The sequence below is a fragment of the Amaricoccus sp. genome, from assembly GCF_047602525.1.
GTDB lineage: Bacteria > Pseudomonadota > Alphaproteobacteria > Rhodobacterales > Rhodobacteraceae > Amaricoccus.
In genome coordinates, this window is the sequence record NZ_JASGHB010000001.1 from 2,883,430 (window position 1) to 2,940,583 (window position 57,154).

A 57,154-nucleotide genomic window follows, 5' to 3' on the forward strand; every position below is an offset into this window, starting at 1 on the left:
AGACTACCCTTACCCTATGACCCGCCTCGACACCGCCCTCACCGCCGCCCGCGCCGCCCTCTCCCCGGAGGCGCAGGACGGCCTCGCCGCCCTGATCGAGACCTACGTCGCCACCCACGCCTCGGACCCGGACTTCACCGACGCCGAGCTCGCCGAGCTGAGGCGCCGCCACGACGAACCGTTCGACCCGGCCCCCGAGGCCGAGGTCCGGGAGTTCTTCGCCCGCCACCGCCGCTGACCGGCATGGCTCGCGTCCGCTTCAGCCGGCGGGCGCTCGCCGACCTCGCAGCCATCCACGAATGGCTGTCCGAGCGCAGCCCCGCAGCAGCCGACCGCGTGGTCAATGCGATCGAAGACAGCGCCGCGCATCTCGCCGACAATCCACTCATGGGCAAACGCGAGGCCCGCGGCCTCGGCCGCTTCCTGATCGTCTCGCGCTATCGCTACGTCCTCTCCTACCGCGTCGAGGGCGACAGAGTGGAAATCGTCTACGTCTTCCACCCGAGCCGGGAGCGGTAGCCCCTCAAATCTCCCGCCCCATCCAGTCCTCGTGCCGCTTGCTCTTGATCGCCCGGCTGACGATGGCGAGCATGTAGGCGCGCAGCACCGCGTTCATCCGCGCCTGGTAGCCCTGGCCCATGCCACGGAAGAAGCGGGCGACGTCCTCGTCGTAGAGCGCGGTGATCCGCACCCGCTTCGGCCGGACCGGCACCGCGTCCTCGATGCCGCCCCACGCCGGCGGCAGGTTGTCGAACTTCAGCCGCTCGAAGGCTGTCGTCATCTCCAGACGGATCGCGTTCAGCTCGCGCAGCCTTTCCTGCAGCTCGGCATACGCGCGCTCCTCGGTCTTCGAGCGTCTACGCTCGGCCATGGCCTCGGGTCCTTCGATGCTGTCTCGGGGGTCGGCAGGGAGCATAGGGGCTCCCGGTTAACCACTGCCGAACGGCGGCAAATCGTATGCATGATCGGTGCATGGTTCGTGCACGGTCGGTGCATGGTCTCGCGGCGGGGTTAACGGCCGGCGCGCCACCCTTGCCACCCGGGCGGGACCCGCGTAAGACCCGGGCCACCTTTTCCCCGGCCGGTGGACTGCGATGCTCGGAAGCTTCCGCAACAACAGGCGCTCGGGCCTTTTCGTCTGGGCGCTGATGGTGGCGATCATGGTCGGCCTCGCCGGCTTCGGCATCGGCGTTTCCGGGCATTTCGGCACCGGCACCGACATCGCCACCGTGGGCGACGAAAAGGTGAGCACCGACGAGTATGTCCGTGCGATGCAGCAGGAACTGCGCGCCCTGCAGCAGCAGGTGGGCCGCTCGCTGCCCATGGCCGAGGCGCGGCAGTACGGCGTCGACGGCATGGTGCTCGGCCGCCTCGTCAACGACGCCGCGCTCGACGGCGAGGCCGCGCGCCTCGGCATCTCCACCGGCGACGACGCCGTCCGGCAGCAGATCCTCGCGACGCCCGCCTTCCGCGGCCCCTCCGGCACCTTCGACAAGGCGACCTACGACGCCGCCCTGCAACGCGCCGGCCTCCGCCCCGACCAGTTCGAGGCCCTCCTCCGCTCCGAAGCCTCCCGCAACCTCCTCGCCGCCGCCATCCCGGCGGCAGCGCAAGTTCCTGACACGGAGGCGAAATCCGTCCTCGCCTTCCTCGGGGAGAAGCGCGGGTTCGACTGGATCCGGCTCGATGCGGCCAAGCTGCCGGCGCCGATCGCGGCACCGACCGACGCGGATCTGGCCGCCTTCCACGACGCCCACGCCGCCGACCGCTACACCCGCCCGGAAACCCGGCAGGTGAGCTACGCCGCCGTCACGCCCGCCGCCCTCGCGGCGACGATCGAGATCCCCGACGCCGACCTCCGCGCCGCCTACGACGCTGAGGGCGCCCGCTTCCAGACACCGGAGCGGCGCGCCCTCGACCGCCTCGCCTTCGGCACGATGGACGAGGCGGCCGCCGCCAGGTCGCGGCTGGACAAGGGAGAAATCGACTTCGACGCCCTCGCCACCGAGCGCGGCCTGAAGCCCGGCGACACCGACCAGGGCACCGTCGCCGCCGCCGACCTGCCCGAGGCTGTCCGGGACGCGGTCTTCGGCGCAGCCGGCCCCGGCATCGTCGGCCCGGTCGACACCCCGCTCGGCCCCTCGCTCTACCGGGTGAACGCCATCCTCGCAGCGAGGACCACCCCGTTCGAGGAGGCGAAGGCCGACCTCACGAAGGACGTCGCCCTCGACCGCGCGAAGAAGCAGATCGCCGACGACGGCCCGCACATCGAGGATCTGGTCGCCGGCGGCGCCACCCTCGAGGAGATCGCCTCCGAGACGGTGATGGAACTCGGCCACGTGAGCCTGAACGCCACCACGAGCGACGCCATCGCGAGCGACCCGGCCTTCCGCGCCGCCGCCGAGAAGGCCGAGGTCGGCGAGGAAACCGATCCGGTCCAGCTCGCCGACGGCGGGATCGCCACGCTCCGCGTCGACTCGATCGACCCGCCCGCGGTGATCCCGCTGGCCGAGATCCGCGATCGCGTCGCCGCCGACTGGACCTCGGACCAGACCGTTGCCGCCCTGCAGACGCTGGCCGACGGCGACGTTGCCGCGCTCAAGGCCGGCACGAGTTTTGCCGACGTGGCGAAGGGGCTCGACCTGCCGATCCAGTCCGCCGGGCCGCTGACCCGCGGCGATACGGTTCCGGGCCTGCCGCCGGAGCTGGTCGCCGACATCTTCGCGGCCGCGCCCGGCGCCGCCGTCACCCGGCGCGATGGCGACAGCGTGGTCCTCGCGGTGCTCACCACCACCACGCCGCTCGACCTCGCCGACCCGGCGAACGCGCCGATCCTCGCCCGGCTGCAGCAGCAGTATGACGATCAGATCCGCGGCGACGTGCTCGCGCTCTACACCGGCGCTCTGCGCGCCGCGGAGGGGGTCACGGTCAACCAGTCGCTCGTCGAGTTCGACCCTCGCCCGGTTCCCCTGAGCCCATGCAACTCTTCCCCACCTTCGACGACTTCGCCACCGCGTTCGACGCCGGCCGGAACCAGGTCGTCTACACCCGCCTCGTCGCCGACCTCGACACGCCCGTCTCGCTGATGCTGAAGCTGACCGAGGCGCGCAAGGACAGCTTCCTGCTCGAGAGCGTCACCGGCGGCGAGGTGCGCGGCCGCTACTCGATCATGGGCATGAAGCCGGATCTCGTGTGGGAATGCCGCGGCGAGCAGGCGCGGGTGAACCGATCTGCCCGCTTCGATCCCGATGGCTGGACCGATGCCGGAAGCGACCCTCTGGCCTCGCTGCGGGCGATCATCGCCGAGAGCGCCATCGAGCTGCCTGCCGACCTGCCGCCGATGGCCGCCGGCCTGTTCGGCTACCTCGGCTACGACATGGTGCGCCTTGTCGAGCACCTGCCGGACGTCAATCCCGATCCGCTCGGCCTGCCGGACGCGATCATGCTGCGGCCGTCGGTCGTGCTGATCGTCGACGGGGTGAAGGGCGAGGTGACGGTGGTCTGTCCCGCCTGGGCCGGTGCCGGCCTCGGCGCCCGCGCCGCCTATGCCCAGGCCGCGGAACGGGTCATGGACGCGGTGCGCGACCTCGACCGCACGCCGGCGCAGATGAGCCGCGACCTCGGTGCCGCGACCCCGGCCGAGCCGGTGTCGAACACCAGCCACGCGCAGTATCTCGCGATCGTCGAAAAGGCCAAGGACTACATCCGCGCCGGCGACATCTTCCAGGTGGTGCCGTCGCAACGCTGGGCGGTGCCGTTCGACCTGCCGCCGTTTGCGCTCTATCGGGCGCTGCGGCGGACGAACCCCAGCCCCTACATGTTCTACTTCAACTTCGGCGGGTTTCAGGTCGTCGGCGCGAGCCCGGAGATCCTCGTGCGCGTCAAGGGCGACACGGTGACGATCCGCCCGATCGCCGGCACCCGCCGCCGCGGGGTCACGGCCGTCGAGGATCTCGCGCTCGAAGCCGAGCTGCTGGCCGATCCGAAGGAGCGGGCGGAGCACCTGATGCTCCTCGACCTCGGCCGCAACGATGTGGGCCGGGTGGCGCGGATCGGCACGATCGACCCGAACGAGCAGTTCATCATCGAACGCTACAGCCACGTGATGCACATCGTCTCGAACGTCGATGGCAAGCTCGCGCCCGAGCACGACGCCCTCTCGGCGCTGCTCGCGGGGCTGCCCGCCGGCACGGTCTCCGGCGCGCCGAAGGTCCGGGCGATGCAGATCATCGACGAGCTCGAGACCGAGAAGCGCGGCGTCTATGGCGGCGGCGTCGGCTACTTCTCGTCCGGCGGCGACATGGACATCTGTATCGCGCTGCGCACGGCGGTCGTGAAGGACGGCACGCTCTATGTCCAGGCCGGCGGCGGCGTCGTCTACGACAGCGACCCGCAGGCGGAGTTCGAGGAGAGCGAGAACAAGGCCCGCGCCCTGCGCCAGGCGGCCCGCGACGCGGGGCTCTTCGCGGGCCTCGGCGGGCGGGGGAATTGAGCGCCGCGCCGCGCGCGGTGATATGACACAGTATTGGTCTCCAAGACATCAGATACTTAACCCTAGATCGCGCGTGACATCCTGATGCCTCAGCCGTCCGACATCGACATCGCCCGCGCCGCCACCCCGCGTCCGATCGCCGAGGTCGCCGCGCGGCTCGGCATCCCGGAGGCGGTGCTGCATCCCTATGGCCGCACCAAGGCCAAGCTCGACCCGGACTTCCTCGCCTCGCTCGCCAGCCGCCCGCAGGGCAGGCTCGTCCTCGTCACCGCGATCAACCCGACGCCGGCGGGCGAAGGCAAGACCACGACGACCGTCGGCCTCGGCGACGCGCTCGCGGCCCTCGGCCACCGGACGGCGATCTGCCTGCGCGAGCCCTCGCTCGGCCCCTGCTTCGGCATGAAGGGCGGGGCGGCCGGCGGCGGCTATGCCCAGGTGATCCCGATGGAGGAGATCAACCTCCACTTCACCGGCGACTTCCACGCCATCACCAGCGCCCACAATCTGCTCGCCGCACTGATCGACAACCACATCCACTGGGGCAACGCCCTCGGCATCGACCCGCGCCGCGTCACCTGGCGCCGGGTGATGGACATGAACGACCGCTCGCTCCGCGACATCGTGACCTCGCTCGGCGGCCCGCAGAACGGCTTCCCGCGGCAGTCCGGCTTCGACATCACCGTCGCCTCGGAGGTGATGGCGATCCTCTGCCTCGCCACCGACCTCGCGGACCTCGAGCGGCGGCTCGGCGCCATCGTGATCGGCCAGACCTTCGACCGCCGCCCGGTCCACGCCCGCGACATCGGCGCCGACGGGGCGATGGCCGTCCTGCTGGCGCAGGCGGTGCAGCCGAACCTCGTCCAGACCCTTGAAGGCACCCCGGCCTTCGTCCACGGCGGTCCGTTCGCCAACATCGCGCACGGCTGCAACTCGGTCATCGCCACCCGCGCCGGCCTCGCGCTGGCCGACATCGTGGTAACGGAAGCGGGCTTCGGCGCCGACCTCGGGGCGGAGAAGTTCCTCGACATCAAATGCCGCGCCGCCGGCCTCAGGCCCGATGCCGCCGTCATCGTCGCCACCATCCGCGCGCTGAAGATGAACGGCGGCGTCCCCCGCGACGCGCTCGGCGCCGAGGACGTCGCCGCCGTCACCCGCGGCTGCGCCAACCTCGGCCGCCATATCGAGAACGTCCGCGGCTACGGCCTGCCCGTCGTCGTCGCCATCAACGCCTTCGACGGCGACACGCCCGCCGAGACCGCCGTGGTCGAGGCGTTCGTCGCCGGCCACGGCACCCGCGCCGTTCTCTGCCGCCACTGGGCCAAGGGCTCGCAGGGCGCGCTCGAGCTTGCCGAGGAGGTCCACCGCCTCGCCACCTCCGGCGCGGCGCAGTTCGACACCCTCTATCCCGACGACCTGCCGCTGCTCTCGAAGATCGAGGCCGTCGCCACCCGCATCTACCGGGCCGACGGCGTGGTGGTCTCCGCGAAGATCCGCGACCAGCTCGCCGCCTGGGAGGCCGAGGGCTACGGCCACCTGCCGGTGTGTATTGCCAAGACCCAGTATTCCTTTTCCACCGACCCCACCCGCCTCGGCGCGCCGACCGGCTTCGAGGTGCCGGTGCGCGAGGTCCGCCTCGCCGCCGGTGCCGGCTTCGTCGTGGCGATCTGCGGCGACATCATGACGATGCCCGGCCTGCCCCGCGTGCCGGCGGCTGCGTCGATTCGCCTCGACGCCGAGGGGCGGATCCAGGGGCTGTTCTGACCCCTCGGGTTGCAGCGGCCGGGCGATGCCGCTAAGGCCAGCGCCATGACGACGCCCCATCCCGCCATGGCGCCCGTGCGCGCCGAGATCGACCGCCTCGACCGCGCGCTGGTGGCGCTCCTGATCGAGCGCGCCGCCTGCATCGACCGCGCGATCGAGGTCAAGGCAGCCGAGGGCCTGCCCCCCCGCATCCCGGCGCGCGTCGACGAGGTGGTGGAAAACGCCTGCGCCGCCGCCGCGGACGGCGGCCTCGACGTCGCTTTCGTTGAAGCCCTGTGGCGCCAGATCGTCGAATGGTCCATCGCCCGCGAGGAACGGGTGCTCGGCTCGGGAGGGGCGGAATGACGGCCGAGATCATCGACGGCAAGGCCTTCGCCGCCAGCGTCCGGGCGCGCGTCGCGGCGCGGGTGGCCGACCTGCCGCGGGACAGCATCGTGCCGGGGCTCGCCGTCATCCTGGTCGGCGACGATCCGGCGAGCCAGGTTTACGTGCGCAACAAGCGCCGCCAGACGATCGAGGCCGGGATGCGCTCGGAGGAGGTCCGCCTCGGCGGCGACACGCCGGAGGCGGAGCTTCTCGCGCACATCGCCCGGCTGAACGCCGATCCGACGATCCACGGCATCCTGGTGCAGCTGCCGCTGCCCGCGCAGATCGACACCCTGCGGGTGCTCGATGCGGTCGACCCCGCCAAGGACGTGGACGGCTTTCACGTCACCAACGTCGGCCGGCTCGCCACCGGGCAGCCGGCGATGGTGCCCTGCACGCCGCTCGGCTGCCTGATGCTGCTGCGCGACCGTCTGGGCAGCCTCGCGGGGCGCGAGGCGGTGGTCGTCGGCCGCTCGAACATCGTCGGCAAGCCGATGGCCCAGCTGCTGCTGCGCGAGAACTGCACCGTCACGGTGGCCCACTCGCGCACCGCCGACCTCGCCGACGTCTGCCGGCGCGCGGAGATCCTCGTGGCCGCGGTCGGGCGGCCGCGGCTGATCCGCGGCGACTGGATTCGACCCGGCGCGACGGTGATGGATGTCGGCATCAACCGCGTGGAAGAAGACGGCGCCGCCCGGCTGGTGGGCGACGTGGATTTCGAATCGGCGGTGGAGGTGGCGGGCGCGATCACGCCGGTGCCCGGCGGCGTCGGGCCGATGACCATCGCCTGCCTGCTTGCCAACACGCTGACGGCCTATTGCCGCCTGCACGGCCTGCCGGTGGCCGCGGAGCTGGCCGGCGCCTGACGACAGGTGCCCGCCTGCGGCAGCGCGTCGCAGTCGAAACCACCGCGGCGCGATTACCGGAACCTAACGAAAGCATCTGCAGTTTGGTCGCCATGCTGCAGGAACGCTTCAACAGTCGAACGCGCGCGGAGATCAACGCCGCCCGCATCGAGATTGCCCGAGCCCGGCTGGACCGGGCAGAGCAGATCATGATTCTCCGCCGGTCGGAGTTCGCCACGCTGCCGTGCGATTCACTCGATCGGGAAAACCTGCTTCAGGTCCTGAAGCTGTCCGAGCGGGCGGTGTTCAACCGCCGGCTCGAGCTTGATCTTCTGCTTCGCGCACGGCGAAGACAGGAGTCGGATCAGAAACCGTAGGCCGACTCGCGCGCCACGTCGCGCAGGTTGCTGCGCGTAAGGCCGAGGTCGGCGAGATCGCGGGCGCTGAGCGACTGCAGCTCGGTCAGGGTCTGGCGATAGGTGCGGTACTGCGAGATCACGGTACGGGCACGGTCGATCAGGCCAAGACCGTTGAGAGCGGCGGTGGTGTTGAGAGCATGAGCCATGAGAGCCTCCTTTGGCTGGTGTGCGGGCGGCGATCCGCCTGCTGGCCTCGAGGCCGTCCGTGGCCTCGCTTCATGTCCCCAAGATAGCGGTTTCGCTGCACCGCACAACGAACGATCCGGAAGGGCCGCCATGCGCCCCGTGCAGGCCTTTCAGCGTGCAGGCCTTTCAGCGCCGCGCCAGCCGAAATGCCTCCGCGGCGATCCACCCCGCCGCAAAGGCCACCAGCACCGCGAGAATGCCGTAGGCGAGCGGCTGCTGCTTCGAGAGATTGTAGATCCACCGCTCGATTCCGGTCTTCTCGACGAGGATCGTCGTCTCGGCCGCGCTGAGGATTTTCCCGTCGCGCACGAGAAAGAACTGGGCGGCATAGTCGCCCTCGACGAGGTTGGCCGGCATCTCGATCCGGGTCTGGAACAGCGTATCCTCGGCCAGGATCACCCCATGGTCGAGCTCGGCATAGGTGCCGTTCGCCATGCGCAGGCGGATCACCGCCTCGGTGAACGGGGTGGTGTCCTCGATCGTGTCGCTGCCCGCGACCCGCCGCACCGCCTCGTCCATGCCGATGCCGTAGCGCAGCCGGTCGGTCTCGTCGAGCAGGTCGCCCACGGGACGGGTCGAGGCGATGGCATAGAAGCTCGGCGCCTGCCGCACCTTGAGACTCGCGGTGTTGACCCAGATGCCGAGCACCCGAGACTTGCGCCGCACCGTCACCTGCCGCGGCGGGCCCTTGATGGTGATGATGACATCGAGCGGCCCGGCGTCGGTGGGGATCGGGGCGTCGCGACGGACCGCGCCGAACACGAACAGCTCCGATCCGTCGAAGTTCGCATTCAGCGCGATCTTGTCGGTGGAGACCCCGGTCACGACCGCCTCGCCGGCGAGCGCCGGCAGGGCGAGCCACAGGAGGAGCGCGAGCAGCCGCAGCATCAGGGGCTGGTGATCGAGTAGAGATCGACCGGCGGCAGCACGAGGTCGAGCGCGAGTTTCAGGCAGACCCCGACCACGAGCAGCGCCAGCAGGATGCGCAGCTGCTCCGCCCGCAGCCGCGCGGCCAATGCCACGCCCACCTGCGCACCGATCACGCCGCCGAGCAGCAGGATGACTGCGAGCAGCACGTCGACCGTGCCGCTCTGGGTCGCATGCAGGATGGCGGTGAAGGCGGTGACGAACAGGAACTGAAAGACAGAGGTGCCGACGACGACCTTGGTCGGCATCCCGATCAGGTAGATCATCGCCGGCACCATGATGAAGCCACCGCCCACCCCCATGATCGCCGCGAGGATGCCGACGAGCAGCCCGATGACGAACGGCGGGATGGCGCTCACGTAGAGCTTCGAGGTGTGGAAGCGCATCTTGAGCGGCAGCCCGTGCGCCCAGGTGTGCCGCTTGCGCCGGACGAGCGCGGCGTTCGGATCCTTGGCCCGGCGCAGCGTGCGCACGCTCTCGGCCAGCATCAGCGAGCCGATGGTGCCGAGCATCACCACGTAGAGCAGGCTCACCACCAGCTCGAACTGACCCTTGGAGCGCAGGATCTCGAACGCCCGCACGCCGAGGAACGACCCGATGAGGCCGCCGACCAGCAGGACGCTGCCCATGCGGAAGTCGACGGTCTTGCGCCGCATGTGGGCGAGGAAGGCCGAGAACGACGAGCCGGCGATCTGATTCGCCGCCGAGGCGACCGCAACCGTCGGCGGGATGCCGATGAAGAACAGCAGCGGTGTCAGGATGAAGCCGCCGCCGACGCCGAACAGGCCCGACAGGAGCCCGACCATCGCGCCGATGAGCAGCAGCCCCAGCCCGTTGACCGAGACTTCCGCGATCGGGAGATAGATCTGCATGGATACCGTGGCGCCGGGGCGTGAGCCCACAGCCTAGCGGGTGCACTGCGGCGGGGCCAGCGCGAACCCCGCGGCGCAGCACGGCGAAGGCCGTTTGTGACCGCCGCGGCTCAGGCGAGGCCGCGGAGCCAGCGGCGCAGCAGCCGCTCGAGCTTCGCCGCCCCGAGCGGCGCCATCGCCTTGGTGTGCTCGTGACTGATGACCTCGTCGCTCATGCCGGCCGCCATGTTGGTGATGGTGGAGATCGCGGCGACCCGGAGCCCGAGGAAGCGCGCGAGGATCACCTCGGGCACCGTCGACATGCCGACCGCATCGGCGCCGAGGATGCGGATCGCCCGGATCTCCGCCGGCGTCTCGAAGCTCGGGCCGGAGTACCAGGCGTAGACCCCTTCGGCGAGCGCGACGCCCTCGGCGGCGGCGGCGGCGGCAAGGGCGGCGCGCAGCGCGGGGTCGTAGGCATCGGCCATGTTGACGAAGCGCGCATCGGTCGGCTCGCCGATCAGCGGGTTCAGGCCGGAGAAGTTGATGTGGTCGGCGATGAGCATCAGCTCGCCCGGCGGCACCTCCGGCCGGAACGAGCCGGCGGCGTTGGTCAGGAGCAGCGTCTCCGCTCCGAGCGCCTTCAGCGTCTCGAGCGGCGCCCGCATCACCGTCGGGTCGCCTTTCTCGTAGTAGTGCGCCCGCCCCCCCAGCACCGCGACGCGCACCCCCTCCAGGTCGCCGACCACCAGCCGGGGATTGTGGCCGGAAACGCCCGCGTGCGGGAAGCCCGGCAGGTCGGCGTAGTCGATCGCCACGCCGTCGACCGCATCGGCGAGGTGGCCGAGGCCGGATCCGAGAACGAGGCCGAGACGGACGGGCGCTGCGCCGGCGCGGGCGCGGATGAGATCGAGGGCGGTCACTGGCGTTCCTTGACGTAGGGCCGGCCGCCGGCCTTGGGGGGGATCGCCTTGCCGACGAAGCCCGCGAGGATGACGACCGTGAGGATGTAGGGCAGCGCCTGCATGAACTGCACCGGCACGACGCCGACCCCGGGTATGGTGATCGCCTGATACCGGATGCCGATCGCCTCCAGAAGCCCGAAGAGCAGGCAGGCACCGAGCGCGGGCCATGGCCGCCACTTGGCGAAGATCAGCGCCGCGAGCGCGATGAAGCCCTTGCCCGCCGTCATCTCGCGGTTGAAGCCCGCCGCCATGGCGATGGAGAGGTAGGCGCCGGCGATGCCGCAGAGCACACCCGCGATCATCACCGCCGCATAGCGCAGGCGCACGACCGAGACGCCGGCGGTATCGACCGCGGCGGGGTTCTCGCCCACCGCGCGCAGGCGCAGGCCGAACCGGGTGCGGTAGAGCACCCACCAGGTCAGCGGCACGGCGGCCAGCGCGACGTAGACCAGAATGTTGTGGCCGGAGACGACGTGCTTGTAGAACGGTCCGACGATCGGGATCGGCGCGATCTGGTCGACGAACGGCCAGGTGAGCCCGAGGAAGCGCTGGCTCGCCTGCAGCTGCGGCGTCTGGCCGCCCATGCCGAACCAGTTCTGCCCGATCAGCACGGTGAGGCCGGACGCGAGGAAGTTGATCGCGACGCCGGAGATCAGCTGGTTGCCCTTCAGGGTGATCGAGGCGAGGCCGTGGATCAGCGAGAGCACCAGCGAAGCGCCGATGCCGGCGAGCAGCCCGATCCAGGGCGATCCCGTGACCGCGGCGAAGGCAGCGGCGGCAAAGGCGGCCGCCAGCATCTTGCCCTCGAGGCCGATGTCGAAGATGCCGGCGCGCTCGGAGAACAGGCCGGCGAGGCAGGCGAGCAGCAGCGGCGTCGCGAGGCGCAGGCTGGCGCCGGCAAGCTGCAGGACGGTATCGAGGTCCATCACGCCGCCCTCCGCCGCAGGAACAGCCGCTGCACCGGCACGCGGACGAGGTTCTCGAGCGCGCCGGTGAACAGGATCACGAGCGCCTGGATCACCACGATCATGTCGCGGCTGATCGAGGGCATGTCGAAGGCAAGCTCGGCGCCGCCCTGGTAGAGGATGCCGAAGAGGATCGAGGCGAGCACCACGCCGGCCGGGTGGGACCGGCCCATCAGCGACACCGCGATGCCGACGAAGCCCGCGCCCGCCACGTAGTCGAGCACCAGCCGGTGCTGGAAGCCCATGACGACGTTCAGCCCCATCATGCCCGCCATGGCGCCGGAGAGGAGCATGGCAACGACGGTGATCCTGACCGGGTTGATGCCGGCATAGACCGCCGCGGGCTCGGAGTGGCCGAACGCGCGCATCTCGTAGCCGAGGCGGGTGCGCCAGATCAGCACCCAGGTGAGGACGGCGGCGAGGAGCGCCAGCAGCGCCGAGAGGTTGAGCGGGGTCTTCGAGATCTTCACGCCGAAGGCGGCGAGGATCTCCTGCATGGTCGGCAGGAAGCTGCCCGGCGGAAAGCCGGCGGTTTCCGGCGCCATCGAGCCCGGCACCTTCAGCACGTTGACCAGCAGATAGACGATGAGCGCCGAGGCGATGAAGTTGAACATGATCGTGGTGATGACCACGTGGCTGCCCCGCTTCGCCTGCAGATAGCCCGGGATGAACGCCCAGGCGGCACCGAACAGGCCGGCGCCCAGCATGGCGAACGGCAGCGCGACCCACCACGCCGGCCACGGCACGGCGAGGCAGACGAAGGCGACGCCGAGCCCGCCGAGTTGCGCCTGCCCCTCGGACCCGATGTTGAACAGGCCGGCGTGGTAGGGGATGGCGACCGAGAGGCCGGTGAAGACGAAGGTGGTGGCGTAGAAGAGCGTGTAGCCGATGCCGTAGGACGAACCGAGCGAGCCGACGAGCAGCAGCTTCATCGCCTCGATCGGGTTCTCGCCGATGAAGAGCACGACGAGGCCCGCGACGGAGAAGGCGAGCGCGAGGTTGAGGAGCGGGATGAGCGCGAGATCGACCCAGCGCGGGAGGGCGGGGTTCATGCGGCCTCTCCTTGCTTCCGGGGCCGCGGCAGGCCGCTATAGAGGCCGTCGATGTGCTCGAAGAGGCCGGGCTCGACACTTCGCCACAACGGATCGAGGTGGAATTTCACACCTTCCCGCCTCGCCAGCTTGGCCGCCGGCACAAAGTCGCTGTCGCCTGCGATCAGGACGATGGTTCCGACCTGCCGCTTGAGGGTCAGGGAAGCGATGTCGAGCCCGATCCGCATGTCGACCGCCTTCTGGCGGAACGTCGGGCGAAAATCCTCATCCGACAGGTCAGCAAACTCCCGCCGACCCTTCCGAAGCACGTCGAGAACGGAGGGCTTCAGCTCCCAGAGGCTGGCCGGGTCCCGTCGAACCTCTCCAAACCTGACCGCCATGTTGGCCGTCTTGCGGAGCATGTCGTGCAGGGCGAGCTGGAACCGCGCGACGTCGGACTTCGCGTAGTCGATGCCTTTCTTGCTGACGGGCAGGTGCCCCGTGTCCGTGCAGGGCCGGGCGTCGTAGTAGAACGAACGATAGAGCAGCGAACGCGGGTGCGGCTGTCGCTCGATCTTGTTGATGCGCTCAAGGTGCGACGCGACGAGCCGTTTGATCGACGTGCAGACAGCCGTCGGATCCCGCATGTCGATGGCCGGACGCAGCGTTGGAAGTCGCTTGATGAAATAGCCGCCATCTATGAGGATCGCGACCTGGTTCATGGAACGGCACTGAAACTGAAAGCCCCAAGGGGTCGGCGCGTCTCTGGATACCGAGGAGCCGCGCGTACTGCCGAGGGGCGGATACGGCAAGACATAACGAAATCCGTTGTCGCTTTCAATCCGACCCTCTCAATTCGATGCGATTCGATGCGATTTTCGCATGTTCTCCCGGGTCGATCCCCGCCATCAGAAGCCCCAGCTCGCGTTCGTCGGTCTCGCCCGCCAGCCGCTCGCCAGAGATGCGGCCGTCGAACATCACGATGATCCGGTCGCTCAGCGCCCGGATCTCGTCCAGCTCCACCGACACCAGCAGGATCGCCTTGCCGCGGTCGCGCAACGCGACGATCTGGCGGTGGATGAACTCGATCGCGCCGATATCGACGCCGCGGGTCGGCTGGCCGACCAGGAGCACGTCCGGGTCGCGCTCCATCTCGCGGGCGATGACGATCTTCTGCTGGTTGCCACCGGAGAAGTTCGCGGTCTTGAGATCGCAGGACGGCGGGCGGATGTCGAAGCGTTCGATCGCGGCGCGCGCCTGATCGCGGATCGCCGTGCGGTCGAGGGTCAGTGCCGGCCCGCGAAATTGCGCTTCGCCCTGATAGCCGAGGCAGGAATTCTCCCACTCGGCGAACGGCATGACGAGGCCGCGGCGGCGCCGGTCCTCCGGGATATGGGCGATCCCCGACGCGCGCCGGTCGTCGGCGTTGGTCGAGCGCGACAGGTCGAGCGCCTGCCCGTCCAGCGTCACGGTGCCCGCCGTCGCCGGACGGATGCCGGCCAGCACCTCGAGCAGCTCGGACTGGCCGTTGCCGGCGACACCGGCGACGCCGAGGATCTCGCCGGCGCGCAACTGCAGGCCGATGGAGCGCAGCCGCTCCACCCCCTGCTCGTCCACCAGCCGCAGGCCGGCAACGTCGAGCAGTGTCCGGCCCGGAACCGCCGGCGCCTTCTCGACCCGGAGCAGCACGCGCCGCCCGACCATCAACTCGGCGATCTCGGCCGGCGAGGTCTCGGACGTCGCGAGCGTGCGGACCATCTCGCCGCGCCGCATGACGCTCACCGCGTCGGTGACGGCCATGATCTCGCGCAGCTTGTGGGTGATGAGGATGATGGTCTTCCCCTGTGCCTTCAGGTGCCCGAGGATGCGGAACAGGTGGTCCGCCTCTGCCGGGGTCAGGACGCCGGTCGGCTCGTCGAGGATCAGGATGTCGCACTCTCGATAGAGCGCCTTCAGGATCTCCACGCGCTGCTGCAGGCCGACCGAGAGGTCGCCCACCACCGCGTCGGGATCGACGTCGAGCTCGTATTCCCGCTCCAGCCGCTTCAGCGCGGCCCGCGCCCGGGCGAGCGAGGGGCGGAGCCGCGCCCCGCCTTCGGCCCCGAGCACCACGTTCTCCAGCACGGTGAACGGCTCGACCAGCATGAAATGCTGGTGGACCATGCCGATGCCGGCACGGATCGCCGCGAGGCTGTCGGGGATCGAAGTCGGGCGGCCGTTCACCCGGATCTCGCCGGTGTCGGCCTGATAGAAACCGTAAAGGATCGACATCAGCGTCGACTTGCCGGCGCCGTTCTCGCCGACGATGCCGTGGATCGTGCCGCGGCGGACGGCGAGGTCGATGTCGCGGTTCGCCTGCACCGGGCCGAAGCTCTTGGAAATGCCGAGAAACTCGATCGCGAGCCCGTCGGCATCCGTGGCGCCGGGACCGGCCGGCGCGGTCATCGCCGGGCCGGCCGCGAGGAGGTCAGGAAACCGGGCACTTCCCGTCTGTGCTGAAATCGTGGACCTTGATCTCGCCGGAGATGATCTTCGCCTTGGCCGCCTCGGCCGCCGCCTTCATCTCCGGGGTGATGAGCTTTTCGTTGAACTCGTCGAGCGCGTAGCCGACGCCGTCCTCCTTGAGGCCGAGTACCTGCAGGCCGGGGGTGAACGTCCCCTTCTCCACGTCCATCATCGCGTTGTAGGTGGCGAGGTCGACGCGCTTCAGCATCGAGGTGAGCACGTTGCCCGGGTGCAGGTAGTCCTGATTCGAGTCGACGCCGATCCCGAGCTTGCCGGCGTCGGCCACGGCCTGCAGCACACCGACGCCGGTGCCGCCGGCCGCGTGATAGACGACGTCCGCACCCTGATCCATCTGCGCCTTGGCCAGCTCGCCGCCGCGGACGGGATCGTTCCACGCCGCGCCGGTGGTGCCAGTCATGTTCTGGAACACCTGATCGTCGGGCTTGGTCGCCTTCACCCCCTGCACATAGCCGCAGGCGAACTTCTGGATGAGCGGGATGTCCATGCCGCCGACGAAGCCGACCTTGCCGGTCTTCGACGCCATCGCGGCGAGCAGGCCGACGAGATAGCTGCCCTCGTGCTCGCCGAACTTCACCGAACGCACGTTCGGCTGGTCGACTTCCTCGTCGATGATGACGAAGCTGGTGTCGGGAAACTGCGGCGCGATGGTGTTCATCGCGGTGGCGTAGGAAAAGCCCGTGACGATGATCGGGTTGTAGCCCTTTTCGGCGAAGCGCTGCAGCGCCTGTTCCCGCTGGGCGTCGTTCTGCAGCTCGAATTCCTCGTAGCCGATGCCGGTTTCCTTCTTGAACCGCTCGGCCCCCTCGTAGGACGCCTGATTGAAGGATCGGTCGAACTTGCCGCCCAGATCGTAGATCACTGCCGGATTGGCGTCGGCGGCGTGGGCCACAGCCCCGGCCATGCACGCAAAGGCCGTGGCGGCCAGGGTCTTAGCAAACGTCATGGGGTCATTCCTCCAACAGATGCCGAAGCGGCGCGCCTTGCGCCCGTCCCCTGTCGCGCCGCCCCACGCGCGGCCGGATGACCGAAGGACGCGAGCAGTTAGAGACAAGGGCCGAAGCCCGGTCAAATGAATTCTAGAACTGGAGGGTCCGGCGCAGGACAAGGGCGTCGAGCGGCGGGCCGGAGCGGCGGGTGTAGTAGCGCGGCCGGCGCCCGACCTCGACGAAACCCGCGCGCTGGTAGAGCGCCCGGGCGGCGGTGTTGGGTTCGGCCACCTCGAGCAGCATCTCCTCGGCCCCGGCGGCGGCGGCCCGGCGGCAGAGCTGGTCGAGCAGCCCGGTGGCGAGGCCGCGGCGACGCGACGGAGGCGCGACGGCGAGGGTCAGGAGTTCCACCTCCGGCCCGGCACGCCGCGCGAGGGCGAAGCCGTCCGGCTCTGCGACGAGAAGGACGGCAGGATCAGCGAGCAGGTCGGCAAACTCCGCCGCCGACCACGGCCGGGGCGCCTCGGTGAAGGCGGAGGCGTGCAGCGCCGCCAGCGCCTCAGGCGTCATCGAGCAGGGGCACGGTTTCGGACCACGGCGTCGCGTCGGCGGGGCGCAGGTAGAGCGGGCTCGGCGGCGGCGCCGCGCCGAGGCGTCGCGCGGCGATGCCGGCGACGGTCGCGAGGTCGGCGCGCTCGCCGGTGGCGGGGGTCGCCTCGGCCGGCCCGGCCTCGGGCTCGCCGAGGGGGGCGCCGTCCTGGAAATGCTGGCGCAGGGTGCCGCGCTTGTCGTGGAGGAGGACGGTCAGCGCGCCGGCGTGGCCGTCGGCCAGCGCCTCGAAGACGGTGACGCCGACCGCGGGGATCCCGAGCCCCAGGGCGAGGCCGCGGGCGGCGGCCACGGCGAGGCGCTGGCCGGTGAAGTTGCCGGGGCCGGTGACGACGGCAAGGCCGTCGAGATCGCCCCAGCCGTGGCCGGCCTCGGCCAGCAGCTCCTCGAGGAGCGGGATCAGCCGCTCCGCCTGACCGCGGGCCATCGGCTCGTCACGCTGGACGAGGACGCCGCCGTCCCGAACGAGCGCGGCCGCACAATGCGCGGCCGACGTGTCGAAGGCGAGAACCAGCGGCGCCCCCCCACTACCGGAGGCGTGCTCTGTGAAAGGATCGGGAGTCACGCGCGAGATATCTGCCACCGCCTCGACTGCGGGAGGAGTCACCTACGGCCACTTCCGCCCGCCGGCACGTCGGCCGGCGCGGGTGGCCGTTCCGGTAGTCCGTCAGAGGCCGACCGGCCGGACCTCCATCACCTCGGGGATGTAGTGCCGGAGCAGGTTCTCGATGCCCATCTTCAGCGTCATCGTCGACGACGGGCAGCCGGCGCAGGCGCCCTGCATGTGCAGGTAGACGACGCCGCGGTCGAACCCGTGGAAGGTGATGTCACCGCCATCCTGCGCCACGGCGGGGCGGACGCGGGTGTCGAGCAGCTCCTTGATCTGGCTGACGATCGCCTCGTCCTCGCCGGCAGTGCCGGCCGCGTGCCCGACGGTGCCCGCGTCGCCCTCGATCGCCGGCTGGCCGGACTGGAAGTGCTCCATGATCGCGCCGAGGATGCCCGGCTTGATCGAGGTCCAGTCGTCGGCGTCGGACTTGGTCACGGTCACGAAGTCCGGGCCGAGGAACACGCCGGTGACGCCGCCGGCGCCGAAGATGCGGCGCGCGAGCGGCGACGCCTGGGCGGCGGCATCGCTCGGGAAGTCGGCCGTGCCGGCGGCCAGCACCCGCTGGCCCGGCAGGAACTTCAGGGTCGCCGGATTCGGCGTGGATTCGGTCTGGATGAACATGGCGAGCAGCCTCCGTCGTTGCCTTGGAGATGCGCCTCGCCGATGCCCGAGTCAAGTGATCTGGAATTCTTCTAAGTCGCGCCCGGCGCGGCTCGCGGCGTGTCCCGCTTTGCCGAACCGCTCGACTACTCCGCGCAGGCGGTCTATCTCGCGGCCGGCGAGCGCGGGCGAGGAACGTCAATGGCGAGCAGACTGAGAAGCCGCTCGGCATCCCCCGCACCTGCCTCGCGGGACCGGGCCGAGACCCGCCCGTTCCGGCTCGATAGATCAGGATGGGAGGACTGAGATGTACGCGGACAAGTTTCGCCTCGACGGGCGCGTGGCGGTGGTCACGGGTGGCGGCCGGGGGATCGGCCTCGCCTGCGCCGAGGCGCTGGCCGAGCACGGCGCGATCGTGGTGATTGCCGACATCGACGCCGGCATTGCCGAGAGCGGCAAGGCGGCGCTCGCCGCCAAGGGCCTCAAGGCCGAGGCGCGGCAGGTCGACGTGACCAAGACCGATCAGGTCAACGCGCTGGCCGAGGCGGTGGTGCGCGACCACGGCCGGGTCGACGTGCTGGTGGCGAATGCCGGCATCGGGCGCTCGGGCGTGGCCGCCGAGGACGTGACCGACGAGCATTGGCTCAACGTCAACGACGTGAACTACAACGGCGTCTTCTGGTGCAACCGGGCGTTTGCCCGGCACATGCTGCAGGCGGGGCGCGGGGCGATCGTCAACATCGGCTCGATGTCGGGCCTCATCTCGAACCGGCCGCAGAAGCAGACGTACTACAATGCGTCGAAGGCCGCGGTGCATCACCTGACCTCGTCACTCGCCGCCGAATGGGCCGACCGCGGCGTGCGCGTGAACGCGGTCGCGCCGACCTACATCGAGACCGAGATGACGATGTACAGCAGCGAGCACGACGGGATGATCGACGTGTGGCTGCGCGACACGCCGATGCACCGCATGGGCAAGCCCGACGAGATCGCCTCGGTGGTGCACTTCCTCGCCTCGGACGCGTCGAGCCTGATGACCGGCACGACGGTGGTTGCGGACGCGGGCTTCACCTGCTGGTGACGCGCCGGCCACCAACCGCACAAGCGGTGGTCAGTTTGAAGCCATTCTGACCATCGCCAGCCCAATCGGCGGAATCTCAGGCGCCGGCCTCGAAAACTGATGGACATAGTCCATTAAATTGGGAAGCCTCCGGGGATGACCTTCGGAGGCGGACGCTTGGGCCATCGCGACGAGGACACCGGACAGCCAACGGCGGGCGAGCTTGTCGTCGCCGCCCCCGACCGGATCGACCTCGACGCGCTGGCCGACACGCTGAGCTTCTATATCCGTTCGCTCAACGCGGCGGTCAGCCGCGACTGGGACGTGCGGATCCACGACCTGAAGCCGATCCGCGGCGTCGGCAAGGTGACGGCGATGCTGCTCGTCAGCCAGCATCCCGGCATCCGGCCATCGGTTCTGGCGCAGGTCGCCATGAAGGACCGCTCCGAGATGGGCCGCGTCATCGACGGGCTGGAGGCCGCCGGCCTGCTCGCCCGGCGACAGAGCGCAACGGACTCCCGCGCCCGGGCGCTGTTCCTGACCGAGGCGGGCGAGCGCATGGCCGAGGAGGTGCGCCGCCGCGTCAGCGAGTCGCGGGCCTTCTTTGGCGACCTGAGCGAAGAGGAGTACCTTGCCGTGATCGCCCCGCTGCGTTCGCTCTACTGGCGGCTGGTGACGAACCCGCGCGCCGCCGGATCGGAGGTGAACTGATGGAAGACCGGGTCGCCCTCGTCTCCGGCGCCAGCCGTGGCATCGGCCGCGCCATTGCCGACCGCCTCGCCGCCGACGGATGGCGCCTGTCGCTCGGCCTGCGCACGCCGTCCGGCCTCGCCGATGACGAGCGGGTGCAGACGGTGCGCTACGATGCCGGTGCGGGCGGAGAGGCCGAGTGGGTTTCCGCGGCGCTGGCGCGCTTCGGACGGATCGACGCCATCGTCGCCAATGCCGGGATCATCGTGCCGAAAACGGTGATCGAGGGCAGCGATGAAGAGCTGGACGCCATGTGGCAGGTAAACGTGAAGGCGCCGCGCCGGCTGGCGCAGGCGGCGTTCCCGGCGCTTGCCGCCTCCGGGCGGGGGCGGATCATCATCACCGCGTCGCTCTCGGGCAAGCGGGTGAAATCGCCCGCCTCCGGGCTCTATGCGATCACCAAGCACGCCGCGGTGGCGCTGGCGCACGCGCTGCGCCAGACCGGCTTCGACCAGGGGATCCGCGCCACCGCGATCTGCCCCGGATTCGTCGCGACCGACATGGCGCGCGGCCTGACCGCGCGGGGCGAGGCGGACATGACCCGTGCCGAGGATGTGGCGGCGCTCGTCGCCATGGCGCTCGACCTCCCCAACACCGCGAGCGTCGCCGAACTCGCCGTCAACTGTCAGGCCGAGGAGCTCTACTGACATGCCCGGACCCCGCGTCGACCCGTTCCACGGCGACCCCGACCTGCCCGCCAAGGTCGATGTCGTCGTCATCGGCGGCGGCATCATCGGCACCTCGACCACGCTGGAGCTGGCCGAGCGCGGGCTGAAGGTGGCGCTCTGCGAAAAAGGGGGCATCGGCCACGAGCAGTCCAGCCGAAACTGGGGCTGGGTGCGGATCTCGCGCCGCGACCCGCGCGAGGTGCCGCTGATGGCGGAGTCGCTGCGGCTCTGGAACGGGATGGACGAGCGGCTGGGGCGGCCGACCGGCTACACCCGGGCGGGCATCGTCTTCACCTGCAAGGACGACAAGGAATACGACCAGCATGAACGATGGGGCCGCAACCTCGAAGGCTATCAGATCGAGCACCGGATGCTGTCGGCCTCCGAGTTCGCCGAGATGGTCCCCGGCTCCAACCTGAAGATCAAGGGCGCGCTCTACACGCCGGTGGACGGCCGGGCCGAGCCGCAGAAGGCGGCGCCGGCGGTGGCGGAGCGGGCGCGCGAGCTGGGCGCCCACGTTCTGACCGAATGTGCCGTGCGCGGCATCGAGACCAGCGGCGGCGCGATCAGCGGCGTCGTCACCGAGCGCGGGCCGATCGCCTGCTCATCGGTGGTGCTGGCGGGCGGCGCGTGGTCGAGCCTGTTCTCCGGGCGCTTCGGCATCGACCTGCCGCAGCTCAAGGTGATGAACACCGTCATGCGCACCGATCCGCTGGAGGGCGGGCCGGAGCAGGCGATCTGGGCCGAGGATGTCGCGATCCGCAAGCGGCGCGACGGCGGCTATACCATCGCCTCCGGGCACGAGAACGTCGTCGACATCGTGCCGGCGTCGTTCCGCTATGCCATGGCCTTCCTGCCGGCGCTGAAATCGGAATGGCGCTCGCTCTCCTTCCGGGTCGGCGGGCGGTTCGTCGACGAGATGCGCATCCCGCGGTCCTGGGCGATGGATGAGGCCTCGCCCTTCGAATACACCCGCGTCCTCGACCCGAAGCCCTCGGCGGCGATCCGCGCCAAGGTGCTGAAGGCGGTGCGCGAGACCTATCCGGTGTTCGCGAACGCGCGCATCGCGCAGACCTGGGCCGGGCTCATCGACGTGACGCCGGACGCAGTGCCGGTGATCTCGCCGGTGGAGCGCATCCCGGGCTTCTTCATCGCGACCGGCTTCTCCGGCCACGGCTTCGGCATCGGGCCGGCGGCGGGCAAGCTCGCGGCCGACCTCGTGACCGGATCGACGCCGCTGGTCGATCCGAAGGATTTCCGGCTCGGCCGGTTCAGCGACGGCTCGAAGATCGAGATCATCAGCGGGTTCTGACCGGGCGTGACTTGCCTCGAAGCAGACGACAAGGGGGTTCTTCCGATGACTGACGTGCCTGCCTCATTCCGCCCCACCCGGCGCCAGACGCTCGGGCTGTTCGGCCTCGGCGCCGCCGGGCTCGTCATCCCGCAGGCGTTCGGCACCCGCGCCTTCGCGCAGGACGCCGCGCCCAAGGGCCAGATCGTGCTCGGCCTTTCGCAGGAGCCCACGGTCTTCAACCCGCACCTGCTGCACATCGAGGTGGACGAAGGCGTCTACTTCGCGATCTTCGACCCGCTGTTCGGCGTCGACGAGGCCGGCAAGTTCTATCCGCTGCTCGCGGCCGAGGTGCCGACGGTGGAGAACGGCGGCATCTCGGCGGACGGCCTCCAGTGGAAGGTGAAGCTGCGAGACGACGTGAAGTGGCACGACGGCACGCCGTTCACCACCGAGGACGTGAAATTCTCGATCGAGCTCTTGGTCAACCCCGACTTCCGCAGCTGGCGCCGCGCCGGGCATGAGCTGGTCAAGGACCTGACCGTGGTCTCGCCGACCGAGATCACCTGGACGATGGCCTCGCCCTACGCCCCCTATATCTCGATCCTCGCCTCGACCTTCATCGTGCCGAAGCACGCCTTCGACGGTGCGGCGGACCTGAACGACGTGCCGTTCAACAACGCGCCGATCGGCACCGGGCCGTTCAAGTGGGTGAACCGCGTCGCCGGCGACTACATCGAGATGGCGGCGAACACCGACTACTTCGGCGAGGGGCCGTATCTCGAAAAGCTCATCATCAAGTACATCCCCGACCTGACGGTGCTCTACACCCAGTTCAAGACCGGCGACATCGACGTCATCGGCCTGCAGTGGATCACCGCGGACCACTACGAGGAGGCCAAGGCGCTCGCCGACCGGGTGGTTATCAAGGCGCCAAACCCGATGGTGGAATCGATCGGCCTCAACCTGGGCAAGCCGCAGTTCCAGGACAAGGCCGTGCGCCAAGCGCTCTATGCCGCGCTCGACAAGGACACGCTGATCGACGCGCTCTATTACGGCCTGCCGCTGCCGACCGAGAGCTACATGCCGCAGCAGTCGTTCTTCCATAACCCCGACCTGCCCAAGCACGAGTTCTCCGTGGACAAGGCCAACGCCATTCTCGACGAAGCCGGCTGGGCCAAGGGCGCGGACGGCATCCGGGCCAAGGACGGGGTGCGCCTGTCGTTCACCAACTCGACGACGGCCGGCAACCACCTGCGCGAGCAGGCACAGCAGTTCATCCAGCAGACCTACGCCGAGATCGGCGTCGAGATGACCATCAACAACCTGCCGCCGGCGGTGATGTGGGGCGACTACTGGATGATGTCGCAGTTCGACAGCGTCATCGTCGGCATCGCCTTCCTGACCGGCCCGGACCCGGACACCTCGGACTATTTCAGCTCCAAGGCGATCCCGGCGCAGGGCGGCGGCGGCCAGAACACCTTCCAGTGGAGGAACGAGCAGGTGGACGAGCTGCTGGCCGAGGGCGCGCGGATCTTCGTCCCCGAGGACCGCAAGGTGCCCTACCTGAAGCTGCAGGAGATCGCCCGCGACGAGCTGCCGTTCCTGCCGATGTTCCAGTACACGGTGCTGCCGGGCACCAAGGCGGGGGTCGAGGGGCTGACGCCGAACGTGAACGTCCGCATCGACAGCTGGAACGTCAACACCTGGCGCTGGGCCTGAGCCGCCGGGGCCTGGCGGCGACCGCTGGGCCCCTCCCCTCCTGACGGGAGTTTCCGAAGATGCTCCGCTTCCTGATGGGCCGCCTCGGCCAGAGTCTCGTGCTGCTCTTCATCGTCTCGCTGATCGGCTTCTCGGTGCTGATGCTGGCCCCCGGCGGCCCGATGTCGCAGTTCGCGCTCACCCCCGGCATCAGCAAGGCGGAGCTCGACAAGATCGCCGCGCAGATGGGCCTCGACCGGCCGATCCTCGTGCAATACGCGGATTGGCTCTGGGGGCTGGTGCGCGGCGACTGGGGCAAGTCGTTCCGCGACGGGCGGCCGGTGCTCGAGATCATCGGCGGCCACCTGTTCGCCACCCTGCTGCTGATGGGCAGCTCCACTGCCATTGCCGTCGCACTCGGCACGTGGATCGGGATCAAGGGGGCGGTGAAGCGGTATTCGATCTTCGACTATGCCGCCACCGTGGGCGCGATGGTGGCGCTCTCGATCCCGACCTTCTGGTTCGGGCTCGTGGCGATCTACCTCTTCTCGCTCCGCCTCGGCTGGCTGCCCGCCGGCAACATGTACACGATCGGCGACCAGTCGGTGCTCGACTACCTGCACCACCTCATCATGCCGTCGATGGTGCTCGCCCTCGTCAACGTCGCGATCTGGAGCCGCTACATGCGCACCGCGACGCTCGAGGTCATCAACCAGGATTTCGTCAAGACCGCCCGCGCCAAGGGCCTCTCGCCCCGCCGGGTGCTGATGAAGCATGTCGTCGGCAATGCCCTCATCCCGATGATCACCCTTGCGGGCCTGCAACTCCCCACGCTCCTCGGCGGCGCGCTGGTGACGGAAACGGTGTTCACCTGGCCGGGCATGGGGCGGCTGTTCCTCGACAGCCTCGGCTACTCCGACTACCCGGTCATCATGGGGCTGCTGATGTTCTCGGCGATCCTCGTCATCATCGGCAACCTCGCGGCGGACCTCGTCACCGCCTTCGTCGATCCCCGCATCCGGCTGGCATGAGGGGCGCGCGATGACCGACATGCCGCGGCCCGTTCCCGCCGCCGCCCCGCCGCGAAACCGGACGCTGCGCCGCTTCCTGCGGCATCGCCTCGCCGTGGTCGGGCTCGTCATCATCGTGGTGCTGACGCTCGCCTGCATCGTCGGGCCGTGGCTCCTGCCCTACGATCAGCTCTACATCGACCTGCGCGCCCGCTTCGCGCCGCCGATGACCGGGGCGCATATCTTCGGCACCGACCCGCTCGGTCGCGACATCGCGGCGCGGCTGTTCATGGCGGGCCGGGTGTCGCTCATGGTCGGCTTCATGGCGATGGTGATCTCCACCGTGGTCGGAACCGTCGTCGGCGTCGTCGCCGGCTACCACGGCGGCCGGCTCGGCGTGGCGCTGATGCGCATCGTCGACGGGTTCCTGTCGTTCCCCGCGATCTTCCTGCTGCTGACGCTGGCGGCGTTCGTGAAGCCGAGCCCGTTCATGATCACCGTCATCATCGCGGTGACGAGCTGGATGCAGGTGGCCCGCGTGGTCGAGGCCGAGGTCCGGTCCTTGCGCGATCGCGACTTCATCCTCGCCGCCCGGATGCTCGGGCTCTCGTCCTCCCACATCATGTTCCGCGAGATGCTGCCGAACGTCGCGGGGCCGATCATCGTCTCGGCCACGCTGACCATTGCCAACGCGATCCTGCTGGAAGCCTACATCTCGTTCCTCGGCTACGGCATCCAGCCGCCGCTGCCGTCCTGGGGCAACATGCTGAACGGCGCGCAGCAGTATCTCGCGACGGCGCCCTGGCTCGCCATCGTGCCCGGCGTCGCGATCACGCTGGCCGTCACCGGATTCAACTTCGTCGGCGACGGCCTCCGGGACGCCCTCGACGCCCGCAGCGACCTGAGCTGAGAGACATGCCAAGCTTTTCACCCACCCGCTTCTCCCCCTTCGAGACGACCCTCTGGCACGCCACGGCAACGCCCGCACCGGCCTATGGCACGCTCGACGAGACGGTGATCGCCGACGTCTGCGTGGTCGGCGCGGGCTACAGCGGCATGACGACGGCGCTGGAGCTGGCGAAGAAGGGCGTCTCGGTGGCGTTGCTCGAGGCGGAGGAGCCGGGCTTCGGCGGCTCTGGCCGCAACGCCGGGCACTGCACGCCGACCTTCACCCACTACTCGCTGCCACATCTGCGCAAGATGCTGGGCGAGCCGTGGGCGGAGCGGCTGATCGCGCGCCAGACGCGGGCCAACGACAAGGTCTCGGCAATGATCCGGGACTACCAGATCAACTGCGAGTGGCAGCAGAACGGCTATTTCATGGGGGCGCTCGTCCCGGGCCACATCGGCGAGCTGAAGGCCAAGGTCGCGACCTACAACGCCGTCGGCGCCCGGACCCGCTACGTCGAGCCGGGCGAGGCGGAGGCGATCACCGGCTCGCCGCGGTTCCTCGGCGGCTGGGTCCACGAGGAGGGCGGGCACCTGAACCCGCTCGGCTATTCCCGCGGCCTCGCGCGCGCGGCGATGCAGGAGGGCGTCCGCCTCTATGCCCAGTCCGCCGTCACCGGCTGCCGCCGCGACGGCGCGCGCTGGCGGGTCGAGACGGCGCGGGGCGCCGTGCTGGCGGAAAAGGTCCTGTTCACCACCGGCGCCTACACCGTCGGCGGCTGGCCGAAGCTCGACCAGACCTTCCGTATCCTGCGGGTGTTCGTCGCCGCCACCCAGCCGCTCGACCCGGAGACGCGGGCGACCGTCCTGCCGCGCAACACCACGATGCACGACGGACGGGGCGACATCTACGTCTACAAGTACAACCGCGAGGGGCGGATCGTCGCGTCGATGTTCCCGATGGGCCAACGCGGCGTCGACCCGGCCTATACCGCGCGGGTGATGACCGACCGGCTGAAATGGCTGCACCCGCAGATCCGCGGCGAGATCCGCTGGGACTACCTGTGGTGGGGCGAACTCGACATGCAGCAGAAGACCGTGCCGCGGCTCTACGGCCTCGCACCCGGGGTGGCCGCGATGACCGGGCTGTCGGGGCGGGGCGTGCCCACCGGCTCGATGCTCGGCGGCATCCTGAGCGAGTGGGCGATGGGCGTGCCGGACAAGGACCTGTCGCTCCGGGTCGAGCCGCTGAAGGCGGCGCCGCTCTACATGACCGTCGGCCCGAAGCTGAGCCTGCGCTACTTCCGCGCCAAGGACTGGCTGGCGGCCAAGACCAGCGGCGCGCCGCTGCCACCCCACGCCTGAGGAGACGCGCATGGAGGATCCCGTCCTCGTCGTCGAGAACCTGACGGTGGCGCTGCCAAAGGAGATGGACCGGGCGCACGCGGTCGAGGGCGTCAGCTTCGAGCTCACGGGCGGCAAGGTGCTCTGCATCGTCGGCGAGTCGGGGTCGGGCAAGTCGGTGACGGCGAACGCGATCATGGGCCTGCTGCCCTCGACGCTCAGCATCGCGTCGGGCTCGATCCGGCTGCGCGGTCGCGAACTCCTGAGCCTCCGGCCGGCGGAGCGGCGCGGGATCTACGGCCGGATCGTCTCGATCATCTTCCAGGACCCGCTGTCGGCGCTGAACCCGCTGATGACGGTGGGCGAGCAGATCGCCGAGGTGATGGACGCCCATCCCGACGCCGCGCCCCGGGACCGGCGGGGCCGTGTCGTCGAGCTGCTGACCGAGGTCGGCCTGCCCGACCCCGCGCTGATGGCCGAGCAGTATCCGTTCCGCCTATCCGGCGGGCAGCGGCAGCGGGTGATGATCGCCATGGCGCTGGCGCTCGATCCCGACGTGCTGATCGCCGACGAGCCGACCACGGCGCTCGACGTGACGACGCAGGCGCAGATCCTCGAGCTGATCCACCGGCTGCAGCGGCGCAAGCAGATGGCGGTGATGTTCATCACCCACGATTTCGGCGTGGTGGCCGACATTGCCGACCACGTGATCGTCATGGAAAAGGGCCATCTGGTCGAGCAGGGGCCGGCGGCGGAGGTGCTGGTGCAGCCGCGCGCGCCCTATACCCGGCGGCTGCTGGCCGCGGTGCCGAAGATGCGCGACGGCGCGGCGCGGGCCGGCGCGGCGGGTGGGCCGGTGGTCCTGTCGATCGAGGGGCTCTGCAAGACCTACCAGGCGTCGGGCAGCCTGTTCGGCAAGGTGCGCGAGGTCCGTGCCGTCGACGACGTGAGCTTCGCGGTCCGCAAGGGCGAGACGGTGGGCGTCGTCGGCGAGTCCGGGTCGGGAAAATCCACCCTGGGCCGGCTGGTGATGAAGCTGATCGACAGCGACGCGGGCCGGATCGTCTTCGACGGCGAGGATGTGGCGCCGATGGGCGAGGCCGCGTTCCGCACCCGGCGGCCGCACATCCAGATGGTGTTTCAGGACCCGTTCGCCTCGCTCAACCCGCGGCACACCATCGGGCGGATCCTGACCGTGGGGCCGGTCGCCCACGGCATGTCGGTCGCGGACGCGCGGGCGCGGGCGCTGCGGCTGCTCGACCGGGTCGGGCTGCAGCCGAGTGCCTTCGAGCGCTATCCGCACGAGTTCTCCGGCGGGCAGCGGCAGCGGGTGGGGATCGCGCGGGCGCTGATGTTCGACCCGCTGCTGCTGATCGCCGACGAGGCGGTGTCGGCGCTCGACGTGTCGATCCAGGCGCAGATCCTGGAGCTGCTGGACGAAATCCAGCGGGAAACGCGGATCGCGATGATCTTCATCACCCACGACCTGCGGGTGGCGAGCCAGATCTGCGATCAGGTCGCGGTGATGCAGGCGGGGAAGCTGGTCGAGTTCGGCAGCACGGCGGACGTGCTCGGGCGCCCGCAGACGCCCTATACCCGCGCGCTGGTGGCGGCGATCCCGGGCGCGGCGCGCGCGGCGGGCGGGTGATCCCGGGCGGAGTCGCGCGGGCTGCCGGCCGGGGAGGCCGCCTTTGCGGCCACGGAGGTGCGCGCGGGTCGCGCGCCGTGTTTCCTTGCCCTGCTGTCCGGCTGTTGCCGGAAAACCGGCTGCTCTCCAGGTTTCAAGGCCGTATGAAGACCTGTCGGTCGCACCCGGCGGAGCGGCGCGGGGTGCCCGCCGCCGGCGGTCAGGGGCTGCCGAGGGCGGCGCCGATGGCGAAAAGGACGCCGCCGATCAGCGCGCCGAGGACGGCGCCGTTGATGCGGATGAACTGCAGGTCCGGCCCAAGCTCGGCCTCGAAGCGGGCGATCAGCTCATCGGGCTTCCAGCCGGCGATGACCTCGGCGACGTAGCCGCCGAGCTGCGGGCGGAAGACGCCGACGACGTGGCCCGCCAGCCCGGCAAGCCGCTCGTCGAGGCGGTCGGCGGCGGCGCGGTCCTCGGCGATGCTGCGCGCGAGGCTGCCGAGGATGACCGCGACGGGCTCGGCCATCCCGTCCGGGTCGGCGGCGATGCGTTCGGCGAGACGCTGCCGCGCGGTGGCGGCCATCTGTCCCATCAGTTCGTCGAGCGCGCCCGAGGCCGCGACATGGCGGCGGGCGTCGCCGACCGCGCGCGCGAGGGTGCCTTCGGTCAGCAGGCGCTCGATCACCTGATCGAACGCGCCCTCGAAGCGGCGGCGCAGGTCGGATTGGCCGGAGGAGAGTTCGTCGAGCAGGGAGAGCACGCCCTCGACCGCCATCGCCGCCACCCGGCGGTCGACGCTCGAGTGGATCCACCAGCGGCTGCGGTCGCGCACCAGGCTGACCGCGGTCTCGCGCCCGTCCTCGACGCTGCGGCGGAGCAGGGAGACCACCTCGTCGACCAGCGGACTGCGCACGCCGTCCTTGACCAGCCGGGCGATGCCGGCGGCGAGCGCCGCGTCGGCCTCCGGGCTCGCCTCGGCCACCCGGCCACGGGCCCACGCGCGAACCTGCGCCAGCGCCCGGGGCGAGGGCTCGGTCGCGAGCACGTTGCCCGCGAGCGCGACGAGCTGTCCCGCGACGAGCCGGGTGTTCTCGGGCTCGGCCAGCCAGACCGACAGGCGGCTCGCCGGCTCGGCGCGGCGGACGCGGGCCGAAAGCGCGGCGGGCTCGAGGAAATGCGTCTCGAAGAAGCGCCCGACGTTCTGCGCCGCCCGCGCCTGGTTGCGCCGGAGCAGCGCGGTGTGCGGGATCGGCAGGCCGAGGGGGTGGCGGAACAGCGCCTCGACGGCGAACCAGTCGGCGAGGCCGCCGACCATGCCGGCCTCGGCCATGGCGCGGACGAGGCGCACCCACGACGCGTCGCCGCCCCAGAGGTGGGTTGCGACGAAGACCCCCGCGAGCAGGATCAGGATGCCGGTCGCCCAGGCGCGGACCCGGGCGAGCGAGCGCGTCCGGTCCGGGGCCGTGTCGCTCACACCACGCGCACGTCGAGCGGCGGCAGGCCGGCGATGCGCGCCGCCATCCGGTCGCCCCGCACCACCGGGCCGACGCCGGCGGGCGTGCCCGACAGGATCACATCGCCCGGGGCGAGGGTGAACCACGTCGAGAGATAGGCGATCATCTCCGGCACCTTCCAGATCATCTGGTCGAGGTCGCCCGACTGCCGCACCTCGTCGTTGACCGCGAGGCTGATCGCGCCCTTCGACGGGTCGAAGCCCGCCGCCGGCACCAGCGGGCCGATCGGGGCGGAGTGCTCGAACGCCTTCGAGGTGTCCCACGGGCGCTTCAGCCGCTTCGCCTCGTCCTGCACGTCGCGGCGGGTCATGTCGAGGGCAACGGCATAGCCCCAGACGTGGGCGAGCGCGCTTTCGAGCGGGATGTCGGCGCCGCCCTGCCCCAGCGCGACGGCCAGTTCGACCTCGTGGTGGACGTCGGCGCTCTGGCCCGGGTACGGAAAGCTGCCCGAGGGGTCGAGGTTGTCGGGGTTCTTCTGGAAGAAGAACGGCGGCTCACGGTTCGGGTCGTGGCCCATCTCGACCGCGTGCGCCGCGTAGTTGCGGCCGATGCAGTAGACCCGCCGCACCGGGAAGCGGCCGCCGCCCTGCACCGGCAGCGCGGCGACGGGCGACGGCGCGATCACGAAGTCGCTCATGCGGAGGGCATCGCCGGGCCGCCGGCCGAGACGCCGACCTGTGCGGGGCGCAGCAGCCGGTCGGCGATGGTGAAGCCCGGGCTCATCACCTGGATGATGTCGCCGGCCTTGGTGCCGGGCACCGGCGCCTCGAACATCGCCTGATGCAGCTTCGGGTCGAAGCGGTCGCCGGGCCTTGGCTCGACCGGCTGGATCTTGTTGCGCTCGAAGGCGTTCAGCAGCTCGCGCCGCGTCAGCTCGAGCCCTTCGACGAGGCCCGGCGCGGCCTCGCGCACGGCGTCGGTGACGTTGTCGAGCGCGCGGTCGAGGTTGTCGTGCAGCGACAGCATGTCGCGCGCGAAGCGGGTGGCACCGTAGAGTTCGGCGTCGCGCCGGTCGCGCTCGGCGCGCTTGCGCAGGTTCTCGGTGTCGGCCAGCGCGCGCAGCAGGCGGTCCTTCAGGTCGGCGATCTCGGCGCGCAGCACGCTCGCCTCGTCGTTGGCGATCGCCTCGTCGGTGATCTCGTCGTCGGTCGCCTCGGCCTCGGGATCGTCGAGGAACGGGTCGCCGTCGATCTCCTCCATCAGGTCATGCCTGTTCTTGCTCTTCGCCATCGCGTCCTCTCTAGCCACGGCCCGATACCAGCCGGCCCACCAGCTGGGCGGTGTAGTCCACGATCGGCACGATCCGGCCGTAGTTCAGCCGGGTCGGCCCGATCACCCCCACCGCCCCGATAATCTTGCGGTCGGCATTCATATAGGGAGACACGACCAGAGAGGAACCCGAAAGTGAGAAAAGCTTGTTCTCCGAGCCGATGAAGACGCGCACCCCCGCGCCCTCCTCGGTCAGGTCGAGGAGCTGGGCGAGGTCGCGCTTGCGCTCGAGGTCGTCGAACAGCTCGCGGATGCGCTCGAGCTGGCCGGCGTCGGCGGTGCCGTCAAGCAGGTGCGAGCGGCCGTGGACGATCAGCCGGTCGCGGCCGCCGTCCGAATCGCTTTCCCAGAGGGCCGCCCCGGTCTCGACCAGCGCGCGGGACAGCTCGTCGAGTTCGGCGCGGCGGCGGGCGATCTCGGCCACCACCACGCCGCGCATCTCGCCGAGCGTGCGGCCCTGCAGGATGGCGTTGAGAAAGTTCGCCGCCTGGCGCATCGCCGAGGGGGTGAGGCCGAGCGGCGGGGTGAACACGCGGTTCTCGACCTGGCCGTCGGCCGTGACCAGCACGACGAGCGCACGGTCGGGGCCGAGCGAGACGAACTCGATGTGACGGATCGGCGCTTCGGTCTTGGGAGCGAGCACGAGGCTGGCGCCGTGGGTGAGGCCGGAGAGCATGTCGGCCGCGCGATCGAGGATGCCGGGCAGGTCTGCGTCGCCCTTGGTCAGCGAGCGCTCGATCTCCGTCCGCTCGCTGCCGGAGACGTCGCCGACCTCGAGGATGCCGTCGACGAACAGGCGCAGCCCGAGCTGGGTCGGCAGCCGGCCGGCGGAGATGTGCGGGCTGTCGAGCAGGCCGAGGTGCTCGAGATCCTGCATGACGTTGCGGATCGTGGCGGCCGAGACGCCTTCGGAGAGGCGGCGGGCGAGTGTGCGGGAGCCGACCGGCTCGCCGGTCTCGAGGTAGGTCTCGACCAGCCGGCGGAAGACCTCGCGGCTGCGGTCGTTGAGGTCGGCGAGGGAGGATCGGGGGGCTGCCAAGGTGCGCCTGCGTTGCGGGACGTGGCCCGAACCTTGGGGCGCCGGGGCGGCGCGGTCAATCCGCCGCCGGAGGTCGGGACGCGTCGCGGTGGACGCGTCCCGGAGCGGTCAGAGCAGGAAGTCGGCGGCGACGAGCTTTGTCACGCCGGCCACCGCGATCGAGAAGTCGGCGATGCCGTCGCCATCCACGTCGCCGTGCAGCTCGCCGCCGGCATAGCGCAGCTCTCCCGCGTCGCCGGAGAAGGCATGGCTGCCGATCAGGTGGAAGGCCTGATCCCCGGCCCTGCCGGCGTTCGCGTCGATCTCGGAGAGGTCGATCAGGTCGCCCTCGGCGTGCGAGAAGTCCCGGATCGTGTCGACCCCGGTCCCGCCGACGGTGGCCTTGCCGAACACGAAGGTATCCGCATCGGCGCCGCCGACGAGGATGTCCTTGCCCGGGCCGCCGCGCAGCACGTCGTTGCCGCCCTCGCCGAACAGATGGTCGTTGCCGCCCGCCCCGACCAGACGGTCGTCACCGTCGCCGCCGCGCAGGATATCGGCGTTGGCGGTGCCATGGAGGGTCAGGGTGGCGTGGTCGACCGCCTCCGACGCCGCCGCGGTGGTGGAGACCGCGGTGGCCGTGGCCGTGGCCGTCGCCGAGGCCGAGGTGCTGGTCGCGGCCTTGAACACGACGTCGACCCAGTAGTTCGACGACTGGTAGGTCTGGTTCGGGAACGAGCCCGCGCCGCCGTACTTGTAGACGCCGCTCATCGCGGTCAGCGGCCCGTTGCTGAGCGAGCTGCCGAAGTAGTTGAGACTGGCGGAATACTCGCCGGTCGGCGCGTGGTAGGCGGCGACATAGGTCTGGCCGGCGGTGATCGTGACCGGCGCGGAGAGCTTCACCTCCTGCCAGCCCGAGGCGGTCTCGTTGCTGAAGGTCGCGGTGGCGAGCTTCTTGCCGCTGCTCGAGAACAGGTTCGCCGTGTGGGTGCCGTCGTTCTCCGGGCCCTTGTAGTAGCGGATGGCGGTGATCTGGCCGCTGACCGAGGCCTTGAACTTCACCCCGAGTTCGACGGCGGCCTGATCGTCGTCGGTGATGATCGACGGCTTGGCCGAGGCGCTCCACAGGCTGTAGGACGAACCTGTCGTGGTGCCGGTCGAGCTGACGATGATCGACGCCTTGCCGGTATCGGTGAGGCCGGCCGGGTCCTTCACCGTGTAGGTGAAGCTCGCGGTGCCGGTGAAGCCGGCGGTCGGCGTGAAGACCACGTTCCCGGCGCTGTTGAGCGCGACCGTGCCGTTCGCCGCGCCGCTCACCGCCGACAGCGTGAGGCTGTCGCCGTCCTGGTCGGTGTCGTTGGAGAGCAGGCTCGCCGCGGTGATCGTGACCGGCGTCCCGCGGCTGGTGGAGAAGCCGCTGTCGTCCGTCGCCACCGGCGCGTGGTTGGTGGAGCCGGTCGTGGTGCCAAGCTCGTAGGCGCCGAGATCGACCGAGCCGACGACCCGCGAGCCGCCGTCGAGGTCGACCGAAGCCAGGCCGTAGGCGCTGCTGCCCTTGTTGACGGCCGGCGAGCTGCTGGAGAGGTGGAAGTTGCCGCTGGCGGCGTCGACGAACTTCGGATCGACCCCGAGCAGGTTGCCGTTGGCCGCCGTGGGGCCGGTGTTGCCGCCGTCGGTGTTGACCGACGCCTTGCCGGCGGTGCCGTTGTACGTGAGGTTATTGATCCACTTGACGTTGCTGTTGTCGCCGTAGTCGCCGATCGCAACGTTGTTGGAATTCCGGGTCGGGTCCGCAACGGCGATGTTGTTGACCCACGTGTTGTTGTTCGAGTCCTGGTTGCTGTACTCGCCGCGCCACGTCGCCGCGTTCTGGTTGTCGAGGTTGTTGTGCCACGCCGTGTTGTTCCGGGCGGTCACGTAGTCGCTCCAGTGCACCGCGATACCCTTGCCGCCGTTGGAGTAGACGAGATTGCCCTCGACCAGCGCGCCGTAGGTGTACGCCTTGTAGCTGCTGTTCTGGGTGCTCTGGAAATCGTCGAGAATGATGCCGTTGCCGTCGCTGTGGCCGCCGGACGTCGTTACGTTGTCGTGCGAGACGTTGTTGCGGATAAACGTCCGGATACCGGAGGACGTGTCTCCGGTGATATTCCGGTTCTCGTAGACGGAAATCCCCGAATACCAGCCATCGCTGGCGTTATCGTAGGTCGTATTGCCTTCGATCGTGATGAAATCGGAATAGTTATACTGGATGCCAGAGGCGCCGGCGCCGTGAACCGTATTGTTCAGCACCTGCGTGTGATGAACGTTGTTCGCCATGATCCCATGGCTGTTCGCGCCGGTGACGTCGAACCCTTCGACCTTCACGTAGTTGGCGGCGATGTTGATGCCGTTGTTGCTGCCCGAGGCAACGATCTTGGCCCCGCCTTCGACCTCGGAGCGGATGGTGATGTAGCCGCTGGCGCTGCCGCTCTTCTGGATGGTCATGGTCTCGTTGTAGGTGCCGGACCGTACAACCACCTCGTCACCGGCCTTCAGCGAGGCCGACATCGCCTTGTTCAGCGTCTTCCAAGGTGCGCTGGAGCTTCCCGCCGCGTTGTCGCTGCCAGTCGTCGCAACGTAATACGTGGTCATTGTTCTCTCCGTTCCCTCTAGTTACGCATAAGTACGTTGACGTACTTAATGCACAACTTAATCGTTGCCTTCTGGGCAACACTTGAACTGCGCCGGAAGCGGGATGCTACCGACCTGATTCCTTTCCTGGATCGCGCAAAGAGACAGCGCGCCCGGATCGCGGCCCGCGGGGGTCGCAACCGGCAGCCTTCGGCCACTTCTTCAGTGCCCCTCGCGGTCGCGCCTGCGGGATGACATCCCGATTGACGCAACTGTCCCTTAACAAACCGTCGCCGGTTTAAGAGCGGGGCGCGACGACTGGTTTAAAATGCGCCATAGACTGCCACAAGCGGACGGATGATGATTTAATCCTTCAAGCGGATTCATGCCGGTTCGCACGATCAAGCGATCGTATACCTACAGAATCCGCTCGATATACACGCAAAGCGAGCATGAGTGCTGCGCGGAAGCCGCAACGACACCCCACCTGCGGCCTCTAGGACACGGCCCGGCCTCCCTGCCTCGCCGTCGCGCCCTTGGCTGCCGCCCTGGCAAGCCCGGCGTATTGGATTGAAATCACTGTAGATCTCGCATTTGTGATGAGGGAGCGGCGCATTGTTCGGCCTCAACCCGTCCGTCAATCGGTTCCGGGCACAGAGGGGCAAGATACTCCGATCGCAGATTCTTGAAACCGCACGCGTTCTGGGCCGTGAGATCGAGGTTCTCGACGTCGGCGGCCGCGCCGAATACTGGGCAAATGTCGGCATCGAGGGCATTTCCCGGATCATCATCGTCAATACGTCGGAAGGCGAGTTTTCCGGAGAGGCCGCCCCCAACGGGCTGCCGCAGGACCTGTTCGAACATCGCACCGGCGACGCGCGCCGGCTCGTCGACTTCGCCGGCGCCTCGGTCGATCTCGTCCATCCCAACGCCGTGATCGAGCACGTCGGCGAATGGCCCGACATCGAAGCGATGGCACGAGAGGTCCGGCGCGTCGGGCGGACCGGCTGGATCCGAGACTCCGGCCCTGGAGTTTCCCGTCGAACCGCACTTCCACCTGCCGATCGTGCATTGGCTCGGACGGCCGCTCCAGGCCGCGGCGCTCCGGGTTTCGCCGTTGGCCGCCTATCGCCAGTGCAGCGCTCAGGAACGCCGCGACGTGGCGGCCCTGTTTCGGGGGTGCGAGATCTATACCGAGAAGCTTGTCGTTCCCAAGAGCTACGTCGCCCGCTGGCGCATTGCCGCCTGACGGGCCGGAGGTCCGCCCGCCTTGCCCCGCCGGCCATGCCGGCGTATCACCCCGCCGCCGCGATCAGGAGGGGATCAGTGACGAGCGACGCAGACCCTGACGAATCCGCGCAGCCCGCATTCATCCTCGTCGGCCCGCAGATGGGCGAGAACATCGGTGCCGCGGCGCGGGCGATGTGGAATTTCGGCCTCGACCGGATGCGTCTGGTCGCGCCGCGCGATGGCTGGCCGAATCCCCGGGCCGAGGCGATGGCGAGCGGGGCGACCTGCGTGCTCGACCGGGTGAGCGTGGCCGCGAGCACGGCGGAAGCCTGCGCCGACCTGACCCGGGTCTATGCCACCACCGCGCGCGACCGGGCGATGACCAAGCAGGTGATGAGCCCGGAGGCAGCCATGGCCGAGGCCCGCGCGCTCGCGGCCGCCGGCGAGCGGGTCGGCATCCTGTTCGGGCCGGAGCGGGCCGGGCTCGAGAATGCCGACGTGGTTCGGGCCAATGCGGTGATCTCGGTGCCGACCAATCCGGCCTACAGCTCGCTGAACCTCGCCCAGTGCGTGCTGCTCGTCGCCTACGAGTGGCAGCGGTCGGCGGGCGTGCCCGTGCCGGAGCACCGGCTGGCCGGCGCGCGCGGCGCGACAGGCGTCGAGGTGGACCGGCTGCTGGAGCATCTGGTCGAGCGCCTCGACACGGTCGGCTTCTTCTATCCCGAGGAGAAGCGGCCGAGCATGGTGGCGAACCTCGACAACCTGCTGCGCCGGGCACCGCTGACGGACATCGACGTCCGCACGCTGCACGGCGTCGTCCGGGCGCTGGCCGAGAAGGTCCGCGGCCGCAAGTAATCCCGCTTGCCGGCCCGGCGCCCGGCGCCTACATCGCGACCGAAACCGGAGGCGCGCATGGCCAAATCCCGCAGCATCTTCGAGGACGTGGGCGCGCAGGGCCCGACGCCGCCCGCCGCGGTCAGGCCGGCGGCGCCAACCTATCCCCGGCGCGCCATCGCCGTCTGGCTGTCGATCCTGTTCGCGCTGCTGGTCGCGATGATCGCGGTCGGCGGGCTGACGCGGCTCACCGACTCGGGCCTGTCGATCACCGAATGGAACCCGGTCTCGGGCGCGCTGCCGCCGACGGACGCCGCGGCGTGGCAGGCGGAGTTCGACAAGTACAAGGCCAGCCCGCAGTATGCCGAGCTGAACGAGGGGATGACGATCGAGGCGTTCAAGTCGATCTACTGGTGGGAGTGGGGCCACCGGCAGCTCGGCCGCGCGATCGGCGCCGTCTGGGCGGCGGGCTTCCTGTGGTTCCTCGCGCGGCGGCAGATCCCGCCGGGCTGGACACCCCGCCTGCTCGGCCTCGGCGTGCTCGGCGGCATTCAGGGCGCGATCGGCTGGTGGATGGTCAGCTCCGGGTTGCAGACCGGCATGTGGAGCGTCGCCTCCTACCGTCTGGCGGTGCATCTCGGCATCGCGTTCGTGATCCTCGGGCTGATCGCGTGGTATGTCCTGCGCCTCGGCCGGCCCGAGGCCGAGCTGCTGCAGGCCCGCCGCCAGCGCAATGAGGGGCTGATGCGCTGGGGCACGGTGCTGGTGGCGCTGGTCTTCGTCCAGGTCGTGCTCGGCGCGCTGGTCGCCGGCATCGACGCCGGCCGAAACTATACCGACTGGCCGCTGATGGGGGGCGAGCTGTTCCCCTCCACCGCCTTCAACCTGACGCCGGCCTGGTCGAACTTCCTCGACAACCCCGGCCTCGTGCAGTTCAACCACCGGCTCGTCGCCTACCTGCTGGTGATCGTCGGCCTGCTCGCGTTCCTGCGCAGCCGGTCGAGCTCGATGGTGGCGATGCGCGGCGCCTTCGCCGCGATGCTGGCGATGCTGGCGGTGCAGGTGGCGCTCGGCATTGCCACGGTGATGCACGCGGCACCGCTGTCGCTGTCGATCCTGCACCAGCTCGGCGCCGTGGCGCTGTTCACCCTGGTCATCCGCGCCCGCTTCGCCGCCCTCTACCCCCGGGCGCAGAAGATCGCGCGGGGGCGGTAGAGCGCTGGACGGCCGCGGCTGAAGGCCTAAAGACAAGAGACAGCGCGGCGACGGGTCGAACCGTCTCCGGGCCTCCCGGAATTGACCGCAATAGAGAAGCGCAGGCCGGAGGGCTCCCGATCTGCCTGCGCCTTGCATCGGCCTCGCAATTGCGACAAAACGCGGGCCGATGGGGTGCGAGGGCGCGTTCCGGGAGGGACTGGCATGGCTGACGGTGGACTGGACAGGGACGCGCAACCGACGGTCGATATCGACGTGCGCGAGACGTTCGGGATCGACGTCGACCTGACGGTCAAGGGCTTTGCCGAGCCGAGCGATCGCGTGCCCGACCGCGACCCGACCTACCAGTTCGACCGGGACACCACGCTGGCGATCCTCGCGGGCTTTGCCCACAACCGGCGGGTGATGATCCAGGGCTATCACGGCACTGGCAAGTCGACCCATATCGAGCAGGTGGCGGCGCGGCTCAACTGGCCCTGCGTCCGGGTCAACCTCGACAGCCACATCAGCCGGATCGACCTGATCGGCAAGGATGCGATCAAGCTGCGCGACGGGATGCAGGTGACGGAATTCCAGGAGGGCATCCTGCCCTGGGCGCTGCGCAACCCGGTGGCGATCTGCTTCGACGAGTACGACGCCGGCCGGCCGGACGTGATGTTCGTGATCCAGCGGGTTCTGGAGGTCGACGGCAAGCTGACGCTGCTCGACCAGAACAAGGTGATCCGGCCGCATCCGTACTTCCGCCTGTTCGCCACCGCGAACACGGTCGGTCTCGGCGACACCACCGGGCTCTACCACGGCACGCAGCAGATCAATCAGGGCCAGATGGACCGCTGGTCCATGGTGGTGACGCTGAACTATCTCGGCCACGACAACGAACAGGCGATCGTGCTGGCCAAGTATCCGTCCTACGACACCGCCGAGGGCCGCAAGACCGTGAGCCGCATGGTGACGGTCGCCGACCTGTCGCGGGCCGCGTTCATGAACGGCGATCTCTCCACCGTCATGTCGCCGCGCACCGTTCTCGCCTGGGCCGAGAACGCACGGATCTTCGGCGACGTGGGCTTCGCGTTCCGGCTGACGTTCCTCAACAAGTGCGACGAGCTGGAGCGGCAGACGGTGGCGGAGTTCTACCAGCGCTGCTTCGACAAGGAACTGCCCGAGAGCGCGGTGAGCGTCAGCCTCGGCTGACGCGGCCTTGAACTTCCCGACTGGTTCGGCGTTCCTCTCCTGACCGACAGCAGGAGAAAACCATGGGACTCTGGGATTTCGTCAAGAGCGCCGGCAAGGCGCTCGGGATCGGCGAGGCGGAGGCGAAGGAGCCGACGCCCCCCACCCCCGACGCGCTCAAGAAGGAGATCGAGGATCTCGGCCTCAAGGCGGACGGGCTGAACGTCACTGTCGAGGGCGATACGGTGAAGGTCTCCGGCCGCGCCGCGACGCAGGAGGAGCGGGAGAAGATCATCCTCGCCACCGGCAATGTCGCGGGCGTGGCCAAGGTCGAGGATTCGATCGAGGCGCCGGATGCGGCGGAGCCGGTGTTCCATACGGTGGTCAAGGGCGACACGCTCTGGAAGATCTCCGAGAAGACCCTTGGGAGCGGTGCGCGCTACAAGGAGATCTTCGAGGCGAACAAGCCGATGCTGAAGGATCCCGACAAGATCTATCCCGGCCAGGTGCTGCGCATTCCGGCAAAGTGACGGCCCCCGGGCCCGCCACGCTGCCATCGGCGCATCGTTGCTCCGGCCGGGGACTTGCCTTGGCCGGGGCCGCATGATTTCTCCGGACGCATGAGCAAGCCGAGCGACAATCCCGCCGATCCGTTCAAGAAGGCGTTGGCCGAGGCGACCCGCGCGATGGCGGGCGAGCGCGAGCTGACCGTGGCGTTCTCGGTCGACCCGCCGGGGTATTCCTCCGGCAACGTGCGGCTGCCGCAGATCACCCGGCGGATGACGCGCGACGAGGTGCTGCTGGCGCGCGGCACCGCCGACGCCATCGCGCTGCGCCTGCGCTATCACGACAACACCACCCACCGCCGGTATGCGCCACAGGGCGAGACGGCGGCAGCGCTGTTCGAAGCGATGGAGACCGCCCGCTGCGAGGCGATGGGCGCGCGGGCCATGCCGGGCACGGCGGGCAACATCGACGCCAAGATCGCCGAGGAGGCACGGCGCCTCGGCTATGCCGAGATCACCGACCCCAAGCAGGCGCCGCTGTCGCAGGCGGCGGGCTATCTCGTGCGGGCACTTGCGACGGGGCGCTCCCTGCCCAAGGGCGCCGAGAACGTGATGCAGCTGTGGCGCGACCGCCTCGATGCACAGGCGGGCTCGACGTTCGCCGGCCTCGAATCGGTGCTCGACGACCAGCAGGCTTTCGCGCGCTTCGCCCGGCAGGTGATCGACGACCTCGGCTATGGCGCGGAGCTGGGCGAGGACCCCGACCTCGACGAAGACGAGGAGCGGGACGAGGGCGACGACGCCGCCGAACAGGAGCAGCAGCAGGGCGGCGACGCGGAGAGCGACGACGAGGAGGACAGCTCCGCCGAGGACACCCCCTCCGACAAGCGGGACGAGCAGCAGGAGCTGGCCGCGGCGCTCGACCAGTCCGACGACGCGGACATGGCTGAGGAAATGGAGGTCGAGGACAGCGAGGCGCCGGACATGCGCCCGCCGCCGCCGCATTCCGACGCCGATCCCGGCTACAAGGTCTACACCACGCGCTTTGACGAGGAGATCGCCGCCGAGGATCTGGCCGACGCACAGGAGCTCGACCGGCTGCGCGCCTATCTCGACCAGCAGCTCGAGCCGCTGAAGGGCGCGGTGTCGCGCCTCGCCAACCGGCTGCAGCGCCGGTTGCAGGCGCAGCAGAGCCGCGCGTGGGACTTCGATCTCGAGGAGGGCACGCTCGACGCCGGCCGCCTCGCCCGCGTGGTGGCGAACCCGATGACGCCGCTCAGCTTCAAGATGGAGCGTGACACGGATTTCCGCGACACGGTGGTGACGCTGCTGCTCGACAACTCCGGCTCGATGCGCGGGCGGCCGATCTCGATCGCCGCGATCTCGGCGGACGTGCTGGCGCGCACGCTGGAGCGCTGCCAGGTGAAGGTCGAGATCCTCGGCTTCACCACCCGCGCGTGGAAGGGCGGCCAGAGCCGCGAGAGCTGGCTCGCCGCGCAGCGGCCGGCGGCACCGGGGCGGCTCAACGACCTGCGGCATATCGTCTACAAGTCGGCGGATGCCCCGTGGCGGCGGGCCCGGCCGAACCTCGGCCTGATGATGAAGGAAGGGCTGCTCAAGGAGAACATCGACGGCGAGGCGCTGGAGTGGGCGCACCGCCGCCTACTCGCGCGGCCCGAGGCGCGGCGGGTGCTGATGGTGATCTCCGACGGGGCGCCGGTCGACGATTCAACCCTGTCGGTCAATCCGGCGAACTATCTCGAGAAGCACCTGCGCGACGTCATCGCCATGATCGAGCGGCGCCGGCTGGCGGAGCTGATCGCCATCGGCATTGGCCACGACGTCACGCGGTACTACTCGCGCGCGGTGACGATCACCGACGTGGAGCAGCTGGCCGGGGCAATGACGGAACAGCTCGCCGCGCTCTTCGACAACGATCCGATCCGGCAGGGTCGCAGCGCGCGCGGACGCCGGCGCGCGTAGGGCGGGAGCCTGATGGAACCGGATGGAACCTCGCGCATTTGCTGCCGGGACAGGAGGATAGCATGATCTCTGGAATCGGCCTTGGCGGCCTCATTCTGCTCGCACTCGACATCTGGGCGCTGATTTCGGTCATCGGCTCCAACGCCGGCACCGGCTCGAAGGTGATCTGGGTGCTCGCCATCCTGTTCCTGCCGCTGGTGGGCTTCATCGCCTGGCTGATCTTCGGGCCGCGCGCCGCCCGCTAGCGAGGACTGCGGCGCGGAAATATTTGTGCGCCGCACAGTGCAGCCCTTTCCGCCTCCGCACGTTTCGCTCACGGGCCGACCGGCCCCCCGCCATACCGCCGCGTCCGTCGCTCGCCACCGGAGCGTCCGGCCCCGGCTCAGATTCGGAGCGACCATGCGAATTTCCACCTGCCAGAACTGCGGGCAGCTGCTGCACTTCGAGAACTCGGTCTGCATGCGCTGCGGCAGCTCGCTCGGCCTGATCCCCGAGACGCTCGAGCTGACCGCGCTCACCAACGAGGACGGCGCCTGGCGCGCCATGGCCGACAACCGGCTGTGGCGCTACTGCGACAACTGGGCCCTCGGCGCCTGCAACTGGCTGGTGCCGGCGGACGGCGAGACGCTCTATTGCCCGTCGTGCAGCCTCAATCGCACCATCCCCGACATCTCGAATCCCGCCCACGCCGAGCAGTGGCGCGACATCGAGGTGGCGAAGCGCCGGCTGGTCTACGCCCTGAAACGCTTCGGCCTGCCGATCCCGAGCCGCGCAGAGGGCGCACCGAACGGCCTTGCCTTCGACTTCCTCGCCGATTCCGATCCGAGCGCCCCGGTGCTGACCGGCCATGACGAAGGGCTCATCACGCTCAACATCGCCGAAGCGGATTCGGCCGAGCGCGAGAAGCGCCGGGTCGAGCTGGGCGAGCCGTACCGCACGCTGCTCGGCCACATGCGCCACGAGATCGGGCATTTCTACTGGGACCTGCTGGTGCGCGACGGCGGCCGGATCGACGCGTCCCGCGCGGTCTTCGGCGACGAGAGCCTCGACTACCAGCAGGCACTGCAGACCCACTACCAGAACGGCGCGCCGGACAACTGGCAGGAGAGCTTCATCAGCTCCTACGCCACGATGCACCCGTGGGAGGACTTTGCCGAGACCTGGACGCACTACCTGCACATCGTCGACACCCTCGACACCGCCGAGAGCTTCGGCGTCGCGATCGAGCCCGACGTGAGCGACGATCCCGATACCGTGGTCGAGGTGAAGTTCGACCCTTACCGCACGCGCAACTTCGACAAGCTGATCGACGCGTGGTTGCCGCTGTCGGTGGCTCTGAACAGCCTCAACCGCAGCATGGGCCAGCCCGACCTCTATCCCTTCGCGCTGACCCCGCCGGTGATCGAGAAGCTGCGCTTCATCCACCAGCTGATCCGGGGGGGCAAGCTGGCGGGCTGAGCCGGGAGCAGGCATCGCTCCATTGACCAGCGGCCTCGGCGGTCGGTAACACCGGAGCAAGACGACAGCCGAAGGACGCCTCTCATGCTGCAGGATTTCGCGCGGCGCACCACGCCCGAAACGGGGGCCGCGCGGGTCGCGGCCCTTCGCGATGCCATGGCGGCGGCGGGGGTCGACGCCTTTCTCGTCCCCCGCGCCGACGCGCACCAGGGCGAGAACGTGGCGCCGCGCGACGAGCGGCTGGCGTGGCTGACCGGGTTCACCGGCTCCGCCGGCTTTGCCATCGTCACCCGCGACCGCGCCGTGGTGTTCGTGGACGGGCGCTATCGCCTGCAGGTGGGGGGGCAGGTCGACACGGGCGTGTTCGAGACCCGGCGCATCCCGGAGGATACCGCCGCCGACTGGTTGGCCGAGGCCCTGCCGCAGGGTGGGCGCGTCGGCTATGACCCGTGGTTGCACACCGCGCGCGAGATCACCGAGCTGGGCGAAAAGCTCGGGCCGCGACAACTCGGCCTCGCCGCGATCGCGAACCTCGTCGACGCGGTTTGGCACGACCAGCCGGCGCCGCCCGCCCGGCCGATCGTCGCGCAGCCGGAGGCGCTCGCCGGCCGCACCTCGGCCGACAAGCGCGGCAGCATCGCGCACGATCTCGCCGCACGCGACCTCGCCGCAGCGGTCCTGACCCTGCCGGACTCGATCGCCTGGCTGCTCAACGTCCGGGGCAGCGACATCGCGCGAACGCCGGTGCCGCTCGCCTTCGCCATCCTGCACGCCGACGCCGCCGTGGACCTGTTCACCGCGCCGGAAAAGCTCGGGCCGGAGGTGCGCGCCGCCCTGGGCCCGGAGGTGCGTGTCGCGCCGGAGCCCGACTTCGGCGCGGCGCTCGACCGGCTGCGCGGCCGGGTGGCCGTCGATCCCGCGACCGCTCCGGTCTGGGTGATCGACCGGCTCGATGCCGCGGGGCAGGCCGAAGCGGTGCGCGAGCGCGACCCCTGCATCCTGCCCAAGGCTCAGAAGACCGATGCCGAGCTGGCCGGCACCCGCGCGGCGCACCTGCGCGATGGCGCCGCCTTCGCGCAGTTTCTCGCCTGGCTGGCGCTGACCGCGCCCGAGGGCGGCCTGACCGAGATCGACGTGGTGCGCCGGCTCGAGGAAGATCCGCGCCGCGACCGGCGCCCTGCGGGACATCTCGTTCGAAACGATCTGCGGCGCCGGGCCGAACGGCGCGATCGTGCATTACCGCGTCACCGAGGCGTCGAACCGCGTCGTCGCGCCGGGCGAGCTTCTGCTCGTCGACTCCGGCGGGCAGTATCTCGACGGCACCACCGACATCACCCGCACCGTCGCCGTCGGCCCGGTGCCGGCCGAGGCGATCCGCCCGTTTACCCTGGTGCTGAAGGGCGTCATCGCCATGAGCCGCGCCCGCTGGCCGCAGGGGCTGGCCGGCCGTGACATCGACGCGATCGCCCGCGCGCCCCTCTGGCAGGCCGGGCTCGACTACGACCACGGCACCGGCCACGGCGTCGGGGCGTATCTCGGCGTCCACGAAGGCCCGCAGAACCTGTCCCGCCGCGGAATCGAGCCGCTGCTGCCCGGCATGATCCTGTCGGTGGAGCCCGGATACTACCGCGACGGCGCGTTCGGCATCCGCACGGAAAACCTCGTCATCGTGCGCCCGCCAGAAACGCCGGAGGGAGGCGAGCGGCCGATGCTGGGCTTCGAGACGCTGACGCTGGCGCCGATCGACCGGCGCCTCGTCGACGCGCGGCTGCTCGACGCGCGAGAGCGCGCCTGGCTCGATGCCTATCACGCCCGGGTGCTGACGGCGCTGTCGCCGCTCGTCGACACGGAAACGGCGCGCTGGCTGGCTGGAGCCTGCGCGCCGCTCTAGGAGTGCGCCGCCACTCGTGGCGGAGCCGTGGGTCAGAGGATGAAGTCGACGGCCTTCAGGGCGTGGTCGTTCGTGATGTCGATGGCGAAATCGGCAATCTTGTCGCCGTTGGTGTCGCCGTAGATGTGCCCGTGCGCATAGCGCAGCTCGCCCGCATCGCCGGAGAACGCCTTGGCCCCGAGGTATGAGAAGGCCTGATCGCCCTTGACGCCGATATCGGCGTCGATGTCGCTGAGGTCGATCTTGTCGCCCTGCGCGTGGGAGAAACCGCGGATTCTGATCGCCCGCCGCTTCCGCCGCCGTCTTGAACAGGAAGGTGTCGCCGCCGGCGCCGCCGACGAGGATGTCCTTGCCCGCCCCACCGTGCAGGATGTCGGCACCCGCGCCGCCGTTGAGCTTGTCGGCTCCGGCACCGCCATGGAGCACGTCCTTGCCGGCGCCGCCGTTCAGGGTGTCGTTGCCACCAAGGCCGCTCAGGGTGTCGGCGCCGCTGGTGCCGGTCAGGACGTCGGCCTTCTCGGTGCCGGTCTTGCTCACCGTCGTGTCGCTCGACGCGTCTGCCGTCGAGGTGCTGGCCGACGTGCTGACATCGGCCGAGGCCGAGGCCGAGGTCGAGGTGCTCGACTTGGCCGTGGTGCCGTTCGCCTCGTAGGCGCCGATGTCGATCGCCCCGACCCGGGTGCCGCTGTCGAGGCTGACCGCGTAGTAGCCGTAGGCCTTGGTGCCTGCGTCGATCGCCGGCGAGCCGCTCGACAGCTCGAAATTGCTGGGCGCCGAAATGAAGTTCGGATTTACCCCGAGCAGGTTGCCATCGGACGCCTTGAGCGTTGCGTTCGACCCGGTCGTGCGCACCGAGTTCATCTCCTGACGTACCATTGTACGTCAGATTGTTCTTCCAGATGTTGTCGGAGTTCGTGTAACCGCTGAACGACGTATTGTCGATCGCCGTATTGTACCCGCTGATATCGGGATCCGTCACGGCGATATTGTTGACCCAGGTGTTGTGGCTCGAGTTCATGTTGCTGAGCTCGCCGTGCCACGTGCCGGTCTTCTTGGAGTCGACGTTGTTCTGCCACGCCGTGTTGTTACGCACCGTCACATAGTCGGTCCACGCGATCTGGATGCCCTTGCCGCCGTTGCTGTAGACCAGATTGTTTTCGACCAGCGACGCGTAGAGGTAGGGCGTGCCGTTCTTGGTGCCGCGGAAGTCATCGAGGATGATGCCGTTGCCGTCGCTGTGCGGCCCGGTCTTCGTCACGTTATCATACGAGATATTGCCGCGGACGATGATGCGGAAGCCCTTCGACGAGTGATCGCCCGTCACGTTCTCCGGGTGGAACACCGAGATGCCCGAGTAGAACCCGGCGCTGGCATTGTCGTGGGTGACGTTGCCCTCGATCGTGACGAACTCAGAGCGATTGACCGAAATGCCGTGCCGCTGGTTGTCGTGGACATTGTTGTCGGTGATTTCGACGTGATGCACGAGGTTCGCGGTGATGCCCGCCGCCTTGGCATTCGAGACGTCAAAGCCGTCCAGCTTCACATAGTCGCCCTGAATGTGGACGCCGTAGCTATCGGTCGCGACGATCTTTGCCGCGCCCGGCTTTTCAGACTTGATCGTGATGTAGTCGCCGGCATTGCCGCTCTTACTGATCCGAACCGACTCGTGGTATGTGCCCGCCCGAACGATCACTTCATCGCCTGGTTTCAGATTTGCCTGCATCGCCTTCGAGATAGTCTTCCAGGGCGACGACGAGCTGCCATTACCAGAGTTGCTACCACTGGTAGCCACATAGTACGTAGTCATTACACATGTCCCTTTAGTCTTCTCGGGGCGTTTCCGAGCAGGGAGGCCGACCTTCAGACGGATCGGAGATTATTCCCAAACAACACGCCACAAACGTGGCGCGCCGAGATTCTCGAAGCCCGCTTATTTGTCCGGCACCCGCCCCTTGCTACTTGCACGCGGTGTGAGCACCAGAACCAGCACTGGGCAATTCTGTATTGGCCAGAGGCTTGTGCCTCAAGCACTAGATCGCCGCGTCAAGGAATTGAGCGAAAACCCGCCGTTTTGGTGAGATTGGAACCCTGCGGGAACCGTTGGTGGTGGCAATTCGATGGCCGCTCTCGGGTGACGACAACGCCGGGGCGCGCGCCTTCCGGTCTGCCGCGATGGCCGAACGTCGGATGCCTGCCGTCGCCCCGGTTTCTCGGTGCGGATCAGTTCGTTGCCGGCGCAGGGTGATGCTGCCACGCGGCCTGCGCGCGTGCGGCTGCGCGGCAGACGGGCGCAGCCTTCGGGGTCCGGGACGGGCCGTTTCAACCGCGCCGCGATCACGCGCGACCCGACTGTCCGTCCAGCGGCCGTGCGCCGGCCACAGCGGCCAATCGTTACCAGGGAAGCGGTGGAACGTTCGATCTGGGGGTGAGCCCGCGCCAGAATCGATCCCGTCGTGGTTGATCCAATCGCGAATCTCGCGTCGCGGAGGACTATCCGGCGAGCAGGGACCGGGCCGCCGCCCGGGCTTCTTCGGTGATCGTATCGCCCGCAAGCATCCGGGCGATCTCCTCCACCCGGGCGTCGGCGCCCAGTCCGGCGATGCGGCTCCGGGTGGTTCCACCGGCAACGGTCTTGCCGACCTGCCAGTGGTGCGCGCCGCGCGCCGCCACCTGCGGCGAGTGGGTGACGACGAGCACCTGCGCCTCGCGACCGAGCGCCTGCAGCCGGCGGCCCACCGCGTCGGCCGTGGCACCACCGACGCCGCGGTCGATCTCGTCGAAGATGAGCGTGAGCCCCGGCGCCCGGGCGCTGAGGCAGACCTTCAGCGCCAGCAGGAAGCGCGACAGCTCGCCGCCCGAGGCGATGCGGTCGAGCGGGCCCGCGGGGGCCCCGGGGTTCGTCGCGACGGTGAAGCGCACGCGGTCCGACCCGTCCGGCCCCGGCTCGGCGGCCTCGACCTCGGTCGCGAAGACCGCCCGGTCAAGCTTGAGCGGCTTCAGCTCGACCGCCATCGCCGCATCCAGTCGTGCAGCGGCCGCGCGTCGCGTCGCCGCCAGCCGGTCCGCCGCCACGTCATAGGCCGCGCCGGCGGTGGCGAGCGCCGCCTCGAGACGGCCGAGCCCCTCCTCGCCGGCATCGAGCGACCGAAGCCGTGCCGCGAAGTCCTCGGCCAGCGCCGGCAGGTCGTCCGCACCCACCTGATACTTGCGCGCGAGGCCGCGGATCGCGAAAAGCCGCTCCTCCACCCGCTCCAGCTCGCCGGGCTCGCCCGCGACATCGGCGAGGAACCGCTCGACCGCGCCTGCGGCATCGCCGATCTCGGCCAGCGCCCGGCCGATGGCGTCGAGCGCCGGATCGAGCGCGCCCTCCGCCTCGCCCGCCACCGCCTCGAGCCAGCGCAGCGCCTGCAGGAGCGGCCCCTCGGCCCCATCCGGCCCGAGTGCCTGCCCGGCGCGACCGACATCCTCGCGGATCCGCTCGGCAGCGCGCAGGCCGCGCCGCCGCGCATCGAGCGCCGGCTCCTCGCCCGGCTCCGCCGCCAGCTCGCCAAGCTCGCGCGCCGCGTGTGTCACGAAGTCGCGGTCCCGCGCCGCGGCGGCAAGCCGCTCCCGCGCCTCGTCGAGCGCCGCGGCGGCGGCCGCCCGCGCGGCCCACGCCGAGCGCACCGCCGCGAGCCCGCCCTCGTCAGCGGCGAAGGCGTCGAGCAGCGCCCGGTGCCCGCGCGCGTCGAGCAGCCCGCGGTCGTCCTGCTGCCCGTGCAGTTCGACCAGCGTGTCGGACAGCGCCCGCAGCGTCTCGGCCGTTGCGCGCCGGTCGTTCACCCAGGCCTGCCGCCGCCCGTCCGCGCCGACGGTCCGTCGCAGGATCAGCTCCGGCCCCACCGCCAGCCCGGCAGCTTCGAGCACGGCGAGCGCCGGGTGGTCGTCAGGCAGGGAAAACTCCGCGATCACCTCGCCCTGCGCCGCGCCGCGTCGCGCTTCGCCGCCGCGACCGCGCCAGCCCAGCACGAAGCCGAGGCAATCGAGCAGGATCGACTTGCCCGCCCCCGTCTCGCCGGTCAGCACGTTGAGCCCGGGCCGGAAGTCGAGGTCGGCGGCCTCGATCAGCACCATGTCCCGGATCGAGAGCGCCCGCAGCATCAGCGACCGCCGCTCAGCGCCACTTGCCCTGCACCACCTGGCGGTACGTCTGGTTCAGCCAGCTGTCGCCGACGTTGTCGGGCTGCACCCCGTGGCCGGTGAGCAGAGAATAGGCGTCCTGATACCAGCTCGTCCCCTGGAAATTGTATCCAAGGATCGCCGCCGCCGTCTGCGCCTCGTGCACCAGGCCGAGCGAGAGATACGCCTCGACCAGGCGATAGAGCGCCTCCGGCGTCTGCGTCGTGGTCTGGTAGTCCTCGACGACGACGCGGAAGCGGTTGATCGCCGCCGTGTAGTAGCCGCGGGACAGGTAGTAGCGCCCGATCTCCATCTCCTTGCCGGCCAGATGGTCGAGCGCCAGCTCGAACTTCATCTGCGCCGACTTGGCATATTCGCTGTCGGGATAGCGCTCGATGATATCGCGCATCTCCTGCAGCGCCTCGAAGGCGTTCGACTGATCGCGGCCGATGTCGACGATCTGGTCGTAATAGCTGAGCGCGATGAGGAACTGCGCGTACGGCGCATCCACGTCAGCCGGATAGAATTCGAGATAGCGCTGCGCCGCCGCCCGGCTGTCGGCGTATTTCGAGGCCTCGTGGTACGCGAATGCCGACATCAGCATCGCGCGCTTCGACCATTCGGAATAGGGATAGAGCCGCTCCACCTCGGAGAACTGGTCCCCCGCCTTCTTGGCGTCGCCATCGTCGAGCATCTTCTCGGCGCCGAGATAGATTTCCTGCGCGGTGCGCGACTCGATTGGCGGCTCGCGCGTCCCGAACCCGAGGGATCCAAGACCGGATCCGAGGGATCCATTGCCGCAAGCCGTCAGCGCGAGCATGGCGGCAAGTGCCCATCCTCGACCTGCCAAGCCTGCTACTCCCCTGCCGCCTCTGGACTTTCCGGCCCTGTCCCGGACCCGCCGGCTGTGCCGGTCGCCTGCAGTTAGCACAGGATAAGGGGGGGTTGAAACGAAAAGCGCAGCCCGGGTCCGGACTGCGCTTCCCCCGCTCGTGTCATTGCCTCAACCGACTCGTCACAAACTTCACCCGACGCGGCGAAGGTCCGCCGCATCAACGCCCGCACCCGGGAGCAGACTCGCCGCCTCGGCGTCGAGAACGACCTCTTCCCAGGCACCCGGCGTGGCAAACAGCCGCCGGAGCAGTCGATTTGTCGCCCCGTGGCCCGCCCGCTCGCCGCGGTAGGCCCCGAGGATCGGCGCGCCGGCCAGAGCCAGATCGCCGAGCGCGTCGAGCATCTTGTGCCGCACGCATTCGTCCGTCCGGCGGAAGCCGCCGGGGTTCAGCACCTTGTCGCCCTCGACCACCACCGCGTTGTCGAGCGAGCCGCCGAGCGCGAGGCCGTGGGACTGCATCGCCTCGACATCGGCGCGCCGGCAGAACGTGCGGCAGTCGGCCAGCTCGTGCACGAAGGCGCCGTTCACCATCGACATCGACTTGACCTGACGGCCGATCGCCGCATCGGGAAAGTCGATCGCGAAGTCGATCGTCAGCATCTCCGCCGGCGACAGCTCGGCGATCACGCCGCCCTGCTCGTCGCGCACGGTCTTCAGCACCCGGATCGCCTTGCGCGGGCCGGCCACCGGCGCGAGCCCGGCGCGCAGGATCGCCTGAACGAAGCGCCAGGCGCTGCCGTCCATGATCGGCACCTCGGGCCCGTCGATGTCGATCATCGCATGGGTGACGCCCGTCCCGGCCAGCGCCGCCATGACGTGCTCGATCGTGCCGACCGAGGCGCCCGCGTCGTTCGAGATGAGCGTGCAGAGCTGCGTGTCCGTCACCCGGTCATAGAGCGCGGGGATCACGTTGTCGCGGTCGGTGATGTCCACGCGGCGAAACCGGATGCCGCCCGTTTCGGCCGGATGGATCACCAGACGCGCCGGCCGACCGGAGTGCAGGCCGGTCCCGATCAGAGTCACCGCAGTCTTCACGGTCGTCTGCATTGCCCGCCTCCCACCATCCGGCGCACAGGTCGCGCCCATTCATTCACGACCGGAGATGTAGGGATTTGACAGTTTTCGGACAAATCAAGGTTTGTGACCGTTTGCAACATTGCCTTGCCGCACGCTCTCGGCAGCGTTGCGCACATGGGCTATGCCGGGCCAACGTCTCGTTTCCGCTGGATTGCCATCTCATGCGCTCGCTGCTCTGCCTTCTCTTCCTGCTCCTCGGCCTCGGGACCGCGGTTGCGGACACCCCCGGCTTCGTCTCGCCGCTCCAGCCGCTCGACACGTCGAGCCCGAGGGCGACGCTGCTCTCCCTCCGCGAGCTCGGGGACCAGCTCGACACCGCCTATGCCGCCTATCTCGAGCATCCGAGCCTGCGCCTGCAGCGCCAGGTCAACGATGTCCTCGGCCGCATCGACCGGCTGTTCGACCTGTCCGAGACCGCGCCGGTGGCCCGGCAGGAGATCGGCGTTGCCAGCTTCGGGATGCTGAAGGACATCCTGATGCGCCTGCCGGAGATCGACCCGACGCTGCTGCCGGACGATCCCAACGTGACCAGCGCCCGCCTGCCGGGGACCGAGATCGAGATCGTCCGCATGGAGAGCGGGCCGGATCGCGGCAAGTTCCTGTTCTCCGCGGAAACCGTCGAGCGCCTGCCGGAGTTCAGCGCCCGGGTCATGGACCTGCCGGTCCTGCATCCCGCCCCCTACGACAGCTGGCGTGCCGAGCAGGTGCGCTTCACCGGCCCGCTCGTCCCGCGGCAGCTGCACGATCTCCCCGAGCCGTTCCAGACGCTGGTCTTCGGCACGCCGGCCTGGAAGGTGGCGGCCACCCTCGTGCTGTTCGTGGCCGCACTGGCGCTCGCCACCCTCTGGGCCACCGCGTGCCTGCGCGCGGCCGAGCGGCTCGCGCCGACGAGTGCCCATGCCCTGCGCCTGTCCATTCCGATCGTGCTCGCGGCCCTGATCCTCGGCGCCCGCAGCTATGCACTCGGTCAGCTCAATCTCAGCGGCCGGTTCCACGAGATCACCAACGCGATGTCGATCGCCGTGGCCGTGATCGCCGCCGCGTGGCTGGCGCGCTCGCTCCTCACACTGCTGGCCGAGCTGGTGGTCATGACTCCGGCCTTCGCCGAGGACAGGCTCGACTCGCACCTGGCGCGCCTGGTCGGCCGGGTGCTCGGGCTGCTCTCGGCCGCAGCGATCCTCGTCTATGGCGCCAACGCGCTCGGCGTGCCGGTCCTCGGGCTGGTGGCGGGCGTCGGCGTCAGCGGCCTGGCGCTGGCACTGGCGGCGCAATCGACCATCGAAAACCTGTTCGGCGGCGTGTCGATCTTCGCCGACCGGCCGTTCCGCGTCGGCGATTTCATCATCTACGACGGCGGCGAGGGCCATGTGGAGTCGATCGGCCCGCGCTCCACGCGGATCCGGGCCGCCGACGGCATGCAGATCACCGTGCCGAACGCCGAGCTCGCCAAGATGCAGGTGACGAACAAGACCTGCCGCGACGCAACCCTGTTCCGGCACGTGATCTCGCTCGACTATGGCGCGACCGAGGCGCAGATCGCGGCATTCGCCGCGCGGATGCTGGCGGAAATCGCGCGCTATCCGCTCGACGTCGACCCGGAGGTGCCGCCACGGGTGCGGGTGGTGGCGCTGCGCTCGTACGCGATCGACGTCGAGATCCAGGCGGATCTGCTTGCCCGCAGCGAAGACGATTTCTACCGGATGCAGGAAGAGCTTCTGCTCGCCGCCATGGCGCTGGTCAACAGCAGCGGCCTTGCCTTCGCGCATCCGGTGCAGACAATCCTGACGGATGCTCCGGCCGCGATCCGGGAGGCCGGCATCTCAGTCGGAAACCCTGAAATAACAAAGGGATGATCTCTGTTTCGCGCCTGAAACCGGGTTGCACACCGCCCCCTCGCGTCCTATAGAGGACGCGACAACCTTCCCGTCAGGATCCGACCTTGACCGACACGCCCGACGAGGACGACCTCCCCGAGACCCCGAAGGTGCCGCACGACGGCCCGAACGTGGCGATCGAGGCGGAAATGCGGGCCTCCTACCTCGACTACGCGATGAGCGTGATCGTGGCGCGCGCGATCCCCGACCTGCGCGACGGGCTGAAGCCGGTCCACCGCCGCATCCTCTACGCCATGCACGAGGTCGGCAACACCTTCGACAAGCCCTATCGGAAGTCGTCGCGCCCGGTGGCGGACACCATGGGCAAGTACCATCCGCACGGCGACGCGGCGATCTACGACGCCCTCGTGCGCATGGCCCAGGACTTCTCGATGTCGCTGCCGCTGCTCGACGGGCAGGGCAACTTCGGCTCGATGGACGGCGACAAGGCGGCGGCCTTCCGCTACACCGAGGTCCGCATGGCGAAGGTCGCGGGGTATCTCCTCGCCGACATCGACAAGGACACCGTCGACTTCCAGCCGAACTACGACGGCAAGGACATGGAGCCGACCGTCCTGCCGGCTCGGTTCCCGAACATGCTGGTCAACGGCGCGGGCGGCATCGCGGTCGGCATGGCGACCAACATCCCGCCGCACAATCTCGGCGAGGTCATCGACGCGACACTGGCGCTGATCGAGAACCCGGACCTGACGGTCGCCGAGCTGATGGAATACGTCCCCGCCCCCGACTTCCCGACGGGCGGCATCATCCTCGGCCGCTCCGGTGCGCGAAAGGCGTATCACGAGGGCCGCGGCTCGGTGATCCTGCGCGCCAAGACCCGCTTCGAGGAGGTGAAGGGCAACCGGATGGCGATCGTCGTCTCCGAGATCCCGTATCAGGTCAACAAGGCGGTGATGATCGAGCGCATCGCCGAGCTGGCCCGCGAGAAGAAGATCGAGGGCATCGCCCACGTCCAGGACGAGAGCGACCGCTTCGGCGTCCGCGTGGTGATCGAGCTGCGCCGCGACGCCACGCCGGACGTGGTGCTGAACCAGCTGTTCCGCTTCACGCCGCTGCAGACCACCTTCGGCTGCAACATGCTGGCGCTGCACGGCGGCCGGCCGGAGCAGCTGACCCTGCGCGACTTCCTCGTCCACTTCATCGCCTTCCGCGAGGAGGTGGTCGCCCGGCGCACCGCCTTCGAGCTGCGCAAGGCGCGCGAGCGGGCGCACATCCTCTGCGGCCTCGCGGTCGCGGTCTCGAACGTCGACGAGGTGGTCGCGACGATCCGCGCCTCCGCCGACCCGGCCGAGGCGCGCGAGCGGCTGATGACCCGGCGCTGGCCGGCGTCCGACATCGCCCCCTACATCCGCCTGATCGACGACCCGACGCACACGATCAACGATGATGGCACCTACAATCTCTCCGAGATCCAGGCGCGCGCCATCCTCGACCTGCGGCTGCAGCGCCTGACCGCGCTCGGCGTGCGCGAGGTGACGGACGAACTGCAGGAGCTGGCGGGCAAGATCACCGACTATCTCGACATCCTGCGCTCGCGCGACCGGATCATGGCGATCATCTCCGGCGAGCTTGCAGAGGTGCGGCAGCTCTTCGCCGTGCCGCGCCGCACCGACGTGATGGAGTGGGAGTCCGACCTCGACGATGAAGACCTCATCGAGCGCGAGGACATGGTCGTCACCGTCACCCAGGGCGGCTACATCAAGCGCACCCCTCTGACCGAGTACCGATCGCAGCGGCGCGGCGGCAAGGGCACGCAGGGCATGGCGACCAAGGACGAGGACTTCGTCACCCGGCTCTTCGTCGCCAACACCCACACCGCGCTCCTGGTGTTCTCCACCGACGGCATGGTCTACATGCTGAAGACCTGGCGCCTGCCGCTCGGCAACCGCAATGCGCGCGGCAAGGCCATCGTCAACATCCTGCCGATCCCGCAGGGCGCCTCGGTGGCGGCAATCCTGCCGGTCGACGTGCCGGAAGCGGAATGGGCGAGCCTGCAGATCATGTTCGCCACATCCGACGGCGACGTGCGCCGGAATGCGCTCGACGACTTCACCAACGTCAAGGCGAACGGCAAGATCGCCATGAAGCTGCCCGAGGGAACGCGCCTCATCGCCGCCGGCATCTGCTCCGAGGGCGACGACGTGATGCTGACGACCAAGGGCGGCCGGGCGATCCGCTTCGCCGTGCCGGATGTGCGGGTGTTCAAGGGCCGCGACTCGACCGGCGTGCGCGGCATCCGCCTCGGGACCGGCGACGAGGTGGTGTCGATGGCGATCATCCGGCACTTCGAGGCCAGCCCGGAGGAGCGCGAGGCGTATCTCAAGATGCGCCGCGCGGTGGCCGGCGCCACGGAGGACGAGGTCGAGCCGGCGGACGACGAAGACGAAATCGTCGCGACCGGCGGCTTCGAGCTGGGCCAGCCGCGCTACGTCGAGATGTCCGAGGCCGAAGACCTGCTTCTCACCGTCACCGAGAAGGGCGCGGGCAAGCTGTCGTCGAGCCACGACTATCCGCTGCGCGGCCGTGGCGGCCAGGGCGTGGCGGCGATGGACCGGGCGATGCGGGGCGGCCCGCTCGTCGCGCTGTTCTCGGTCGAGATCGACGCGCAGGTGATGCTCGCCACCGACGCCGGCCAGTCGATCCGCGTGCCGGTCTCGGAAATCTCGTTCCGCTCGCGCGGGGCGGGCGGCGTCCGGGTGTTCAACACCGCCGTTGATGAAAAGGTGGTGTCCGTGGCGCTGATCGCGGAGAACGGCGAGGAGGGCTGAGGCCCGGCCTACTCCGCGGCGCGGCGCGACGGCTGCCGGAGCCGGTCCATCTCGGCGACCAGCTCGGCGCTGATGCCGGGCTCGGAAAGCGCGTGGCCCGCGGTCGGTATCATGGCGAGGGTGGACGCGGGCCACGCCCGGTGCAGGGCATGGGCGGTGTGCGGCGGGCAGATCATGTCATAGCGCCCCTGGACGATATGCCCGGGGATATGCGCGATCCGGTCCATGTGCCGCAGGATGTGCCCGTCGCCGTCGAGCCATCCGCCATGGGTGAAATAGTGGTTCTCGAGCCGCGCGAACGCCAGCGAGTAGGACGACGACGGATAGCCCCGCGCCTCGCCCGGGTCGAGCACGGCGAGCGCGCTTTCCCAGCCGGCCCAGGCGCGGGCAAACCGGCTCTGCTCCACCGCATCCGTGCCGAACAGACGCCGGTGATAGGCGGCGATCAGGTCATGCCGCTCGTCCGCCGGCACCATCCCGGCAAAGGCCGCCCATTGCTCGGGCCAGAACCCGCCCGCGCCGCCGGCATAGAACCAGTCGAGTTCCGCCCGGGTCATGGTGAAGACCCCGCGCAGGATCAGCGCCTCGACCCGCTCCGGATGGGTCTGGGCGTAGAGCAGCGCGAGGCAGGCGCCCCATGACCCGCCGAACACCATCCAGCGGTCGATGCGCAACTCGGTGCGGATCCGCTCGATGTCGGCCACGAGATCCCACGTGGTGTTCGCCTCGACCGAGGCGTTCGGCGTCGAGCGGCCACAGCCGCGCTGGTCGAACAGCACGATGCGATAGTGCTTCGGGTCGAAGAACCGGCGCATTCCCGGCGAGCATCCCCCGCCCGGACCGCCGTGCAGCACGACGACCGGCACGCCGTCGGGGCGGCCGCACTGCTCGACATACACCCGATGCCCGCCGGGCATCTCCATCACCTGCTGGCGGAACGGCTCGATCGGCGGATAAAGTCCGCTCCGGGACGAGGGTCCGGCCTGGGTGAGGTTTTCCTTCATGCCGCCACTATGTATCCCGGGCATGATCAGGACAAGCAGGTTCCCGCAATGAGTGACTGGACGGACACGGTCGATACTGCCGAGGTTGCCAAGTTCGAGGCGATGGCGGCGGAGTGGTGGGACCCCAGCGGCAAGTTCAAGCCGCTGCACATGCTGAACCCCTGCCGGCTCGAGTACGTGGCGGGCCAGATCGCCGCGGAATTCGGCCGGGATCGCCGCGCCGCCCGGCCGTTCGAGGGCC

At 69.5% G+C, this 57,154-nt stretch carries 50 protein-coding genes and 4 pseudogenes (1 of these 54 cut by a window edge); 30 read left to right on the forward strand and 24 right to left on the reverse strand.

Features of this window, described 5'->3' with window-relative positions:
• Positions 1-16 precede the first annotated feature (16 nt).
• On the forward strand, positions 17-238 hold the full coding sequence (locus tag QM699_RS14790; protein ID WP_415011845.1) for a hypothetical protein: 222 nt from the start codon (positions 17-19) through the stop codon (positions 236-238).
• A 5-nt stretch (positions 239-243) separates the two neighbouring features.
• The gene (locus QM699_RS14795; RefSeq protein ID WP_415011846.1) at positions 244-519 is read left to right on the forward strand and encodes a type II toxin-antitoxin system RelE/ParE family toxin; all 276 of its coding nucleotides are present in this window, start codon (positions 244-246) and stop codon (positions 517-519) included.
• A gap of 4 nt (positions 520-523) precedes the next feature.
• Here QM699_RS14795 and QM699_RS14800 read toward each other — a convergent pair whose 3' ends face one another.
• On the reverse strand, positions 524-871 hold the full coding sequence (locus tag QM699_RS14800) for a BrnA antitoxin family protein (protein ID WP_415011847.1): 348 nt from the start codon (positions 869-871) through the stop codon (positions 524-526).
• Positions 872-1,094: 223 nt separating this feature from the next.
• Between QM699_RS14800 and QM699_RS14805 the strand changes: the two genes are divergently transcribed.
• From QM699_RS14805 to QM699_RS14830, 6 genes are all read left to right on the forward strand, one after another.
• Positions 1,095-3,086 carry a SurA N-terminal domain-containing protein gene (locus QM699_RS14805; RefSeq protein ID WP_415011848.1) on the forward strand — a complete coding sequence of 664 codons (1,992 nt, stop codon included), beginning with the start codon at positions 1,095-1,097 and terminating at the stop codon, positions 3,084-3,086.
• Positions 2,978-4,492 carry an anthranilate synthase component I gene (trpE, locus tag QM699_RS14810; RefSeq protein WP_415011849.1) on the forward strand — a complete coding sequence of 505 codons (1,515 nt, stop codon included), beginning with the start codon at positions 2,978-2,980 and terminating at the stop codon, positions 4,490-4,492. Before QM699_RS14805 ends, trpE begins: the two co-directional genes overlap by 109 nt.
• Positions 4,493-4,576: 84 nt before the next feature.
• The gene (locus QM699_RS14815) at positions 4,577-6,253 is read left to right on the forward strand and encodes a formate--tetrahydrofolate ligase (protein WP_415011850.1); all 1,677 of its coding nucleotides are present in this window, start codon (positions 4,577-4,579) and stop codon (positions 6,251-6,253) included.
• Positions 6,254-6,298: 45 nt separating this feature from the next.
• The gene (locus QM699_RS14820; protein ID WP_415011851.1) at positions 6,299-6,598 is read left to right on the forward strand and encodes a chorismate mutase; all 300 of its coding nucleotides are present in this window, start codon (positions 6,299-6,301) and stop codon (positions 6,596-6,598) included.
• Positions 6,595-7,485, forward strand: a complete 891-nt coding sequence (gene folD / locus QM699_RS14825) for a bifunctional methylenetetrahydrofolate dehydrogenase/methenyltetrahydrofolate cyclohydrolase FolD (protein WP_415011852.1) — start codon at positions 6,595-6,597, stop codon at positions 7,483-7,485. Before QM699_RS14820 ends, folD begins: the two co-directional genes overlap by 4 nt.
• Positions 7,486-7,577: 92 nt before the next feature.
• Positions 7,578-7,841, forward strand: a complete 264-nt coding sequence (locus QM699_RS14830) for a hypothetical protein (protein ID WP_415011853.1) — start codon at positions 7,578-7,580, stop codon at positions 7,839-7,841.
• Here QM699_RS14830 and QM699_RS14835 read toward each other — a convergent pair.
• From QM699_RS14835 to QM699_RS14890, 12 genes are all read right to left on the reverse strand, one after another.
• A complete protein-coding gene (locus QM699_RS14835; RefSeq protein WP_415011854.1) occupies positions 7,829-8,029 on the reverse strand; it encodes a DUF1127 domain-containing protein in 201 nt (66 codons plus the stop codon). The genes QM699_RS14830 and QM699_RS14835 overlap by 13 nt on opposite strands.
• Before the next feature lie 166 nt (positions 8,030-8,195).
• Positions 8,196-8,957, reverse strand: a complete 762-nt coding sequence (locus QM699_RS14840; protein WP_415011855.1) for a TIGR02186 family protein — start codon at positions 8,955-8,957, stop codon at positions 8,196-8,198.
• Positions 8,957-9,868 carry a sulfite exporter TauE/SafE family protein gene (locus QM699_RS14845; RefSeq protein ID WP_415011856.1) on the reverse strand — a complete coding sequence of 304 codons (912 nt, stop codon included), beginning with the start codon at positions 9,866-9,868 and terminating at the stop codon, positions 8,957-8,959. Before QM699_RS14845 ends, QM699_RS14840 begins: the two co-directional genes overlap by 1 nt.
• A 110-nt stretch (positions 9,869-9,978) precedes the next feature.
• Positions 9,979-10,770 carry a purine-nucleoside phosphorylase gene (locus QM699_RS14850; RefSeq protein ID WP_415011857.1) on the reverse strand — a complete coding sequence of 264 codons (792 nt, stop codon included), beginning with the start codon at positions 10,768-10,770 and terminating at the stop codon, positions 9,979-9,981.
• Positions 10,767-11,738, reverse strand: coding sequence for an ABC transporter permease (locus QM699_RS14855; RefSeq protein ID WP_415011858.1), 972 nt, complete (start codon positions 11,736-11,738; stop codon positions 10,767-10,769). Before QM699_RS14855 ends, QM699_RS14850 begins: the two co-directional genes overlap by 4 nt.
• Entirely contained in the window at positions 11,738-12,829 is a 1,092-nt protein-coding gene (locus QM699_RS14860; RefSeq protein ID WP_415011859.1) for an ABC transporter permease, read from the reverse strand. Before QM699_RS14860 ends, QM699_RS14855 begins: the two co-directional genes overlap by 1 nt.
• Positions 12,826-13,530, reverse strand: coding sequence for an NYN domain-containing protein (locus QM699_RS14865; protein WP_415011860.1), 705 nt, complete (start codon positions 13,528-13,530; stop codon positions 12,826-12,828). The genes QM699_RS14860 and QM699_RS14865 overlap by 4 nt, the downstream gene beginning before the upstream one ends.
• Before the next feature lie 115 nt (positions 13,531-13,645).
• A complete protein-coding gene (locus tag QM699_RS14870) occupies positions 13,646-15,253 on the reverse strand; it encodes an ABC transporter ATP-binding protein (protein ID WP_415011861.1) in 1,608 nt (535 codons plus the stop codon).
• Positions 15,254-15,275: 22 nt separating this feature from the next.
• Positions 15,276-16,277: a BMP family lipoprotein gene (locus QM699_RS14875; protein ID WP_415011862.1), complete on the reverse strand. Its 1,002-nt coding sequence runs from the start codon at positions 16,275-16,277 to the stop codon at positions 15,276-15,278.
• Between the two features lie 133 nt (positions 16,278-16,410).
• Positions 16,411-16,830, reverse strand: coding sequence for a GNAT family N-acetyltransferase (locus QM699_RS14880; RefSeq protein WP_415011863.1), 420 nt, complete (start codon positions 16,828-16,830; stop codon positions 16,411-16,413).
• Entirely contained in the window at positions 16,820-17,434 is a 615-nt protein-coding gene (gene tsaB / locus QM699_RS14885; protein WP_415011864.1) for a tRNA (adenosine(37)-N6)-threonylcarbamoyltransferase complex dimerization subunit type 1 TsaB, read from the reverse strand. The genes QM699_RS14880 and tsaB overlap by 11 nt, the downstream gene beginning before the upstream one ends.
• A gap of 102 nt (positions 17,435-17,536) precedes the next feature.
• Complete coding sequence (locus tag QM699_RS14890; RefSeq protein WP_415011865.1) at positions 17,537-18,100, reverse strand: NifU family protein; 564 nt, start codon at positions 18,098-18,100, stop codon at positions 17,537-17,539.
• A 286-nt stretch (positions 18,101-18,386) separates the two neighbouring features.
• Here QM699_RS14890 and QM699_RS14895 point away from each other — a divergent pair, with 286 nt between their 5' ends.
• From QM699_RS14895 to QM699_RS14935, 9 genes are all read left to right on the forward strand, one after another.
• Positions 18,387-19,160: an SDR family NAD(P)-dependent oxidoreductase gene (locus QM699_RS14895; protein ID WP_415011866.1), complete on the forward strand. Its 774-nt coding sequence runs from the start codon at positions 18,387-18,389 to the stop codon at positions 19,158-19,160.
• A gap of 156 nt (positions 19,161-19,316) precedes the next feature.
• Positions 19,317-19,850 (forward strand): MarR family winged helix-turn-helix transcriptional regulator, encoded by a 534-nt coding sequence (locus tag QM699_RS14900; protein ID WP_415011867.1) that lies wholly within the window; start codon positions 19,317-19,319, stop codon positions 19,848-19,850.
• Positions 19,850-20,536: an SDR family NAD(P)-dependent oxidoreductase gene (locus QM699_RS14905; protein ID WP_415011868.1), complete on the forward strand. Its 687-nt coding sequence runs from the start codon at positions 19,850-19,852 to the stop codon at positions 20,534-20,536. Before QM699_RS14900 ends, QM699_RS14905 begins: the two co-directional genes overlap by 1 nt.
• Before the next feature lies 1 nt (position 20,537).
• A complete protein-coding gene (locus QM699_RS14910) occupies positions 20,538-21,869 on the forward strand; it encodes an NAD(P)/FAD-dependent oxidoreductase (RefSeq protein ID WP_415011869.1) in 1,332 nt (443 codons plus the stop codon).
• 45 nt (positions 21,870-21,914) lie between these two features.
• The gene (locus QM699_RS14915) at positions 21,915-23,570 is read left to right on the forward strand and encodes a peptide ABC transporter substrate-binding protein (RefSeq protein WP_415011870.1); all 1,656 of its coding nucleotides are present in this window, start codon (positions 21,915-21,917) and stop codon (positions 23,568-23,570) included.
• 59 nt (positions 23,571-23,629) lie between these two features.
• Positions 23,630-24,580, forward strand: coding sequence for an ABC transporter permease (locus tag QM699_RS14920; protein WP_415011871.1), 951 nt, complete (start codon positions 23,630-23,632; stop codon positions 24,578-24,580).
• A gap of 10 nt (positions 24,581-24,590) precedes the next feature.
• A complete protein-coding gene (locus QM699_RS14925; RefSeq protein ID WP_415011872.1) occupies positions 24,591-25,469 on the forward strand; it encodes an ABC transporter permease in 879 nt (292 codons plus the stop codon).
• 5 nt (positions 25,470-25,474) lie between these two features.
• The gene (locus QM699_RS14930) at positions 25,475-26,812 is read left to right on the forward strand and encodes an NAD(P)/FAD-dependent oxidoreductase (protein ID WP_415011873.1); all 1,338 of its coding nucleotides are present in this window, start codon (positions 25,475-25,477) and stop codon (positions 26,810-26,812) included.
• Positions 26,813-26,822: 10 nt separating this feature from the next.
• Entirely contained in the window at positions 26,823-28,439 is a 1,617-nt protein-coding gene (locus QM699_RS14935) for an ABC transporter ATP-binding protein (protein ID WP_415011874.1), read from the forward strand.
• 199 nt (positions 28,440-28,638) lie between these two features.
• Here QM699_RS14935 and QM699_RS14940 read toward each other — a convergent pair whose 3' ends face one another.
• From QM699_RS14940 to QM699_RS14960, 5 genes are all read right to left on the reverse strand, one after another.
• A complete protein-coding gene (locus QM699_RS14940; RefSeq protein ID WP_415011875.1) occupies positions 28,639-29,892 on the reverse strand; it encodes a DUF445 domain-containing protein in 1,254 nt (417 codons plus the stop codon).
• Complete coding sequence (locus QM699_RS14945) at positions 29,889-30,569, reverse strand: fumarylacetoacetate hydrolase family protein (RefSeq protein ID WP_415011876.1); 681 nt, start codon at positions 30,567-30,569, stop codon at positions 29,889-29,891. Before QM699_RS14945 ends, QM699_RS14940 begins: the two co-directional genes overlap by 4 nt.
• Positions 30,566-31,132 carry a nucleotide exchange factor GrpE gene (grpE, locus tag QM699_RS14950; protein ID WP_415012765.1) on the reverse strand — a complete coding sequence of 189 codons (567 nt, stop codon included), beginning with the start codon at positions 31,130-31,132 and terminating at the stop codon, positions 30,566-30,568. The genes QM699_RS14945 and grpE overlap by 4 nt, the downstream gene beginning before the upstream one ends.
• Positions 31,133-31,172: 40 nt before the next feature.
• Positions 31,173-32,240, reverse strand: coding sequence for a heat-inducible transcriptional repressor HrcA (gene hrcA, locus QM699_RS14955; RefSeq protein ID WP_415011877.1), 1,068 nt, complete (start codon positions 32,238-32,240; stop codon positions 31,173-31,175).
• Positions 32,241-32,348: 108 nt separating this feature from the next.
• The gene (locus QM699_RS14960; RefSeq protein WP_415011878.1) at positions 32,349-34,850 is read right to left on the reverse strand and encodes a DUF4082 domain-containing protein; all 2,502 of its coding nucleotides are present in this window, start codon (positions 34,848-34,850) and stop codon (positions 32,349-32,351) included.
• 594 nt (positions 34,851-35,444) lie between these two features.
• On the opposite strand from QM699_RS14960, the pseudogene QM699_RS14965 reads away from it, so the two are divergent.
• The 10 genes and pseudogenes from QM699_RS14965 to QM699_RS15010 all read left to right on the forward strand — a co-directional run.
• Positions 35,445-35,777 (forward strand): annotated as a pseudogene (locus QM699_RS14965) (hypothetical protein); the annotation flags it as partial.
• Between the two features lie 336 nt (positions 35,778-36,113).
• The gene (locus tag QM699_RS14970) at positions 36,114-36,914 is read left to right on the forward strand and encodes an RNA methyltransferase (protein ID WP_415012766.1); all 801 of its coding nucleotides are present in this window, start codon (positions 36,114-36,116) and stop codon (positions 36,912-36,914) included.
• A gap of 57 nt (positions 36,915-36,971) precedes the next feature.
• Entirely contained in the window at positions 36,972-38,108 is a 1,137-nt protein-coding gene (ctaA, locus tag QM699_RS14975; protein WP_415011879.1) for a heme A synthase, read from the forward strand.
• Between the two features lie 204 nt (positions 38,109-38,312).
• Positions 38,313-39,299, forward strand: a complete 987-nt coding sequence (gene cobS, locus QM699_RS14980) for a cobaltochelatase subunit CobS (RefSeq protein ID WP_415011880.1) — start codon at positions 38,313-38,315, stop codon at positions 39,297-39,299.
• Positions 39,300-39,361: 62 nt separating this feature from the next.
• Complete coding sequence (gene lysM / locus QM699_RS14985; RefSeq protein ID WP_415011881.1) at positions 39,362-39,808, forward strand: peptidoglycan-binding protein LysM; 447 nt, start codon at positions 39,362-39,364, stop codon at positions 39,806-39,808.
• Positions 39,809-39,898: 90 nt separating this feature from the next.
• Positions 39,899-41,767: a cobaltochelatase subunit CobT gene (gene cobT, locus QM699_RS14990; RefSeq protein ID WP_415011882.1), complete on the forward strand. Its 1,869-nt coding sequence runs from the start codon at positions 39,899-39,901 to the stop codon at positions 41,765-41,767.
• Positions 41,768-41,829: 62 nt separating this feature from the next.
• The gene (locus QM699_RS14995; RefSeq protein WP_415011883.1) at positions 41,830-42,012 is read left to right on the forward strand and encodes a PLD nuclease N-terminal domain-containing protein; all 183 of its coding nucleotides are present in this window, start codon (positions 41,830-41,832) and stop codon (positions 42,010-42,012) included.
• Between the two features lie 154 nt (positions 42,013-42,166).
• A complete protein-coding gene (locus tag QM699_RS15000; RefSeq protein WP_415011884.1) occupies positions 42,167-43,225 on the forward strand; it encodes a putative zinc-binding metallopeptidase in 1,059 nt (352 codons plus the stop codon).
• A gap of 156 nt (positions 43,226-43,381) precedes the next feature.
• Positions 43,382-44,194, forward strand: a pseudogene (locus QM699_RS15005) (aminopeptidase P family N-terminal domain-containing protein); the annotation flags it as partial.
• A gap of 232 nt (positions 44,195-44,426) precedes the next feature.
• Entirely contained in the window at positions 44,427-45,116 is a 690-nt protein-coding gene (locus QM699_RS15010; protein ID WP_415012767.1) for a M24 family metallopeptidase, read from the forward strand.
• A 363-nt stretch (positions 45,117-45,479) separates the two neighbouring features.
• Here QM699_RS15010 and QM699_RS15015 read toward each other — a convergent pair.
• The 5 genes and pseudogenes from QM699_RS15015 to lpxC form a co-directional block, all read right to left on the reverse strand.
• A pseudogene (locus tag QM699_RS15015) lies at positions 45,480-45,992 on the reverse strand (calcium-binding protein); the annotation flags it as partial.
• A 475-nt stretch (positions 45,993-46,467) separates the two neighbouring features.
• Positions 46,468-46,923 (reverse strand): annotated as a pseudogene (locus tag QM699_RS15020) (right-handed parallel beta-helix repeat-containing protein); the annotation flags it as partial.
• A gap of 683 nt (positions 46,924-47,606) precedes the next feature.
• Positions 47,607-49,256 (reverse strand): DNA repair protein RecN, encoded by a 1,650-nt coding sequence (recN, locus tag QM699_RS15025; protein ID WP_415011885.1) that lies wholly within the window; start codon positions 49,254-49,256, stop codon positions 47,607-47,609.
• A gap of 13 nt (positions 49,257-49,269) precedes the next feature.
• Complete coding sequence (locus tag QM699_RS15030; RefSeq protein WP_415011886.1) at positions 49,270-50,094, reverse strand: outer membrane protein assembly factor BamD; 825 nt, start codon at positions 50,092-50,094, stop codon at positions 49,270-49,272.
• A 204-nt stretch (positions 50,095-50,298) separates the two neighbouring features.
• Complete coding sequence (gene lpxC / locus QM699_RS15035; protein ID WP_415011887.1) at positions 50,299-51,216, reverse strand: UDP-3-O-acyl-N-acetylglucosamine deacetylase; 918 nt, start codon at positions 51,214-51,216, stop codon at positions 50,299-50,301.
• 191 nt (positions 51,217-51,407) lie between these two features.
• Here lpxC and QM699_RS15040 point away from each other — a divergent pair, with 191 nt between their 5' ends.
• On the forward strand, positions 51,408-53,099 hold the full coding sequence (locus tag QM699_RS15040) for a mechanosensitive ion channel family protein (RefSeq protein ID WP_415011888.1): 1,692 nt from the start codon (positions 51,408-51,410) through the stop codon (positions 53,097-53,099).
• Between the two features lie 86 nt (positions 53,100-53,185).
• The gene (gyrA, locus tag QM699_RS15045; protein ID WP_415011889.1) at positions 53,186-55,909 is read left to right on the forward strand and encodes a DNA gyrase subunit A; all 2,724 of its coding nucleotides are present in this window, start codon (positions 53,186-53,188) and stop codon (positions 55,907-55,909) included.
• Positions 55,910-55,917: 8 nt separating this feature from the next.
• Here the strand turns inward: gyrA and pip are convergent, their stop codons facing one another.
• Complete coding sequence (gene pip / locus QM699_RS15050) at positions 55,918-56,913, reverse strand: prolyl aminopeptidase (protein WP_415011890.1); 996 nt, start codon at positions 56,911-56,913, stop codon at positions 55,918-55,920.
• 48 nt (positions 56,914-56,961) lie between these two features.
• Here pip and ubiG point away from each other — a divergent pair, with 48 nt between their 5' ends.
• Positions 56,962-57,154, forward strand: partial view of a bifunctional 2-polyprenyl-6-hydroxyphenol methylase/3-demethylubiquinol 3-O-methyltransferase UbiG gene (ubiG, locus tag QM699_RS15055; RefSeq protein ID WP_415011891.1) — the beginning only. 557 nt of this gene lie beyond the right edge of the window; the window shows 193 of its 750 coding nt (coding positions 1-193); it begins with the start codon at positions 56,962-56,964; its stop codon lies off the right edge, out of view.

Coding starts and splice junctions, on each gene's coding strand:
- QM699_RS14925 (WP_415011872.1), top strand. CDS start 24,591: ATGACCGACATGCCGCGGCCCGTTCCCGCCGCCGCCCCGCCGCGAAAC.
- folD (WP_415011852.1), top strand. CDS start 6,595: ATGACGGCCGAGATCATCGACGGCAAGGCCTTCGCCGCCAGCGTCCGG.
- lysM (WP_415011881.1), top strand. CDS start 39,362: ATGGGACTCTGGGATTTCGTCAAGAGCGCCGGCAAGGCGCTCGGGATC.
- trpE (WP_415011849.1), top strand. CDS start 2,978: ATGCAACTCTTCCCCACCTTCGACGACTTCGCCACCGCGTTCGACGCC.
- QM699_RS14845 (WP_415011856.1), bottom strand. CDS start 9,868: ATGCAGATCTATCTCCCGATCGCGGAAGTCTCGGTCAACGGGCTGGGG.
- cobT (WP_415011882.1), top strand. CDS start 39,899: ATGAGCAAGCCGAGCGACAATCCCGCCGATCCGTTCAAGAAGGCGTTG.
- QM699_RS14800 (WP_415011847.1), bottom strand. CDS start 871: ATGGCCGAGCGTAGACGCTCGAAGACCGAGGAGCGCGCGTATGCCGAG.
- QM699_RS15030 (WP_415011886.1), bottom strand. CDS start 50,094: ATGCTCGCGCTGACGGCTTGCGGCAATGGATCCCTCGGATCCGGTCTT.
- QM699_RS14835 (WP_415011854.1), bottom strand. CDS start 8,029: ATGGCTCATGCTCTCAACACCACCGCCGCTCTCAACGGTCTTGGCCTG.
- QM699_RS14795 (WP_415011846.1), top strand. CDS start 244: ATGGCTCGCGTCCGCTTCAGCCGGCGGGCGCTCGCCGACCTCGCAGCC.
- QM699_RS14930 (WP_415011873.1), top strand. CDS start 25,475: ATGCCAAGCTTTTCACCCACCCGCTTCTCCCCCTTCGAGACGACCCTC.
- grpE (WP_415012765.1), bottom strand. CDS start 31,132: ATGGAGGAGATCGACGGCGACCCGTTCCTCGACGATCCCGAGGCCGAG.
- QM699_RS15000 (WP_415011884.1), top strand. CDS start 42,167: ATGCGAATTTCCACCTGCCAGAACTGCGGGCAGCTGCTGCACTTCGAG.
- QM699_RS14995 (WP_415011883.1), top strand. CDS start 41,830: ATGATCTCTGGAATCGGCCTTGGCGGCCTCATTCTGCTCGCACTCGAC.
- QM699_RS14935 (WP_415011874.1), top strand. CDS start 26,823: ATGGAGGATCCCGTCCTCGTCGTCGAGAACCTGACGGTGGCGCTGCCA.
- QM699_RS14945 (WP_415011876.1), bottom strand. CDS start 30,569: ATGAGCGACTTCGTGATCGCGCCGTCGCCCGTCGCCGCGCTGCCGGTG.
- QM699_RS14805 (WP_415011848.1), top strand. CDS start 1,095: ATGCTCGGAAGCTTCCGCAACAACAGGCGCTCGGGCCTTTTCGTCTGG.
- QM699_RS14820 (WP_415011851.1), top strand. CDS start 6,299: ATGACGACGCCCCATCCCGCCATGGCGCCCGTGCGCGCCGAGATCGAC.
- QM699_RS14855 (WP_415011858.1), bottom strand. CDS start 11,738: ATGGACCTCGATACCGTCCTGCAGCTTGCCGGCGCCAGCCTGCGCCTC.
- QM699_RS14890 (WP_415011865.1), bottom strand. CDS start 18,100: ATGTTCATCCAGACCGAATCCACGCCGAATCCGGCGACCCTGAAGTTC.
- pip (WP_415011890.1), bottom strand. CDS start 56,913: ATGAAGGAAAACCTCACCCAGGCCGGACCCTCGTCCCGGAGCGGACTT.
- QM699_RS14915 (WP_415011870.1), top strand. CDS start 21,915: ATGACTGACGTGCCTGCCTCATTCCGCCCCACCCGGCGCCAGACGCTC.
- cobS (WP_415011880.1), top strand. CDS start 38,313: ATGGCTGACGGTGGACTGGACAGGGACGCGCAACCGACGGTCGATATC.
- QM699_RS14910 (WP_415011869.1), top strand. CDS start 20,538: ATGCCCGGACCCCGCGTCGACCCGTTCCACGGCGACCCCGACCTGCCC.
- QM699_RS14860 (WP_415011859.1), bottom strand. CDS start 12,829: ATGAACCCCGCCCTCCCGCGCTGGGTCGATCTCGCGCTCATCCCGCTC.
- QM699_RS14815 (WP_415011850.1), top strand. CDS start 4,577: ATGCCTCAGCCGTCCGACATCGACATCGCCCGCGCCGCCACCCCGCGT.
- ctaA (WP_415011879.1), top strand. CDS start 36,972: ATGGCCAAATCCCGCAGCATCTTCGAGGACGTGGGCGCGCAGGGCCCG.
- QM699_RS14865 (WP_415011860.1), bottom strand. CDS start 13,530: ATGAACCAGGTCGCGATCCTCATAGATGGCGGCTATTTCATCAAGCGA.
- QM699_RS14960 (WP_415011878.1), bottom strand. CDS start 34,850: ATGACCACGTATTACGTTGCGACGACTGGCAGCGACAACGCGGCGGGA.
- QM699_RS14895 (WP_415011866.1), top strand. CDS start 18,387: ATGTACGCGGACAAGTTTCGCCTCGACGGGCGCGTGGCGGTGGTCACG.
- recN (WP_415011885.1), bottom strand. CDS start 49,256: ATGCTGCGGGCGCTCTCGATCCGGGACATGGTGCTGATCGAGGCCGCC.
- QM699_RS14920 (WP_415011871.1), top strand. CDS start 23,630: ATGCTCCGCTTCCTGATGGGCCGCCTCGGCCAGAGTCTCGTGCTGCTC.
- QM699_RS14840 (WP_415011855.1), bottom strand. CDS start 8,957: ATGCTGCGGCTGCTCGCGCTCCTCCTGTGGCTCGCCCTGCCGGCGCTC.
- QM699_RS14970 (WP_415012766.1), top strand. CDS start 36,114: ATGCCGGCGTATCACCCCGCCGCCGCGATCAGGAGGGGATCAGTGACG.
- QM699_RS14880 (WP_415011863.1), bottom strand. CDS start 16,830: ATGACGCCTGAGGCGCTGGCGGCGCTGCACGCCTCCGCCTTCACCGAG.
- QM699_RS15040 (WP_415011888.1), top strand. CDS start 51,408: ATGCGCTCGCTGCTCTGCCTTCTCTTCCTGCTCCTCGGCCTCGGGACC.
- QM699_RS14875 (WP_415011862.1), bottom strand. CDS start 16,277: ATGACGTTTGCTAAGACCCTGGCCGCCACGGCCTTTGCGTGCATGGCC.
- QM699_RS14830 (WP_415011853.1), top strand. CDS start 7,578: ATGCTGCAGGAACGCTTCAACAGTCGAACGCGCGCGGAGATCAACGCC.
- QM699_RS14790 (WP_415011845.1), top strand. CDS start 17: ATGACCCGCCTCGACACCGCCCTCACCGCCGCCCGCGCCGCCCTCTCC.
- QM699_RS14905 (WP_415011868.1), top strand. CDS start 19,850: ATGGAAGACCGGGTCGCCCTCGTCTCCGGCGCCAGCCGTGGCATCGGC.
- QM699_RS14870 (WP_415011861.1), bottom strand. CDS start 15,253: ATGACCGCGCCGGCCGGTCCCGGCGCCACGGATGCCGACGGGCTCGCG.
- lpxC (WP_415011887.1), bottom strand. CDS start 51,216: ATGCAGACGACCGTGAAGACTGCGGTGACTCTGATCGGGACCGGCCTG.